The sequence below is a fragment of the Sphingobium chungbukense genome (assembly GCF_001005725.1).
Classification (GTDB): domain Bacteria; phylum Pseudomonadota; class Alphaproteobacteria; order Sphingomonadales; family Sphingomonadaceae; genus Sphingobium; species Sphingobium chungbukense.
The window spans coordinates 170857-218303 of sequence record NZ_LBIC01000003.1 but is presented as its reverse complement, the minus strand read 5'-3'; the positions used below and the strand labels follow the sequence as shown (position 1 = coordinate 218303).

83 protein-coding genes (2 of these 83 only partly in view) are annotated in these 47447 nt (G+C 60.0%); 40 read left to right on the top strand and 43 right to left on the bottom strand.

All coding sequences use genetic code 11. The features are described 5' to 3' along the window. The 3 genes in view from YP76_RS07110 to YP76_RS07105 are tightly spaced (at most 42 nt apart) and all read left to right on the top strand, a layout consistent with a single transcriptional unit that may run on beyond the window. A protein-coding gene (locus tag YP76_RS07110) for a hypothetical protein (RefSeq protein ID WP_046762908.1) crosses the window boundary here: on the top strand, positions 1–126 show its 3' portion. It extends 90 nt beyond the left edge of the window; only the last 126 of its 216 coding nucleotides appear in the window; the start codon falls outside the window, past its left edge; its stop codon occupies positions 124–126. Between the two features lie 2 nt (positions 127–128). Beyond that, complete coding sequence (locus YP76_RS29040; protein WP_269748624.1) at positions 129–257, top strand: hypothetical protein; 129 nt, start codon at positions 129–131, stop codon at positions 255–257. Between the two features lie 42 nt (positions 258–299). Continuing rightward, positions 300–722 carry a hypothetical protein gene (locus YP76_RS07105; protein WP_046762907.1) on the top strand — a complete coding sequence of 141 codons (423 nt, stop codon included), beginning with the start codon at positions 300–302 and terminating at the stop codon, positions 720–722. 590 nt (positions 723–1312) lie between these two features. Here the strand turns inward: YP76_RS07105 and YP76_RS07100 are convergent. From YP76_RS07100 to YP76_RS28160, 40 genes are all read right to left on the bottom strand, one after another. Next, on the bottom strand, positions 1313–3691 hold the full coding sequence (locus YP76_RS07100; protein ID WP_046762906.1) for a hypothetical protein: 2379 nt from the start codon (positions 3689–3691) through the stop codon (positions 1313–1315). Further along, positions 3691–4707 carry a hypothetical protein gene (locus tag YP76_RS07095; protein WP_046762905.1) on the bottom strand — a complete coding sequence of 339 codons (1017 nt, stop codon included), beginning with the start codon at positions 4705–4707 and terminating at the stop codon, positions 3691–3693. Before YP76_RS07095 ends, YP76_RS07100 begins: the two co-directional genes overlap by 1 nt. Further along, positions 4707–5420, bottom strand: coding sequence for a hypothetical protein (locus YP76_RS07090; RefSeq protein WP_046762904.1), 714 nt, complete (start codon positions 5418–5420; stop codon positions 4707–4709). Before YP76_RS07090 ends, YP76_RS07095 begins: the two co-directional genes overlap by 1 nt. Beyond that, the gene (locus YP76_RS29240) at positions 5420–5845 is read right to left on the bottom strand and encodes an AP2 domain-containing protein (protein WP_408640432.1); all 426 of its coding nucleotides are present in this window, start codon (positions 5843–5845) and stop codon (positions 5420–5422) included. The genes YP76_RS07090 and YP76_RS29240 overlap by 1 nt, the downstream gene beginning before the upstream one ends. A 598-nt stretch (positions 5846–6443) precedes the next feature. Continuing rightward, entirely contained in the window at positions 6444–6785 is a 342-nt protein-coding gene (locus tag YP76_RS07075) for a hypothetical protein (protein WP_052757337.1), read from the bottom strand. A gap of 10 nt (positions 6786–6795) precedes the next feature. Next, positions 6796–8025 carry a hypothetical protein gene (locus YP76_RS07070; RefSeq protein WP_046762902.1) on the bottom strand — a complete coding sequence of 410 codons (1230 nt, stop codon included), beginning with the start codon at positions 8023–8025 and terminating at the stop codon, positions 6796–6798. Next, complete coding sequence (locus YP76_RS07065; RefSeq protein WP_232307474.1) at positions 8015–9247, bottom strand: packaged DNA stabilization protein; 1233 nt, start codon at positions 9245–9247, stop codon at positions 8015–8017. The genes YP76_RS07070 and YP76_RS07065 overlap by 11 nt, the downstream gene beginning before the upstream one ends. A 119-nt stretch (positions 9248–9366) precedes the next feature. Next, complete coding sequence (locus YP76_RS07060) at positions 9367–10083, bottom strand: hypothetical protein (RefSeq protein ID WP_046762900.1); 717 nt, start codon at positions 10081–10083, stop codon at positions 9367–9369. Continuing rightward, complete coding sequence (locus YP76_RS07055) at positions 10080–10277, bottom strand: hypothetical protein (protein WP_046762899.1); 198 nt, start codon at positions 10275–10277, stop codon at positions 10080–10082. Before YP76_RS07055 ends, YP76_RS07060 begins: the two co-directional genes overlap by 4 nt. A 238-nt stretch (positions 10278–10515) precedes the next feature. Then, the gene (locus YP76_RS07045) at positions 10516–10758 is read right to left on the bottom strand and encodes a spike base protein, RCAP_Rcc01079 family (protein ID WP_046762897.1); all 243 of its coding nucleotides are present in this window, start codon (positions 10756–10758) and stop codon (positions 10516–10518) included. A 3-nt stretch (positions 10759–10761) separates the two neighbouring features. After that, the gene (locus YP76_RS27665; protein WP_157035701.1) at positions 10762–10932 is read right to left on the bottom strand and encodes a hypothetical protein; all 171 of its coding nucleotides are present in this window, start codon (positions 10930–10932) and stop codon (positions 10762–10764) included. Between the two features lie 32 nt (positions 10933–10964). Further along, positions 10965–11654, bottom strand: coding sequence for a hypothetical protein (locus YP76_RS07040; RefSeq protein ID WP_046762896.1), 690 nt, complete (start codon positions 11652–11654; stop codon positions 10965–10967). 83 nt (positions 11655–11737) lie between these two features. Then, positions 11738–12640, bottom strand: coding sequence for a Mu-like prophage major head subunit gpT family protein (locus YP76_RS07035; protein ID WP_198147441.1), 903 nt, complete (start codon positions 12638–12640; stop codon positions 11738–11740). A gap of 9 nt (positions 12641–12649) precedes the next feature. Further along, on the bottom strand, positions 12650–13174 hold the full coding sequence (locus YP76_RS07030) for a hypothetical protein (protein WP_232307473.1): 525 nt from the start codon (positions 13172–13174) through the stop codon (positions 12650–12652). A gap of 128 nt (positions 13175–13302) precedes the next feature. Further along, positions 13303–13839, bottom strand: coding sequence for a hypothetical protein (locus tag YP76_RS27660; protein WP_157035700.1), 537 nt, complete (start codon positions 13837–13839; stop codon positions 13303–13305). After that, positions 13836–14381 (bottom strand): HNH endonuclease, encoded by a 546-nt coding sequence (locus YP76_RS26945; RefSeq protein ID WP_046762892.1) that lies wholly within the window; start codon positions 14379–14381, stop codon positions 13836–13838. Before YP76_RS26945 ends, YP76_RS27660 begins: the two co-directional genes overlap by 4 nt. Positions 14382–14478: 97 nt before the next feature. Next, positions 14479–15297: a hypothetical protein gene (locus YP76_RS07015; RefSeq protein WP_046762891.1), complete on the bottom strand. Its 819-nt coding sequence runs from the start codon at positions 15295–15297 to the stop codon at positions 14479–14481. After that, the gene (locus YP76_RS07010; protein WP_046762890.1) at positions 15297–15590 is read right to left on the bottom strand and encodes a helix-turn-helix domain-containing protein; all 294 of its coding nucleotides are present in this window, start codon (positions 15588–15590) and stop codon (positions 15297–15299) included. Before YP76_RS07010 ends, YP76_RS07015 begins: the two co-directional genes overlap by 1 nt. Next, positions 15580–15753, bottom strand: a complete 174-nt coding sequence (locus tag YP76_RS26530) for a helix-turn-helix domain-containing protein (RefSeq protein ID WP_232307472.1) — start codon at positions 15751–15753, stop codon at positions 15580–15582. The genes YP76_RS07010 and YP76_RS26530 overlap by 11 nt, the downstream gene beginning before the upstream one ends. Continuing rightward, a complete protein-coding gene (locus tag YP76_RS07005) occupies positions 15753–16094 on the bottom strand; it encodes a GroES family chaperonin (RefSeq protein ID WP_046762889.1) in 342 nt (113 codons plus the stop codon). The genes YP76_RS26530 and YP76_RS07005 overlap by 1 nt, the downstream gene beginning before the upstream one ends. Before the next feature lie 35 nt (positions 16095–16129). Further along, positions 16130–18208, bottom strand: a complete 2079-nt coding sequence (locus YP76_RS07000) for a portal protein (protein WP_052757335.1) — start codon at positions 18206–18208, stop codon at positions 16130–16132. Beyond that, the gene (locus tag YP76_RS06995) at positions 18208–19533 is read right to left on the bottom strand and encodes a PBSX family phage terminase large subunit (protein ID WP_084733064.1); all 1326 of its coding nucleotides are present in this window, start codon (positions 19531–19533) and stop codon (positions 18208–18210) included. The genes YP76_RS07000 and YP76_RS06995 overlap by 1 nt, the downstream gene beginning before the upstream one ends. After that, positions 19530–19898, bottom strand: a complete 369-nt coding sequence (locus tag YP76_RS06990) for a terminase small subunit-like protein (RefSeq protein ID WP_157035699.1) — start codon at positions 19896–19898, stop codon at positions 19530–19532. The genes YP76_RS06995 and YP76_RS06990 overlap by 4 nt, the downstream gene beginning before the upstream one ends. Positions 19899–20214: 316 nt before the next feature. Beyond that, positions 20215–20445, bottom strand: a complete 231-nt coding sequence (locus tag YP76_RS06985) for a hypothetical protein (RefSeq protein ID WP_046762887.1) — start codon at positions 20443–20445, stop codon at positions 20215–20217. Beyond that, positions 20442–20657, bottom strand: a complete 216-nt coding sequence (locus YP76_RS06980; RefSeq protein ID WP_046762886.1) for a hypothetical protein — start codon at positions 20655–20657, stop codon at positions 20442–20444. Before YP76_RS06980 ends, YP76_RS06985 begins: the two co-directional genes overlap by 4 nt. Positions 20658–20659: 2 nt before the next feature. Beyond that, on the bottom strand, positions 20660–21100 hold the full coding sequence (locus YP76_RS06975) for a hypothetical protein (RefSeq protein WP_046762885.1): 441 nt from the start codon (positions 21098–21100) through the stop codon (positions 20660–20662). A 39-nt stretch (positions 21101–21139) separates the two neighbouring features. Next, the gene (locus YP76_RS06970) at positions 21140–21346 is read right to left on the bottom strand and encodes a hypothetical protein (protein ID WP_046762884.1); all 207 of its coding nucleotides are present in this window, start codon (positions 21344–21346) and stop codon (positions 21140–21142) included. Position 21347: 1 nt separating this feature from the next. Then, the gene (locus YP76_RS06965) at positions 21348–21563 is read right to left on the bottom strand and encodes a hypothetical protein (RefSeq protein ID WP_046762883.1); all 216 of its coding nucleotides are present in this window, start codon (positions 21561–21563) and stop codon (positions 21348–21350) included. Then, positions 21560–22480 (bottom strand): DUF1376 domain-containing protein, encoded by a 921-nt coding sequence (locus tag YP76_RS26940; RefSeq protein WP_198147440.1) that lies wholly within the window; start codon positions 22478–22480, stop codon positions 21560–21562. The genes YP76_RS06965 and YP76_RS26940 overlap by 4 nt, the downstream gene beginning before the upstream one ends. Then, positions 22477–22734, bottom strand: a complete 258-nt coding sequence (locus YP76_RS06950; protein WP_046762880.1) for a helix-turn-helix domain-containing protein — start codon at positions 22732–22734, stop codon at positions 22477–22479. The genes YP76_RS26940 and YP76_RS06950 overlap by 4 nt, the downstream gene beginning before the upstream one ends. After that, positions 22731–23087 (bottom strand): DUF1064 domain-containing protein, encoded by a 357-nt coding sequence (locus YP76_RS06945; protein ID WP_046762879.1) that lies wholly within the window; start codon positions 23085–23087, stop codon positions 22731–22733. The genes YP76_RS06950 and YP76_RS06945 overlap by 4 nt, the downstream gene beginning before the upstream one ends. After that, entirely contained in the window at positions 23087–23341 is a 255-nt protein-coding gene (locus YP76_RS06940) for a DUF2312 domain-containing protein (RefSeq protein ID WP_046762878.1), read from the bottom strand. Before YP76_RS06940 ends, YP76_RS06945 begins: the two co-directional genes overlap by 1 nt. Continuing rightward, positions 23338–23466 carry a hypothetical protein gene (locus YP76_RS29035; protein ID WP_269748623.1) on the bottom strand — a complete coding sequence of 43 codons (129 nt, stop codon included), beginning with the start codon at positions 23464–23466 and terminating at the stop codon, positions 23338–23340. Before YP76_RS29035 ends, YP76_RS06940 begins: the two co-directional genes overlap by 4 nt. Beyond that, positions 23463–23630: a hypothetical protein gene (locus tag YP76_RS27655; RefSeq protein WP_157035698.1), complete on the bottom strand. Its 168-nt coding sequence runs from the start codon at positions 23628–23630 to the stop codon at positions 23463–23465. The genes YP76_RS29035 and YP76_RS27655 overlap by 4 nt, the downstream gene beginning before the upstream one ends. After that, positions 23627–23782, bottom strand: a complete 156-nt coding sequence (locus tag YP76_RS27650) for a hypothetical protein (protein WP_157035697.1) — start codon at positions 23780–23782, stop codon at positions 23627–23629. Before YP76_RS27650 ends, YP76_RS27655 begins: the two co-directional genes overlap by 4 nt. After that, positions 23779–24111, bottom strand: a complete 333-nt coding sequence (locus tag YP76_RS06935) for a hypothetical protein (protein WP_157035696.1) — start codon at positions 24109–24111, stop codon at positions 23779–23781. The genes YP76_RS27650 and YP76_RS06935 overlap by 4 nt, the downstream gene beginning before the upstream one ends. Before the next feature lie 149 nt (positions 24112–24260). After that, complete coding sequence (locus YP76_RS29235) at positions 24261–24494, bottom strand: hypothetical protein (RefSeq protein WP_125445778.1); 234 nt, start codon at positions 24492–24494, stop codon at positions 24261–24263. Between the two features lie 51 nt (positions 24495–24545). Next, positions 24546–25307, bottom strand: a complete 762-nt coding sequence (locus YP76_RS29230; RefSeq protein WP_046762875.1) for a DNA cytosine methyltransferase — start codon at positions 25305–25307, stop codon at positions 24546–24548. Between the two features lie 244 nt (positions 25308–25551). After that, positions 25552–25971 carry an HNH endonuclease signature motif containing protein gene (locus YP76_RS29225; protein WP_157035724.1) on the bottom strand — a complete coding sequence of 140 codons (420 nt, stop codon included), beginning with the start codon at positions 25969–25971 and terminating at the stop codon, positions 25552–25554. A 35-nt stretch (positions 25972–26006) separates the two neighbouring features. After that, a complete protein-coding gene (locus YP76_RS28160; protein WP_046762873.1) occupies positions 26007–26204 on the bottom strand; it encodes a helix-turn-helix domain-containing protein in 198 nt (65 codons plus the stop codon). On the opposite strand from YP76_RS28160, the gene YP76_RS06910 reads away from it, so the two are divergent. The 21 genes from YP76_RS06910 (at position 26196) to YP76_RS06825 (ending at position 34244) form a co-directional block, all read left to right on the top strand. After that, on the top strand, positions 26196–26948 hold the full coding sequence (locus YP76_RS06910) for a LexA family protein (protein WP_198147439.1): 753 nt from the start codon (positions 26196–26198) through the stop codon (positions 26946–26948). The genes YP76_RS28160 and YP76_RS06910 overlap by 9 nt on opposite strands. 108 nt (positions 26949–27056) lie before the next feature. After that, the gene (locus YP76_RS06905; RefSeq protein WP_052757332.1) at positions 27057–27290 is read left to right on the top strand and encodes a hypothetical protein; all 234 of its coding nucleotides are present in this window, start codon (positions 27057–27059) and stop codon (positions 27288–27290) included. Continuing rightward, positions 27284–27451, top strand: a complete 168-nt coding sequence (locus YP76_RS27645) for a hypothetical protein (RefSeq protein WP_157035694.1) — start codon at positions 27284–27286, stop codon at positions 27449–27451. Before YP76_RS06905 ends, YP76_RS27645 begins: the two co-directional genes overlap by 7 nt. Further along, positions 27448–27690: a hypothetical protein gene (locus YP76_RS06900; protein ID WP_046762872.1), complete on the top strand. Its 243-nt coding sequence runs from the start codon at positions 27448–27450 to the stop codon at positions 27688–27690. The genes YP76_RS27645 and YP76_RS06900 overlap by 4 nt, the downstream gene beginning before the upstream one ends. A 63-nt stretch (positions 27691–27753) precedes the next feature. After that, entirely contained in the window at positions 27754–28014 is a 261-nt protein-coding gene (locus YP76_RS06895; protein ID WP_157035693.1) for a hypothetical protein, read from the top strand. A gap of 64 nt (positions 28015–28078) precedes the next feature. Then, entirely contained in the window at positions 28079–28258 is a 180-nt protein-coding gene (locus tag YP76_RS06890) for a hypothetical protein (RefSeq protein WP_157035692.1), read from the top strand. Between the two features lie 2 nt (positions 28259–28260). Beyond that, positions 28261–28386: a hypothetical protein gene (locus YP76_RS29030; RefSeq protein ID WP_020820839.1), complete on the top strand. Its 126-nt coding sequence runs from the start codon at positions 28261–28263 to the stop codon at positions 28384–28386. Further along, a complete protein-coding gene (locus tag YP76_RS06885; RefSeq protein ID WP_046762869.1) occupies positions 28386–28568 on the top strand; it encodes a hypothetical protein in 183 nt (60 codons plus the stop codon). The genes YP76_RS29030 and YP76_RS06885 overlap by 1 nt, the downstream gene beginning before the upstream one ends. A 70-nt stretch (positions 28569–28638) precedes the next feature. Then, entirely contained in the window at positions 28639–28878 is a 240-nt protein-coding gene (locus tag YP76_RS27640; protein ID WP_157035691.1) for a hypothetical protein, read from the top strand. Further along, positions 28875–29087 carry a hypothetical protein gene (locus YP76_RS06880; RefSeq protein WP_046762868.1) on the top strand — a complete coding sequence of 71 codons (213 nt, stop codon included), beginning with the start codon at positions 28875–28877 and terminating at the stop codon, positions 29085–29087. Before YP76_RS27640 ends, YP76_RS06880 begins: the two co-directional genes overlap by 4 nt. Beyond that, positions 29084–29284, top strand: coding sequence for a hypothetical protein (locus YP76_RS06875; RefSeq protein ID WP_046762867.1), 201 nt, complete (start codon positions 29084–29086; stop codon positions 29282–29284). Before YP76_RS06880 ends, YP76_RS06875 begins: the two co-directional genes overlap by 4 nt. Beyond that, entirely contained in the window at positions 29281–29541 is a 261-nt protein-coding gene (locus YP76_RS28155) for a hypothetical protein (protein ID WP_046762866.1), read from the top strand. Before YP76_RS06875 ends, YP76_RS28155 begins: the two co-directional genes overlap by 4 nt. Next, on the top strand, positions 29531–30025 hold the full coding sequence (locus YP76_RS06865; protein WP_046762865.1) for a siphovirus Gp157 family protein: 495 nt from the start codon (positions 29531–29533) through the stop codon (positions 30023–30025). Before YP76_RS28155 ends, YP76_RS06865 begins: the two co-directional genes overlap by 11 nt. A 2-nt stretch (positions 30026–30027) precedes the next feature. After that, positions 30028–30678: a Rad52/Rad22 family DNA repair protein gene (locus YP76_RS26520; protein ID WP_052757331.1), complete on the top strand. Its 651-nt coding sequence runs from the start codon at positions 30028–30030 to the stop codon at positions 30676–30678. Continuing rightward, a complete protein-coding gene (gene ssb / locus YP76_RS06855) occupies positions 30678–31115 on the top strand; it encodes a single-stranded DNA-binding protein (RefSeq protein WP_046762864.1) in 438 nt (145 codons plus the stop codon). Before YP76_RS26520 ends, ssb begins: the two co-directional genes overlap by 1 nt. Positions 31116–31123: 8 nt before the next feature. Then, positions 31124–31480, top strand: a complete 357-nt coding sequence (locus YP76_RS06850) for a DUF968 domain-containing protein (protein ID WP_046762863.1) — start codon at positions 31124–31126, stop codon at positions 31478–31480. After that, on the top strand, positions 31473–31910 hold the full coding sequence (locus YP76_RS06845) for a hypothetical protein (RefSeq protein ID WP_046762862.1): 438 nt from the start codon (positions 31473–31475) through the stop codon (positions 31908–31910). The genes YP76_RS06850 and YP76_RS06845 overlap by 8 nt, the downstream gene beginning before the upstream one ends. A 12-nt stretch (positions 31911–31922) precedes the next feature. Further along, the gene (locus YP76_RS06840) at positions 31923–32141 is read left to right on the top strand and encodes a hypothetical protein (RefSeq protein ID WP_046762861.1); all 219 of its coding nucleotides are present in this window, start codon (positions 31923–31925) and stop codon (positions 32139–32141) included. A gap of 59 nt (positions 32142–32200) precedes the next feature. Next, a complete protein-coding gene (locus YP76_RS06835; RefSeq protein WP_157035690.1) occupies positions 32201–32410 on the top strand; it encodes a hypothetical protein in 210 nt (69 codons plus the stop codon). Further along, on the top strand, positions 32407–32622 hold the full coding sequence (locus tag YP76_RS06830) for a hypothetical protein (RefSeq protein WP_046762859.1): 216 nt from the start codon (positions 32407–32409) through the stop codon (positions 32620–32622). Before YP76_RS06835 ends, YP76_RS06830 begins: the two co-directional genes overlap by 4 nt. After that, positions 32619–34244, top strand: a complete 1626-nt coding sequence (locus YP76_RS06825; protein WP_046762858.1) for a hypothetical protein — start codon at positions 32619–32621, stop codon at positions 34242–34244. Before YP76_RS06830 ends, YP76_RS06825 begins: the two co-directional genes overlap by 4 nt. A gap of 4 nt (positions 34245–34248) precedes the next feature. Here YP76_RS06825 and YP76_RS27635 read toward each other — a convergent pair whose 3' ends face one another. Next, positions 34249–34404 (bottom strand): YlcI/YnfO family protein, encoded by a 156-nt coding sequence (locus tag YP76_RS27635; protein WP_157035689.1) that lies wholly within the window; start codon positions 34402–34404, stop codon positions 34249–34251. 162 nt (positions 34405–34566) lie between these two features. On the opposite strand from YP76_RS27635, the gene YP76_RS06820 reads away from it, so the two are divergent. The 13 genes from YP76_RS06820 to YP76_RS06760 all read left to right on the top strand — a co-directional run bounded on the left by YP76_RS06820 (position 34567) and on the right by YP76_RS06760 (position 43495). Further along, positions 34567–34770: a hypothetical protein gene (locus YP76_RS06820; RefSeq protein ID WP_046762857.1), complete on the top strand. Its 204-nt coding sequence runs from the start codon at positions 34567–34569 to the stop codon at positions 34768–34770. Positions 34771–34859: 89 nt separating this feature from the next. After that, positions 34860–35036 (top strand): hypothetical protein, encoded by a 177-nt coding sequence (locus tag YP76_RS06815; RefSeq protein ID WP_157035688.1) that lies wholly within the window; start codon positions 34860–34862, stop codon positions 35034–35036. After that, positions 35033–35230, top strand: coding sequence for a hypothetical protein (locus tag YP76_RS06810; protein ID WP_046762855.1), 198 nt, complete (start codon positions 35033–35035; stop codon positions 35228–35230). Before YP76_RS06815 ends, YP76_RS06810 begins: the two co-directional genes overlap by 4 nt. A 92-nt stretch (positions 35231–35322) precedes the next feature. After that, on the top strand, positions 35323–35538 hold the full coding sequence (locus tag YP76_RS06805) for a hypothetical protein (RefSeq protein WP_046762854.1): 216 nt from the start codon (positions 35323–35325) through the stop codon (positions 35536–35538). Next, positions 35535–36077: a hypothetical protein gene (locus YP76_RS06800; protein WP_046762853.1), complete on the top strand. Its 543-nt coding sequence runs from the start codon at positions 35535–35537 to the stop codon at positions 36075–36077. Before YP76_RS06805 ends, YP76_RS06800 begins: the two co-directional genes overlap by 4 nt. Further along, on the top strand, positions 36074–36277 hold the full coding sequence (locus tag YP76_RS06795; RefSeq protein ID WP_046762852.1) for a hypothetical protein: 204 nt from the start codon (positions 36074–36076) through the stop codon (positions 36275–36277). Before YP76_RS06800 ends, YP76_RS06795 begins: the two co-directional genes overlap by 4 nt. Next, a complete protein-coding gene (locus YP76_RS06790; protein WP_046762851.1) occupies positions 36274–36744 on the top strand; it encodes a hypothetical protein in 471 nt (156 codons plus the stop codon). The genes YP76_RS06795 and YP76_RS06790 overlap by 4 nt, the downstream gene beginning before the upstream one ends. Beyond that, complete coding sequence (locus YP76_RS06785) at positions 36741–36983, top strand: hypothetical protein (RefSeq protein ID WP_157035687.1); 243 nt, start codon at positions 36741–36743, stop codon at positions 36981–36983. The genes YP76_RS06790 and YP76_RS06785 overlap by 4 nt, the downstream gene beginning before the upstream one ends. Before the next feature lie 59 nt (positions 36984–37042). Further along, positions 37043–38317, top strand: coding sequence for a site-specific integrase (locus YP76_RS06780; protein WP_232307471.1), 1275 nt, complete (start codon positions 37043–37045; stop codon positions 38315–38317). A gap of 213 nt (positions 38318–38530) precedes the next feature. Then, entirely contained in the window at positions 38531–40753 is a 2223-nt protein-coding gene (locus tag YP76_RS06775) for a S9 family peptidase (RefSeq protein WP_046762848.1), read from the top strand. Positions 40754–40906: 153 nt separating this feature from the next. Further along, the gene (locus YP76_RS06770; RefSeq protein WP_046762847.1) at positions 40907–41932 is read left to right on the top strand and encodes an aspartate-semialdehyde dehydrogenase; all 1026 of its coding nucleotides are present in this window, start codon (positions 40907–40909) and stop codon (positions 41930–41932) included. 10 nt (positions 41933–41942) lie between these two features. Further along, on the top strand, positions 41943–42614 hold the full coding sequence (locus YP76_RS06765) for a DUF2238 domain-containing protein (protein ID WP_046762846.1): 672 nt from the start codon (positions 41943–41945) through the stop codon (positions 42612–42614). A gap of 119 nt (positions 42615–42733) precedes the next feature. Next, positions 42734–43495 (top strand): alpha/beta fold hydrolase, encoded by a 762-nt coding sequence (locus tag YP76_RS06760; RefSeq protein ID WP_046762845.1) that lies wholly within the window; start codon positions 42734–42736, stop codon positions 43493–43495. Between the two features lie 39 nt (positions 43496–43534). Here YP76_RS06760 and YP76_RS06755 read toward each other — a convergent pair whose 3' ends face one another. Then, positions 43535–44989 carry an AMP nucleosidase gene (locus tag YP76_RS06755; RefSeq protein ID WP_046763256.1) on the bottom strand — a complete coding sequence of 485 codons (1455 nt, stop codon included), beginning with the start codon at positions 44987–44989 and terminating at the stop codon, positions 43535–43537. Positions 44990–45061: 72 nt separating this feature from the next. Beyond that, positions 45062–45544: a peroxiredoxin gene (locus YP76_RS06750; RefSeq protein WP_046762844.1), complete on the bottom strand. Its 483-nt coding sequence runs from the start codon at positions 45542–45544 to the stop codon at positions 45062–45064. Positions 45545–45690: 146 nt separating this feature from the next. Here YP76_RS06750 and YP76_RS06745 point away from each other — a divergent pair, with 146 nt between their 5' ends. From YP76_RS06745 to ahcY, 3 genes are all read left to right on the top strand, one after another. Then, entirely contained in the window at positions 45691–46251 is a 561-nt protein-coding gene (locus YP76_RS06745; protein WP_046762843.1) for a YqgE/AlgH family protein, read from the top strand. Positions 46252–46415: 164 nt separating this feature from the next. Then, positions 46416–46967, top strand: a complete 552-nt coding sequence (locus tag YP76_RS06740; RefSeq protein WP_046762842.1) for a hypothetical protein — start codon at positions 46416–46418, stop codon at positions 46965–46967. Between the two features lie 143 nt (positions 46968–47110). Further along, on the top strand, positions 47111–47447 hold the 5' end (the start) of the coding sequence (ahcY, locus tag YP76_RS06735; protein WP_046762841.1) for an adenosylhomocysteinase. It continues 1073 nt past the right edge of the window; 337 of the gene's 1410 nt are visible here — the first part of the coding sequence; it begins with the start codon at positions 47111–47113; its stop codon lies off the right edge, out of view.

Sequence of the window (47447 nt, the reverse complement as noted above, 5' to 3'; positions counted from 1 at the left end):
GCTATCGGCCTATGGTATGGTGATCCAACAGCGACTTCCTACGTTATATTAGGAGGTATGCTGGCAGGCTTGGCGTTGCTGGGCATGTCGATTGCGGGGCCGTTCTACATGCGGCCGGAGGAATAGAGATGGCGGACTGGTTTCAGATTGCATTCCCCCTGGTAGGCTTCGGCCTTGCTGGCGGCGCATGGCTGACGATGCATCTGCTGCGCCGGAGCTATGATTCGCGCCACAAGAGCGTTCATCCCGCCGAATAGGGCTGTCTTGTCCCTTATCTCTCAATGAGGTAGGGGAGGGGGATGAGGGGAATCATTCTTGCGGCATTGCTGCTATCCATGCCGAGCGCTGCTTTCGCTGGCGCTAAAATCCAGTTTTCTGCCTACGAAGGGCCTGAGAGGGTTCAGAATGGCGATGGCGGCACAAAACTCCGGAAAAACGATATCGACTGGTGGACGACGGGGACACCGCCACGCAAATATCAGGTGATCGGCTTTATCAGCGATAAACGCGATGAGAACTGGGACGGAGGACATGCTATCGGAAGTCCAGCGGTAGCAAAGCAAGTGCTGGCTGCGGGTGGTGATGCTGTGATTGTGTTGGCCCAAGACGAAGCAGGAGCTACTGGCGGAGCCGGAAGCGGGGCGATCTTAGGGGGGTTCTTCGCTATGGGTGGCAGTAAAACACAGACTAAGATGCTGGTCGTGAAATATATTGCTCAATGAAGCATCAGCATTTATCAAATGCCGTGCTTTTCCCTATATTTATTGGCGCGGCGATTGGTTTATTTTTTGCGTGGCCAGAAAAATTGGAGTGGAAGGGATGGGCCTATCCAGACCAAAACAGCTTAGCCGCAGACATTCCGCTTGGGTCGTTTGAAAGCTTAGAGAAATGCCAAGAGGCGGCTAGAATGGTGCTACGATACACGAACGAAATACGTCAGCTTGATGGAGATCATTTAGTGGGCGATGATGAGTGCGGGTATCGATGCAAGCCGAACTCTAGTATGGGTGGCATAAACGTCTGCAAGACGACTGCCCGATAATGGATGACTGGTATATCAAGAAAGCCGTTCTGACGGCCTTCTGTTCAACCATCATCTATTTTCTAATAGGGCGGTACGAAAAATGGAAGGAACGTCGAGCGCTCCTTCCGGCTCATGTGCGTAATGCGGGATACTGGAATGACCGCCGCGTCGATCTGATCGGCATTTGGTCGCTACGGCTTATGTGGAGCGCGCTGATTTTTGGAATCGGCGGTGGACTTTTTGTTGCGATAGATACTGGGTTGAAACACCCAGCCCAGCAACCTCCCTCTATTGTGATCCCTTCAGAAACAGTTGCGCCGCCGTCTGTCCCGTCTCGGCCTGACGACCGCCGATAAGATCGCCCAATTTCACGAAGGACTGGGGGCGCTCGGTCATCATTGATTGCACCACCTTACGACCCGGACGGCTGTAGATCGCGGACAAGGCGCCTGCGCCGCCTGCCAACGTCGCCAGCGTAGGGCTGTCGGTATAGTCAGCGCCTGCGCCCAATCCTACGGCCGCGCCGGGGAGAAATAGCTGCCCCAACTGGAGGCGTCCGGCCGTTCCAGAGTCGGGAACACTCGATGGAAGGACTTCGCTTGCGGCGTCGGAAAACTCTTGCATGCGCGCACCCCCAGCAGCGGTAGCACGCTTGCGGGCGCTTCGGTCAGACTGCCGGACAGCCGTGCGCAATTGCTCTGGGGAATAGACGCCACCTTTCCCCTTGGCCGCCGCCCGCTCTATGGCAACGAAATTCGCATATGCATCATCCGCAGCCTTGTAGGCGGAAAGATTGGCGGGATCGGCGCGACCAGCAAAATCAAAGAATGCGGCCCGCATTTCTTCGAGCCTATCTGCCAACAAGTCATCCGCAGGGGCCGAACTGCTACGAGCCTTGGAAATCCTGGAATCCAGTCCACGCTTAATGGATTGAAGGTCGCGCCCCGCCAATGCGCCGTTGCCGTTCTGGAGAAAGGGCAGTACGTCACCCATGGCAATCGCATCGAACGTCTCTCGCTGCGCTTTGGGAAGGGTGCGGGACTGCTGGTATAGCGACGACACGTCTTGTGTGAGTTGGTTATCGGGGAGCGCGTTGATGGCCCCAAGCGCATTGTCATAGGCATCGCTCAGAGCGCGCTGCCCCCAAGCCACAGCATCATGGCCCGTTGCCACGTCCTTCGGCAGCTTCGCCCCGATTGGAGCAAGTGCCTCGTCTATGGCCACCCGGTTCATGTCCTCGATAGCAGCCCGGCGTCCGGTATTTACCGACTCGCCCGCCAGCGGAATGCCAGAAAGGCGGTCTTCAACGCCCTTGGCGACACGGCCTAGCCAGCCCCCCTGCCCAGCGATCTGGCCGGGAGTGAGGTTAACCCCCTTGTCGGTAAGCGTCTTCACCACACCAGCGACCGCAGGGGAGAGGGTGCGCGATACAACCCGGTTGACCGCCTGACCGCCAAGATTACCTAACGCCCCAAGTGTTCCGCCAAGGGCTGCGCCGGTCAGGCGGTCGTCGTTGTTCTCCAGCGCACCGGATGCAGCGCCATAGGCTGCGTCGGCAGCAAGGGCGCTTTTAGCTATCGACAAGCCTGTGGCGGCGCGCAAGCCACGCGCAGCCGGGACCGTCGCCGCGAGGCCACCAGCCGTGCCTCCGATGATGGAAGCAATGGGGTGGGCTTCGCGCATGGCCTCTTTGGCATCTTGCGCCCTTTTCGCCGCACCTTCACCGCCTATTAAACCGGCGACTTCATCGACCGGCACGATACTGTTAAGAAACTCAGCCGTCGCAGTGCCATATGGCGTAGCGCCGAGCGCACCGATCCACGAACTATCCTTCCGCCCAGAAGTAGGGACGGTGAACCTCACGCCCTTGCCGCCGCCATCACGGTAACGGATCGCGCCCTCAAGTTCTGGACCGAAGGGACGAGTTCCATATTTCTCGGCTATAGCATCCAATTGCTCGCGGTTAGCGCCAGCATTGAACGCCGCCTGCGCTTCAGCCGCGAAGGCCTTGTCTGCGTCGGTTGACCATTCGCTGGAACCATCAGGGGAGATTGTAGGCGCGCTGGGGCCAGCGGGACCAGGGCCGGTGGCACCATCTCTGCCTGCCTCGCCGGCAGCCTTGGGGATGATGATCGGTGGAGAATCATCCTCGCGCTTGTCCTGGGGCGCTTTTTCTGCACTGTCCGCAGCGCCTTTCCACGACCAAGGCGTCATGCCCAGAGCATTGCGCTGCGCATCGACGCGACGGCGAATGTTGCTCAGCTTTTCCTCGATTGCCAAATCGCTATCGGTCGGAAGGGGCTGATTGGCGGCAATAAATGACTCTAGTTCGCGATCCGACTGCGCGCCAACACCAGGCACGCGAAATGCTGCGAGTGCTTGGTCTGAAAGGCCTGCTCCCGCGCTCTCAAACTGACTATTTTCCGGACGCAAAGTGGATGGGACGCGCCCAGAAATAGAATTGGGCCAGCCGCCGCGAACGTTCTGCTGATAAAGGTCATAAACCCGATCAACCTGTGAGGCGAGGGCGTCCAATCCGTTTGCCCGGAGGGCGGTTTTGTCGTCACCCTTGCCGCCACCGCCCAGCATAGATTGCGCGGCCTTTAAGCCGAGAACCTTCTTGATCTCAGCGGGGTCGGTCACGTCCTCCCAACCGTCATCGGCCATTATTTCTTCCTTCGCTGGAGTTTGCCATCCGGGCCAATGCGATACTCATACTGCGGAGCCGAACTTTTTGCGCCTGCGGATGCGGCTAGCCGTGCTTCACGGCGTTCGGAAAGGCTAAGATTCGCATCAGCGCGCGCATCTGCGCGATCAGCCCGCGCATTATCGGCGTTCTGGTTCTCGACGCGCAGACGGTAATCCCGGTCATCCTCAGCGCTCGCAATCAGCTTTTCCAGCGCACGACCCTGCCGGTAATAGGTCTCCAACCCTTGATCAGACAGGTCTGCGTGCTGAAGCTGGTCTGCTGGAAAGCCCCGGTCAGCGAGGTAATTCCCCCACTTGCTTTGCAACTCTGCCATACGCAATTCTTTCGGGATGCCGCGCAGGGCCGACGCCGCGACAGCCATCGCCTCGCCGCGACGGGTCATCATGTCCAGTTGATGCTTGTCGGCGTCGTAGATAGCGCGTTGAATCTGCGAACCCCTTTGGGGATCATGCAAAATCATCTGGGACAGAACGTCCATATTGATCTTCGCGCCATCGGTCCGGGGTGGCAATGGTTGATCGAGAGGATGATTGTCGAGTGGGTGCGGCTCTACCGCAGCCGGCTCCGGCGCAGGAGAAGCACCATTTCGCGCCTTCCATGCCTGATAGCGCTCCTCGCCCAATCCTTGGCGGATAGCTGCGTCCTGATCGGGTGTTAGACTGTCGGCAATGCTCTGGGTGCCGGGCGGCGCGACGGGTGGAGATGCAACCGGAGCAGCAGAGGCAGGGGGTTGCGTGATCGCTCCGGTTCCACCAGACGCCTGATCACCTCCTTTCGGGTAAAGTTGGGCCACAAGGGAATTCCACTCGGACTCTTTCTTGTCGGCGCGATCTTGTTCGCGGATTTTTAGCTCCAATGTCTTAGCTGCCATCAGATCGCTCATCCGCTGCCGCTTCAACTGCATGTACAGTTGGGGCAGGCTGTTCGTCTCATCACGGGCGCGGGCAAGGATTTCCCAAGGATTGGAGGCCATCAGATATTCCCCCCAGCCGTGCCGGTTGGCCGATTAAACCACCCGCCGTTATTCATCAGGTAGAGGGACGCGAGGTTATTGGTCGCCCCTGAGATCGACGCCCCTATATTAGCATAGCTCGACGCGCGCGCATTGCCCGCCGCCATCGCGGCGTTGGCCTGGTTCTGCCCATTTACTCCATAAGCCGAAGTAATCGCGTTGGATGCGGCCTGTCCCGCCGCCGCTGTCTGGCCGGTCGCTGACTGGCCTACACCCGCAAGAGCGGCAATCCGGTTGGCGAAGGCGTCATAGTTCGACGCCGCCAGCCCCGAAGCATACCGCATGCGGGCCTTGTCCGCGCCGCCGCTGTTGAGGATGCCGCGAGCCGCGTTGCTGCGGTTGATAGCCTTCAACCCCTCATCCAACTGGAACTTGTAGCCCGGCGTGGCCTCCAGCGCCGCCGTAGGATCTATTTTCGTGCCGCCAACGCCATAGAGGCCAGCCAGCGTATCCAGTGCCTTGTAGCCCGTCTCGCGGTATGGTTCATAGTCGGAGCGGGTCAGGTCATATTGACGCTTAGCCTCGTCGACCTGAAGCTGCGTGGCGCGCTCCGAAGCGTCAGCCGCCGCCTTCGCACCCTGCTTTTGCGCCTTGGCGGCTTTGGACCCTGCGACAGCAGTGGAAATGCCGCCAGCGACCGCCGCGCCCGCAATTGCTACTGCCGGGGGGCACATTATGAAGTTTCCTTGAAGTTGAGAAAGGCGAATTCACCGAACAGTCTTCGCGCAGCAGTATCATATGCTCTTGCCGCCAATTCATCCGTAGGGAAGGCTCCCAAAAAGTGTCGCTTCCGGTCACGAGTTATTCTCGCAACCCATCCTTGTTCGGGATACCAGGTGACACCTTTGTACCTAGATCGCCCCCCCTGCGGCTTCTTGTTGAATTGATTGGCCTGCTGCGTGGATGGGCGCAGATTCTGCCTCCGATTGTCAAGGCGGTCGTGATTGACATGATCTATCGCCTCGCAATCTCCGCCAATGATGGCACGGTGAAGCTTGCCCCTGATCTTATGTTGAGCATATCCCTCGTTGACACTCCACCCGCCTGAAGCGAGCAAGCTAGAATCTGCGACGTCTATCAAGGCGACCCCACGTTTCATCCGCAAGAACGCATGTCCCCCGCAAGCACATCTGACAACTGTCTGGGCACTCACCTTGGGCATTCATCGCTCCTCATTTCGAACCATTCAACAAGAGGGCCTCCTGGCTCCCGTGCGCGGACACCATCAGACCGAAACCCAATGATGCGGGTGAACAGTCTTGCGGCGCGGTCTTCGATAGGGATGCGCCCGAAAACTACGGAAGCGTGCAGCACATCAAAGGCATATCGCAGTCCAGCGCGCGCTCCATCCAAGGCTTCCTTTCCGCGTCCCTCAGGGCGAAAGAACATGTGAGCCTCCAGAACGGAGCTTGTGATAGGCTCCAGAAAGAAGCCCCCATGTGGCGTCAGGATCGTCGTAACGCGTTGCATAAGATCGGAGGCATCGTGCCCGATGATCGCGCTTACGAACCCAGCATCGGCGGGAGTGCCAATCCTGATTCCGTTCATGGGATTATGGAAATGCGATCCGCGCATGAAACCTCAGACACATCGAACATCGATGACCGTTGTCTAAGGTGGACGATGGCCCGGATCATGCCATCAACGCGACTGCGCTCCAATTGCCGATATAGCAGGGATAGAGTGGCAGGGGAAGCCTAGATGGCTGTCTGCTCGATCCCGGATGCAAGGACAGTGATAGACCCTGTTGCGGATGCGCTCATCTGGATCGTGCCGCCACCGCCAAGCCATTGCCCGACGGCTTCAAGGATGCGACCTGATGCGCCGGCTGCGACCGACCTGTCCTTTACCAACAGGTTCGTGTTGTCAGCCGTGCCTCCGGTCGGAACCAGCCAGATCGAGAATGTCGCCGCTACGCCGCTGTAGTTGACCACCGAAAAGGCATCGATACGCGCCTTCGCCGCCGCTGGCGTGGTGTAATAGGTCGCCACCGCATTTGTCAGGGTTCCGGCTGCGAGTTGCTTGGGAGTGAGCGCCATTTATCTGCTCCTAAATCACTTCATACTGGAAGATGAAACACATTGAGCGGTTTGCTGTGTCTGTGGTGTTCCAGATCATCCGTGCGCGGTCGTTGGTTATGTCTGAATAGAAGGCCGCACTCTGGCCCGGAACTTGATCGTTCGCCGCTGTCCCGCTGCATTGCTGAACCGTTGTGAAATTAGATGCGACGGGCAGGCTGATTCCAAGCTCAACCAACCCTCCAGCAGTCGGGTCAACGTCCGCACGCCCTGAAACCGTCACGACATTGCCGACGCGCATATAGCGGCACTGATAAGCTGTGGATGCGGACACATTGGTTACGTTGGTCAATGTTGGTGTGTATGTGCCGCTTGCCAGAGTTTGCGCGGCGTCGAGCGTCCCACCTGAAAAGGAAAGGTTCGCCCCGATAGTCACCGCCGTCCATGTGTTGGCGCCAGAACGGTAATAGATCGTGTTCGTGCCTGACAGAGCCTCAAGCGCCGCCAAATCGTCCGCTAGGGCAAGGGTGGGATTGCCCGAAACTCCATTCCCATTTGAAACTGTTATCCCTGCTGCTGGAGCCGTGAGGGTACGGAACGCGTAACTTCCCGCTCCGGTTCTCACCAGTTGCCCGGTCGAGGAAAACCCGCTGATGTTGTCGAGCAGCGTCCCGGATGCGGAACCGCCGCCCGTGCCCCCACGAGCCACGGCAAGCGTTCCAGACCAGCCTAGCGTAAGGGATGTTGCAGCGACCAACGCGGTTGATGGCGATCCGCCTAGAGTGAGGGTAACATTTGTGTCGTCCGTTTTTGTCAGCGCCACGCCGGAAACGGCGGAGGCAGGGATGGCGATGGATACATTTGCCGCAGCGGTCAGCCGCCCTTGTGGATCAACGCTGAACGTTGCGACCTGAGACGCTGAGCCATAATTCCCAGGCGTGACAGTCGTATTGGCCAAGTCCAGCTTGCCATTGCGCTCGACCATGCCAAGGCCCGCTTCCAAAACGGGGGAGGTGGCATCCAAGCGATCCGGAACCTCTTGCTCGACCAGCGGCATGCTGGGAAAATCCCATGCATCACTTGTATGGCCCGCGATTGCACCGTCGCCACCACCCGCCAGCAAGCGAATCTCTTCGTCAGCCGCCGACAAATCATCATCCGCCCTGACCAGCGACAGGAGAAACCGATACCATTCCGGCTTGATAAACCCCCTGTCATCAATAAGCGGCGCATTAGGTGGGTTGATGAGGCTAGCGAACATCGGCGTAATAGCCCATCACAAGCCGGCGAACTGGATCACTGATTGTTAGTTGAATATTGCGCTGCCTGAATTGGCCAAGATTGCGCCAGATCGCCCGCGTCCGATACTCACCAATCTGTCCGAGCGAACGCCACAGTTCGCTCGAATAGGTGCGGCCGCCATTGTCGCTATATTTGAGCATGATCTGGGGATCGGAGCCTTGCCCGGTCGAAAGCCCAACGCCCGTTTCGCAATAGACTTCGAAGGCATACATGGTGACGCGCTCGCGGGAAGCCTCCAGGGTTGGCAGGCCGATTTCCACGACGATCGGATCACCATTCTCATCGCAGACATCCAGATCAGGGCGATAGATGCGTCCGGTGTAGGCGTCGGAGAGCAGCGCCTGCCCCCATGCCGACACAGCCCCGCCGATCCGATAGTTGGCCAGTTGCCAGGACTTTCGTTCTGCCCATGTCCCAGTGGCCAGATCATAAGCGAATGTGCCCTGGTCGGTGTTAAGGACATAGAATTTATGCCCTTCCTGCGTGTAGGTGAAGGCGCGTGCCCACGTGGCATTACGCAACCGATATTCGATCGCATGAGTGGAGATGCGGAGAGGGTTGTATCCCTCAAGACGATAAACAACCCGGTCGTCCCCAAGGAACTGTACGCTATTGTCGATCTTGACGATGCTGTCACGATCGAAGCAACCGCGCTCGATGAAAGCATTGCCCTGGCGCTCAAACACATTATCCGCGCCGCCCGAATTGTAGAATATTTCGACGGTCTTTTCGCCGTAGAGATGCAGTTCGCGATGGTCAGCTATTATCCCGACGATCCCATCCGGTGAGCCTTCAGCCGTGAATACATCGAGGGCATCATAGGATACGCCATCCGCAATGCCCGAATAGATGCACTGGTCAGAATTATATATCGACCAGACGAAATAACTGTCGATATATTCAACGTCAGAAACCAAAGGCAGGCCGTCAGGTTCAACAATAACATCGCCAGCCAGCACATATCCATATGGCGCGGCACAAATGGCAAGTTGAAAACCGTTATCAGCCATCGTGACGGTGTTTGAGCCAAGAATCTCGCCCACATCGGTTGCAAAGCCGTTCTGGTCCACGCCATAAAGACGCGTTCCGATGACGACATAGAGCAGGTCGCCCATGACATGCTGTCCACGCACTGGCTTGTTAGCGATGTCAGCAAATAGTGTCAGGCCGGGTATGGCCATGATTGCAAAGTCAGTAGTCTTGTCTCCGTCCGCCTTCTCCGCAAACGCGTTGATGAGACTTGCGCCCGACCATGGCTTGCTGCGCCCATCGCTATATTGCAGCGCGGGCTTTATGGACCTTAGCACCATCGGCTGTCGCCCCATCGGTCGTCAGGCTGTAGATAGATCGATACCGGCTCGTTATCGAATGCCTTGAGCTTGCCGAACAGTATCTGAGCGCGCGCCGTGATCTTGCCGGCAACGTTAGGATCGTTGACCGGGTATTTGTCCATGAGGACATCAGCTAGGTTGTAAACGACCGTCTGCTGCCACTCCTGCGGGAAGTCGAGCGTGTCGTTTGCCGCATTCATCAGGAACATGGGACGCAGTGTATCAATGATAACGCTGATCGTTGGCGCAACAGCCGATGATGGGGTGGGCCAGAGATAGAGCGTGCCATCATCCCGTTGCGGATCATAGTAGAAGTTGACCGGCGTAGACGGGCTGGTCGTCTTGCTCGGCATGTCGAGATATTCCTGCCTCGACCATGGTGTCATCGGAGTTTCATAGCCGCCCACAAGCTGCTTGCGACGTGCCGAAGTGACCCGCATCGGCTTCGGATCATTCAAGATGTAAGCCGCCGTGTCGGCTATCGGGGTAATCGTGACCTGTTCCTTGCGCCACAGATTTTCGTCCGCGTTCCATGATAGGATCATGAGGTTCAGACTATTCTTCGCGCGCCTGAACATGTCGGCGGAGATTGTCTCACCTTCCGATCCGACGCCGATCACATCGAACGCCTCCTGAATGATCTCAAGCAGGCTGAGAGGCAGGGTGTTTATGGTGGAGACGGTCATATCGATTCCCAGCCATTCTGCTTGATCGTGCGCGCCAGCTTCACGTCTGCCATGGCCTCATGCAGCGGGATCGAGCGAAGCAGCTTGCCGCCTGGAACAGGCTCTCCAGTACGGCGGTCAATGTCCACCGACCGGATTTCATACGCCAGCCCGTCCACCGATTTTCTGCCCTCCACACGACCCGGCAGAGCCATTACAGATCCTCCGGCCGGATTATTCCTCCGATGAATTGATCAGGCGCTTCAGGCCGCGCATATGGCAGGTCTTGCCTGTCAGGAACGCCGCGAACGAAGTCCTGCGGGTTGCGACGATCCACGAACCGCCTATCGACCATCGCGCCGTCCCATTGGCGAACGAGCGCGGACAGCTTCACTTTGAAGCCACTCGCATCGCATATCGCGTTCGGGCCGCGTGTGGTCAGGCTCCGCTTCATCAGTATAGCGCCAGAATGTTAGTGGCGGTGGTCCCGGTGGACAGAACCTTATCAACCTGCACAGGCAGAACCCCGACAGGCGCGGCCTTGAAGGTGACGGTCTGCCCTTGGGCGAGGCGGGCCGTTACATCGCCAGTGACGCCAACATACAGCGCACGCGAAGTGGGAATCACCGTACTGTCATTGGCGGTGACAGCCGATGCCCCGAAATACGGGGCAAAATCAGATGAACGGCCCGCCATGTCTTATTCCTCGTCTTCGATTTCGGCAGGCAACGTCCAGCCATTGGCCTTGGCCGCCGCGACAAGGGCCTTCAGCTTCTGGCTGTCGGTCATCGTCTTCTTCGCCGCCTTGGCTTCCTGCGCATCCGACGCGGGAACGTCCTTGGTCGCTTCCGGCTTTTTGGCATTCGTCATCTCAGTTCTCCTCAAGCCCCCGGCTCACAGGGTCAGCGCCGCGATTTGGACGCGAAGATATAATCGACCGATGCCGTCTTCGCGGCAGCGGTGGTGGTGCGGACAGAGAAAGACGGGGTGGTCGTGGTGTCGGGCAGATAACTCGCCGCAACGCCGGTCACGGAAGCCTTGGCAACACCATCCTGATAGAAGGTCACCGTGTCCTTGCCGTCCCAATACCAGCCAAGTTCGGTATAGGTGTCGGCTACAATGGTCCCGACAGCCGCCGATGTGCTGCCCGTGGTGGCGTTCTTGCGGACATAGCCGGTGATCGCGCCGGTTGCGGTCGTGGTCTGGAAGAAAATGCCGTCCGTGGCATCTTCCGGGGTCGTGTCGGTGACCTGAAGGCCCACGGTCACAACGGTGGTCAGCGCCGAAACCTTGAAGCGAACCTTGAACCATGCTGGCTTGCCGGTCTCGAAGGAAAAGCCCTCGGTGGTCTTCTGCGTCGAAACAGCATCGCCACTTGCGCCCGTGGTGGTGAACAGCAGAATGCCGCCGTCACCAGCGGTCAGAGCGACCGTGCCGGTGCCAATCAGCGTTGTCGTCCAGTTGGTGGCGCCAAAGAAATCGAAATCATCCATGAACTGATGGGCGTCAGTCGGATCGGGGCGGAAATACTGACCCAAGGGATCAGTGGTCTTGCGGGTCGAAAGCCCGGTGGAGAGGCGGGTGACTGCCATTTTTCACTCCTGACGTTCAATGCGAACGCTGTTTCCAGCGTCAGGAAAATGGGGCGGCCTACTTCCCGACCGCCCCAAGTCGTTCAGGCGCCGGGGGTGCCGTAGGCGCCACGCCAATCCGTCCAGCCTGTGGAGTACCGTTCGTAGAACTTGTACTTCAGGTTGTCGGTGTCGAAGTCGCCGTCCTGCGCGAACCAGATGTCCTCGCGCTGGAAGAGCTTCACGCCCTCCGGCGCATCGGTGCGGATGAAGAACGCATCCGGGTCCGTGAGGTAGTGGTTCACGGCCGTGCCATCCGGGAAGGCGTTGAGGGCTTTCAGGGCGTTCAGCGCGTTGTTCGCGGTGTCGCTCTGGCCCGAAGACTTCAGGATGCGGGTGGCTTCGAACTGAAGATCCACAGGGATGATCAGCTTGCGCGGCGTGATGGAGATTTTCATGCCCTTGGCGTTGGTCGCCTTGCCGATCTGGATAATCAGATCCTCAAGACTCGCTTCGGACAGGTCCGCGTCCACCGCCAGCCGGTTGGACTGGTTGCCGGCCATGGTCGGGTGCGCCGTCGAGAAGAGCGGCTGACCGTCGCCACCGGTATAGGCGGAGTTGAATCCCCGGTTGTAGATGTTCGCGACCACGTTTTCCTTGGTCTGGCGCGCAGAGAAGGCCAGCGATCCAGTGCGCTGCATGCCGATCTTCTCGTACAGATTGTCCTTGAGCGCCTCATGCGTGATGATGAAGCCCAAGGAGTAGGCCAGATGGGTGTAACGGGTCGTGATGCCCTGTCCCGCACTGTCGTAGCGGGTGGATTCGCCCTGAGGCTTCACCGGAGCCAGGCCGAAGCCGGTCATCTCCTGATCTTCCTCGTAGGCCATCGAAGAGCTTTCGATGGAGACGAGTTCCTTCCACTCGGCGGGATGCTCGTTGTAAGCGGTGCCCCAGCGAGCGTTGAGGCCGGGCCAGAGCAGCTTGGCGATATTGCCGGTTGAAATCACAGTCATGGCTCAGACCCCCGCGACCTGGTTGGAGAAGAGATGGCGGTTGATCCGCACAAAGAAGGTGGAACTGTCCGAGCCGGAGCTTACGGACGTGCCAACCTCGTTGTCGGGCCGCGACGACATGCCGGTGATCTTGAGATCGAGCGTGTTCGTGGTGGCTTCGGTCGTGTTGTCGAGCGCCATGCCCGACCAGCCGTAGGAGGTGTTGACGCTGCCCACGACCACGTTGGCATTGAGGCCAACATCGTTCGCGTTGAGCGGCGTACCGCCCGCGACCTGACGGATTTCATATTCCGCCTGCGGATCGACATTCACCAGTGCGAGGCGCACCGTCGAAGCCGCACGATAGGGCAGGCTGTCCCGCGTATCCGGCAGGAAGCCAACGACCACGCCCGCAAAGACGTTGCCGGTCGCACCCTGCACGACATCGTTATAGACGACGCCGTTGATGATCTGGGAAGTGCCCGCCAGCGTGACGAGATCGCCAACGCCAATCGCAGTGGCATTGCCGGACGGGGTTGCGAAAACCATGATGCCCGCGTTGTAAACGCCGCTATCGAGCTTCTTACGCGGGATAAGCCCGAAGGGAGTGGTAGGATTTGCCATTGTCGGCACCTTCACGCTCTAGCGCGTAGCTGGTGCCGACAGGCGGGCCAGGACTAATCGCGCTGGATAGACCCTTGGCCGTATGTATCGTGGGATGACATCTGGCCGGTGGAGTCACGACCGGCTGCGATTGAATCGTCTACTAGCCGGTTGCGCGCTTCCTTCTCGGCCAACCCCTCGGCATAAAGCTCATCAGGGGTTTCCATGAGGTAAGCTCGAAGGGGTTCTCCGTTCGCCTTGGTTCCTACTAGGCGGGAGACACCGCTGCCAACATCGGATGACTGAACGTTGGTATCGTGGACCGGATCATAGCCGAGTTCATGAGCGTCCGCAAGACGGTTGCCGTCATCGTTGAACCAGCGCCGTTTGAATCCAGGGCGTTGCGGCGCGTCCAGCTTGAGAGCATGGCCACCGACAGATGCGCGGCGGCGGCGCTTGATCGGGCCATCGGGGGTTTCGATCGTGACTTCGGCCTGCTGGCGCACCTCACGGGGCGGAGGCGGAGGGTTGTGATCCACGCCGGTCTGGCGGAGCGGTACGGCCTGTTTGCGCTCGCGCTGCGGACCGGGAGAGGTGTGTTCGTCGCTCATGTTCGAATCCTTCCATGATTAGGGTGAAATCCATAGGTGATCTCGGCCACCTTGCGCGCGCTCCGAGCATCTTCGATATTCTTGAAGCGACCTAAGTAGATATTGCGCTCACCATCCCAGATGGTGGCCACCCATCTATTCCGGTAGAATGAAACACCGGTCACCCCAGAGATGTTATCATTATGCCGTGAACTGTTGCGGCAATTTTCGCGCTGACTAACACACCGCAAATTGGACAATCGGTTGTCAGTACGGTCGCCATTGATGTGGTCTATAGTTTCTGCATCAACACCATGGACCATTTTCCATATAACCCGGTGAGCGTAGCATGTCCGGCCGTCTATAGAACCGGACAAATAGCCCGTTGCATGAAGCGTATATAGGGCCGGGGCATTGGCGAACATTGTGTTCCACCGCTTCCAGCGGCGCACATTGGGGAAGCGGTCAGAGGCTCTGGCCTTCCAAAGCAGCTTTCCTGTTTCAGGGTCATAACGAAGCAAGTTGCGCAGATAATCTGCGGGCGGTAGATGGCTCTTAGCCATTGCGCGGTCCTTTCGCGTGGTGGTCAGGGCCGGGCACTGTTGACGCAGTGTTTCCGGCCCGTTGTATATAGCAAATTCCGTCCGCAAAGTCACGGCGTTACGTCCACTGATACGCCTTCACATAGTCCTCACGGGACTTGATGAGGCCTTGCCTCACCCATTTGTCGCACGCTGCCTTCGCTTCGGGCGGAAGATCGTTGTAAGTCTTGCCGCCAGTGGCGCCGCGACGAGTGCCGCCGCCATCGACTGCGGGGCGCTTCTGCCGCTGCGCCGGTTCGGTCGCAAAGGCATCGGGGAATGCTTCGGCAAATTCCTCGCGAACCTTCTCGGCAACCGCGTCCAGATCGGCGCGATCAAGGAAGCCGCCCTTCGACTTGGCGAGGATGGCCGCCTGACTGTCCGCATAGTTCTGCATGACAGGGTTGGTGGCGTACCATTTATTGGCCTTGCCCCAATCCGCGAAGTCCTTGGCACGCTGTTCGCTGTCTTCGGCCTGCGGTGTCGGCGTTCCCGGCTTCTCCAGCTTGTCCAGCTTCTCAGAAGCCTTGCGATGGGCTTCCACGTCACCAGCCTCAACAGCGGCTTCCTGTTCGGCCCTGATGTCCGCCAATGCCCGCTGGTAGGCGCGCTGTTCGGCCTGGCTGAAGAACTCAGCGGCCTGTTTCGCGGCCTTCTCCGCAGCGTCCAGACGGCGCAGGAGCGTCTTGTTCTGCGCTTTCAGGATGGGCATCATCTCCTGACCGCGCTTGTAGAACGTCTCCGCGTCTACATGACGCGACGGGTCGCCCTTGAACTGGTCAAGCGGCGTCCAGCCCATCTTGGAGGCTTCAGCCTCGAAGTCGATTGCATCGTCATTGCCGGACAATTCTTCGCCGGGGATCGGCGTTCCGGCTTCTGCGGGTGCTGCGCTTGCCATTATTTCGGCTCCCCCTGATTGTTTTGGTCAATCGCGGCCTTAAGCCTGTGAACATCAGAGAAGTTCATGTAGAGAGGCGCAACGCTCGGCATCCTCTCTTTCTTTTTCTTTCCTCGGTTCAGCAGGGCGTGGATCGAGTGCGCGGTTATCACCGAACGTCCACCGATCTTAATCAACTCCAGATCTCCGCGCTTTACCGCATTGTAAATAGACGCTCGACATAAGCCGCCAAGAAGCTGGCCCGTTTCCTTCAGGCTGTAACAAAAGGGAGGAAGCTTGCTATCACTTAGCATCGGATATCTCCAAAAGTCGGTAGATACTTTTTACCTTTACTAAGGTTCGTTTCCCCACCTTAACGGTATCAAGCTTGCCTTCATTGATGAGCTCGTAAATCTTTGTGATTCCGAGTCCCGTAGCCTTCTTAACACCATCAATGCTTGTCGTGAGTTGTTCCATCACTCCGCCTCCTCAAGCCTGCCGATCACGTCTTCATCATTGAGCAGCCGGTATTTCTCACCGTCCGCTCCCTCGATCTCGACGCCGCCATATTTCGCAATCATCACGCGCGATCCGGTGGCCGGCGCTTCAAAAGCCACGCCGAAATTGCGCGCATCGTGGATGGCTTCGGACCATGCCGTCTCACCCACAGCCACGATGGTGGCCTTGGTCATGGCCATGTCCTTGCGCTCGGCATTGGCCTCCGGGATGATGATCCCGCCCGCCGTCTTGCGCTCGGCGCTGTCAGGCTTGACCAGCACCCGCTTGTCCATCGGGACGACCCCGCTCTTATTTTCCATCTTTCACCTCGACTTCATAAAACCGCGCCAAATCTTCACAGGACAGGTGCAGGATTTCCCCCAGGAACACCGCTTCCGGCTGGCTCGCCGCCACTCCCCGCGACCATGCCTCCATCAGCACCGACTGCCGGTCCCTCAGATATTGGAGGAAGTCCCGCGTCAGGTTGTGGTTCTTCCACGCCTCCAGCGCTTCCGGGTTGAGCAATTGGTTCACCATTGTCCTCCATGTCTGCGGCGTCCGTGGCGAGGCGCACGGCGGCACCCACGAGCGTTGCCGTGTCGTCCAGCAGGTTCATGCGCTGGGCGGTCTCGGCTGCGTTCAGGATGTCATTTGCCGCCGTGGCGTTGTTCTTGCGGATCTCGCTCTTGGTCTTGTCGCGGGTGTTTTCCATCTCCGCTGCCTTGGCGATGATCTCCGGGTTCGGCGGCGGGGCCGGGACCGTCATCAGCGCGTCAACATTCGGCTGGCCGGTGCCCTCAAAGTAGCGACGGCGGATTTCCTCCTGATTGACCAGAGGATCGCCGTTGAACGCTAACAACGACTGCGCTTTGAGCGCCCTCTGCGCGTCATTGACCATGGTGGGGTCGGACACCGGGATTACATCGATGTCCTTGTCCTGATAGTCGGCGCGGCCGATCTGGCCCGGTTGGTCGGTCAGGGCGTAATAGGCATTCTCGTCAAGGAAATCGCGGTTCAGGCCAAACAGGATGCGCAATTCCTGCCCGAACGAGCGATGGATGCGCTTGAAGATCGCTGTCATGACCTTGGTCGCCTGCTCGATCTGGGCAAGAACCGTGGTCGCGGGAGTGGTCGCGCCTTGCGATGCCCCGGTCAGGATGTCCTGAACGGAGGTGATCTCCTTCGCTGCCCCGATCAACATCTCAAGCAGGTTGAACAGCACAGCAGAGGGGCCGGGGAGATTGAGCGGAACGATGTTTTCCCGCAGCGTTCCTCCCGTCACATCGAGGCGCTTCCACTCGCCCAGCTTGAACTTGAGTTCGCCCGACCGAATGTTGACGCCGGCACCGATGAAGCCGCCCTGCGCGTTCTGGAGCGCGCCAGCATCAAGCAGATGGTTCAAGGACTTATCGATCGCCGCCGTGATGTCATCCAACAGCGCGCCGAATCCGATATGATAGAACGACCCATCGGGGGCTGGGAAGAAGCCATATTGGGTGAAATACTGCTTGGCTTCGACCCGCACGACTTCGCCAGTCGCCATGTTGAGCGTTACCGTATCCTCGTCATAGGCTGGCTCGATGCGGACCACCGCGCCGCTGTCGCGCACCAGCGTGACGATGTAGGGCTCTGGATAGTCGTCCTCGTCCAAATCTATGAGGCAGAACTGCTCCAGGAACTCGACAGGGGCCGTTTCGCTGTCGTCCTGCGCATCATTCGACACAGGGACGGGAACACGCCGCCAGATGCCGGAACGGAACCGCTCTTCGATCTCGTGCGGGTAGAAACGCATGATCTCCGAGTAGCGCGGGGCCGCTTCGATCGATTCCGCCCAATAGTTGATGACGAAATCCAGCGCCGTGACGGTCTTGCTGACATTCCGCTTCTGCACCACGTCATAGTAGGTCTTGCGGAACACGCTGCCGACGATGGGCAGTTGCAGCAGCAGACGGTCGGTCGCCTCTTCCCAGCCCGGCATGTCATAGAGCAACTGCCAGGTCATGTGATCGCCAATGCGATCGGCGCGCGCGCGCTTCTGGCCGTCCGGGTCTTGGCCCAGCACGCGGCCCTTCACCAGATTGGAGCCGTCCACGATAGCGGGATATGCGCGGGCCTGGAATTGCACGGCGGCAGTGGTCAGCAGCGGGAACTTGATATTGCTGGCGTTGGGCCATGGCATGGTGCGCGGCTCACGAACCTGCATCGCAATGTCCAGATAGCGCTTGTAGCGGTCCTCCCAACAGTCACCCTCATCGCCCTGGCTGCGGCTCTGTAGGTCGGCGCGGAAGCCGTCGAGACAGCGCGAGCCGATGCGGTTCAACTGATCATCAGGCAGCGCTTCGATCAGTCGCTCAGTCTGGAGAATGACCGGGATCGTCAGGGTGACGGGGGCGTCGTCCTCAACCTCTTCCACGATGTCAGGTGCCGTTGCCATTAGAGTCCGAACCTCCCGATATTCTGAGTTTGGCGGAGGCTCTCTTCCTCCCATTCGTCATCGTCATTGAAAGCGGGGTTGATCAGTGGGCGCGCCACCGCAATCAGGCCGAAAGCGTCGGCGCCATGGCTGGACCAGTCATGGTTTGGACCAAGGCCGATCGTGCGCTTTTCATCACGCTTTTCGTGATACCAGCCGATAGCCTCGATGCCCCCGGCGCACTTCTCGCTGTCGAACCACATCTGCGGGAACAGGCGGCGCGCGGCTTCCACACGGGCCATCGCCGCGCCCGCGCCCTGGTTCGGGATCACGCGGACGTTGAACCCGGCCTGCCTTAGCGCGCCTTCATAGGTGGCGTCGTAAACGCGGTCATGCGCCGCGCCATCATGCGGAAGGATGCAGTAGGCCTTATCGTAGCCCTTCTCACGCAGCCAATTGATGTGCGAGGCGAGTGGTTGTCCTACAGCCTCGTAATAGTCCAGCAGCCACACTTCCTTGCCGACGAACTGGACAATCCAGATTGCGGTGGCGTCCGCCTTCGCGCCAGTACCGCCAATGTCCCAGATTGCCCACAATGCCATGAGCGGGTCTGGATTCACGCGGCAAACGCGCCCATCAAGGCGGGCCAGAGCAAGCTGACGGGCATAATAGGCGCCCTCATGCTGCTGCACGAAATCGCCTTCCCAAATGTGCCGATAGCTGTCTGGCCGCTTTTCCAGATCGTCCAGGCGCTTGCGATCAAGGATGGCGGGAAACCAGGGATTATCGCGCCAATTCAGTTCAATGATCTTGTCACGCGGACCAGCCTGCTCCCGGAACCGTTTGTGCGTGGCGGATCGCTTGCTCTCCGGGTTCCACGTAACCCAAAGCTCGCTTTCCTCATCGCGCAGCGTCGGGATCAGTTTGACCCACGCCTCTTCCGTTACCGGCTCGGCTTCATCGATCCAGCTAAGCAAAATGCGGGCCTTCGACTTGATGCTGTCGATGTTCCGGTCCAAGCCGGTGAAGGCGTATGAGATGCTACCGCAAGCCGTGCGGATATACTTCTCACCAAACTCGAAATGAGGACGCAGCCACGCTTCTTCGCTGATCGCTGCCTTGATCTCCTCCATCGAGGAATCGGCCAGGCTGTTCATGAACTGGCGCCCGCAATGGATGATGCCTTCACGGCCTGCGCTCGCCCACATATGAGCGCGGACGGCGGTCATCTTGGCGAAGGTGCGGGTCTTTCCGCTGCCACGCCCCCCATAAGCCCCGCGTGTGTCAGCCGTGCCTGAAAAGACCGGCACCAGCTTGGCCGGCATCTGGATTTGCGCGGTGGTCATTCCGGCTTGACCCCGACCAGTTCAATCTTGGTGATTTTCTGGTTGATCTCGCCGCTATGCTCGGTCTCGACCTTATCGCGCCAATCGCCTTGCCCCGCATTCTTCAGCGCGAAGATGGTCGATGTAACCACCGGACCTTCACTGGCCCGGAGCAACCGCCGCTCAAGAAACGCCTGACGCTTTGACCGTGCCAGCTTTACAGTGTCCGCAAATTCGGGATGTCGATCTTCCCACTCATAGACGCGCTGGCGATGGATGTTGAGTTCTGCCGCTGCCGCTGCGAGGGAAAGGCCCTCTGCCATGAGCGCAAGGATCTGCTCTCCTAGCTCCGGCGTGAAATCTGTGGGGCGGCCCGCGTTCGTCATGGCGGGCACCCATTTACAGCATGGGAATCACCCTGCACATGCGGCAAAAATCAGTGGGCGCAGTTTAACACTCTGCAATTTAACCGCTACACTTCGCGCTTCGCCATCAGGCCCGGTCTAGCTACGCGACCCACTTCATCATAAAGCCATAGCAGCTTTCTCTGCCGCACGCATCATCCGCTGCACATGCCTGCGGTCAGCCCCAGTTGCACGCACAATCTGCATGATGGAACATGGCCCGTGCTTCTCGACATAGCCCATGACCCGCGCCCGAGTAGCTGGTGGTCGGCCGCGACCCTTTGCAGCGTCCATCCCCCTACCTCCCCTCTGTGGATGGGCTGACAAACCGGCGCGCGCGAAAGATGATCACGCCATGCTCACCTTCGCCCGGATTGAGTTGCGCCGGATCGTTTGGCTCCGCGATCTCGAACTGCATCTCATGGATCAGCCCGCAATCGCAGCACTGCATGAGGTACCCGGGGAGCGGGTGTATCCATTCGGACCAACCTTCCTCGTCTGGGTGCATGGGTTCGCATTGGATGGTCATGGGCGTGTCTCCAATCGCCCGCCATTGATGGCGATCTCATTTTCACATTCAGGGCAGACGAGCGCGGCAATGAACGGTCCAGCAGCATCGTGGATCACAGCGGGAATGAAGCCCGCTGGCGTTTCCTGATCCTGCTGGCATGGGCACAGCATCCAGTTCTGCTCGCCGTAGCTGGTGAGCTTCTTCTGGCGGTGCACGTTCAGATCGGTCACACTCACTCCCCCGCCTCCTTGTGCTTGCGGTCGAACTGCGGGCGTTTGTGATAATCCTGGCGACTGATCAGGAGGCAAAACCCGAAGGGCAGGCGCACATAGTCATGCCACTGGCTGACGCGTCTCGTATCTGGCTGGTAGAACCGATGAAACCAACGCGGGCGACCCACATACTGGTTGCCCGCAGCGTGAAGCTCGGCACGGCGCCGAAGTTCGGCGTGGCTGAAAATCTTGTGATAGCCCCGCGTCCGGTTAGTGATGCAGACCGACCAATGCCAGTATAGCGAACTCCGGGGATGATAGCTTGCCAGAATGAGATCGCCCGAATTGGACCGCGACCACATAGCCAGTCCGCCGACCCGCAAGCGCTCAAATCCCCACTTCGCCAGATTACGCGATCCATAGCGAATGGCTACGGGGCCGATGTGTAGATAATTCCCCATCACTCATCTCCTTCAGCGGCGTCGTACATTGCGGGGGCGTCAGGCAGGCCAGACAAGCTCGTAATCCTTGCCGACAGCGGGTTGCCACGAAACGATGTCCCATTCATGCGGGCCTGTGGGCCATTGCTTCCAGCGGCGCTGTTCTGGACGCACGCAGCGGGCGACAACACCACAGCGATAGCGCACATCAACGAGCGGCGGGTTCTCGTTGCCCTCGAACGGATTGCGGCCGGGGTTGGCGGGCACATCAGCGCCCCCCCCGCATGGCGCGATATTCGGACAGCGGAACCAGTTTCAGGCTGTCGGCCTTCGCGTCGTAAATCCAGCGGATGCCCTTATCGACAGGCTCCATGGAAAGGCGGGCGTTGTAGTTTGCTGCCACCCGCTGGCCGATGCTCACCCGATCTTCATCGGAGGCGGAAGGCGCGGAATAGCTCTGCCGTTTCAGCGGGTTCGCGCTCATGAGTTGTAGTTCCCTTCAAGAATTTTCTGGAAGTTTCCTTTGCCCAGCACCCAATCGAAGGTTGCGCCGGGCCAGTTGCGTTCGCCGCGAAGGAACGGGGATTTCTCAATGCTACCAAGAACTTGCTGGAAATCCTCGATGGTGTGCCCGTTGATCCGGGCTTTCAGTTTCTGGCGGCGTTCAGGGGTGAGATCGCGAACCTGTGGGCGGCCAAGCCTTGCAGCAAGCTCGTTCCACGCCTCCATGAAATGCTCCGGCTTGAGGTTCTCGCCATCAGCCTCCTCGATTTCGGAAGCGCTGCCCCCAGATGCGTAAGCATCTATAATTATATCTCCCTGTCTCTGTCCCTCTCCCTGTCTCTTGGATGTGTTTTCCTGAGGGACATCTTCTCCGTGTCCCTGGGGACAATCTTGGGACACGGATTGGGGACATTCTGAGGGCTTGGATGGGATTGTAAGCGGGACAGGGTGGCAACCGGAATCAATGAATTCGTCCAGAGAGGGGAATTCAAAGTCTGTTCCATGGCGCTGGTTGTGCTTCTTGATGCGGGCGCATTCCGTCCGCCAGCGCTGTTCCTGCTTGGCTTTCCAGGCCGCATTGGCTTGTTCAGCGACAACAGGATGATACCAGCGCCCATCCCTACACAGGATGAAACCGTGCATTGCGCCCGCTCGACACTTCCGGAACGTCTTTACGTCCCGACCAAGGCCGCATAGGCGTGTCAGTACCATTTCGTCATCGGGCAGACTGGCAGCGGGGATTTGATGCCAAGACGCGGCCCATAACATGACGGCGTACCATGCAGCCTCCGGATCTACTGTCGCGGCAAGATCACTGTCGCGCAGACGTGAAACATGCAGCGGCATGAATGGAAAATCCTGCAAATCGCAGTCCGGCTGTGTCAGGGGGGAAGTCACCCTATAGCGCTCCTGATATTCTCGAATGCTGGATTACCGCGCAGCTTTTCAGCCTGGCGCAGCCCTGAAACGATGGTGGTATGATCGCGGTGGAACAGGCGACCGATGGCGGGCGTCGACATGCCGCGAGCGCGCATGGCCTCCATAATCGCAAAGCGCGTCCAGCAGACATGCCGGGTGCGTGATGGGCCGCGAAGATCGGCAATGGGGATGCCGGTGGCCTGTGCCGCGCGGTCGAGAGTGAATATGGTCATGTCGCCACCTTCTTCGCCTTACGCCGCTTCCGGCGCACAGGCGGATAGATCGTGACGACCACGCCGGGGTGGGTTGCCTCGACCAGTTTGCGCTTAAGCTGAAAAACGGCGGTACGGACGCCCTTCACATCCTCGACTATGCGGCAGTCCTGCACACGATATTCGAAGTCCGCGACATAGGTGCAGATGTAGCTGTCACCGATGTTGACGGCGAAGGACGGCTGCTGGCGTAGATCGGTGATCGCGCCGTCGATCTCCATGTCATGAAGCTGGTTGCAGCGTGCAGCCTCTTTGCGGCTATCATGGGTGTGCCCATGGTCGCAGTCAGTCTTGATGGCGCGATACTTCGTCATCAGATGTCGAAGCCCAACTGCATGCCCAAGGCAGCGGCATAGGTGGCCAGCAGGGCCTCAGCTTCCTGACGGGTGTTGGCGTCCAGCTTGCGCAGGGCGATGATCTTACGGATCGTCTTGACGCAAAAACCGTTGGCCTTCGCCTCCAGCAGCACATCCTTTTTATCGTCGGCCAGCCCCTTGGCTTCCTCGTCCAGCCTCTCATAGCGCTCCACGAAAAGCCTTAGCTGTTCGGCGGCAACATTGACGGTCATGCGGTTTTCCTTGTGAAGCGGCCGAAGCGATCGCGCGCCGGGCCTGAGTGAAGGCGCGCCATGTTCTGGCGGCACATGCGGGCGAGGGCGCGCTTTGCAGTCCAGCGGCGGATGGCGCGGATCATGCCGCCGCTCCCCACACAGCCATGCGATCGATGGCGCTCTCCAGCAGGCGGCTTTCCTGCTCTGTGAGGGCGCGTTGGCGAGACAGGGCGTCCAGCCGTTCGAAGTCGGCCTTGGCGCGATAATAGGTCGCCGCTGCACGGGTTTGGGCGTCCTGGAAGTTCATGCCACGCTCCTTTCCATGGCGCCGGAGATCGCCGCCGCAACGATGGTGATCAGGAGGGCCAGACCGATGCTTTCCTTCGCAACGACAGTGGCCGTGCTGATCCAGAAGAGATCGAACCAGTTGAAGCGCGGGGTGAAGATGAGCGCTTTCATGCCACCTTCCTCCCCATAGCGACGAGGACTTGGCCGCGTTCGATCTGGCGGCGACCGACAGCGGCAAGGTGCTTGCGATCATCGGCACAGAACATGCCATCTGCGGCGCGGCGCACAATTTCGGTGGTGTCCTCTGACGCATCCGCAGCAAATTGACCCGGAGGCGGCTCACTTTCATCGGGAACCCAGAACACGCCCTGGCCGATCAGTTCGGGCAGGATTTCGTTGAGAAAATCAGGGCCGATGAAGCCCGCTACACTCAGGATTTCCTCGATTTTCGGTTCGCGCCATTCATGGTGTTCAGGCTCATGGCGATAGGCTTCGATCATGCGCGCCGAAACGCCCGCACCGCGCTCGATTTCCTTGTAGCGGTGCCGCTTGCCGACCCCGACATAGAGGCGCAGCGCAGCGCCGAACGCCCGATATATTGCAGTGCGGGAAACATTCGGGGAAATCCCCGCTGAATTGCTTGTGCCAGTCATGCAGAAGCGCCCTCATGAGATACGGATTCGAAACAAACGGCGCGGACAGAACCGGAAGGGGGATCAGCCCTGTCCGCGCTTCCTTCGACGACCCGAAGGAATTGAAGCGGTTCAACCGTGAGCATCAGGCCGTCGCCATCGACGTCACGAATGATGGCTGGGGCGCCCAGGACAGCGGCGATAGCGCGCATCTGGAACAGCGCCTTTGCGCGCGCGAGATCGGCCAGCATGTCCGCCGTGCTGGTCTCGTTGCTATTGGGGAGGTTGTGAGACATCTGCTGCTACGCCTCCATGCTTTGGAGGATCGCCCGCCCGATCAACTCGGGGATTTGCGGGACTACGGCGTTTCCGCAGGCTCCAACTCGGTCCATCCGATCGGGAACCCCATCAGCCACTCTTGCAGGCATGGGTTCGTCCGAGAAGGAATATACGTCCCCCGCCGGAGCGCGGCTTTGCGTGAATTGCTCCCGCCAGCATTGGATATGCCGCTCTTGCGCGGCGTCGGGAACATAAGCCGTGATCCAAACTCGATCTCGGATATGGGCGGCGCCAAGGTCGCCAGCTTGAACGCAGTCCCAGCACGCATCATACCCGAGCGCGGCCAAGTCACCGAGAACGCGGGCGAACCACTCTCCACCGGCTCCAGAAAGGAGTTCTGGCACGTTTTCCACGATCGCAAATGCGGGTCGAATTTCGCCAATAAGACGGGCGAACTCGCGCCAAAGGCCGGAGCGCTCGCCATCAATTCCCGCTCTTTGTCCAGCTTCAGACAGGTCCTGGCAGGGGAAGCCTCCGCAGATGACATCGACGGCAATTCCGTCTCGGGCCAGAGCGTCGGCTGTGAGTTCTCGAACGTCATGATAGCAAGGCACCTCAGGCCAGTGTTTCGCCAGCACGCGGCGGGGAAATTCTTCGATCTCGCAAAAGGCGACCGTCTCGAAACCGCCAGTGCGCTCAAGGCCAAGGCTGAAACCGCCGATGCCGCTGAACAGGTCGAGGACGCGCAGCTTCTCGCCCCTCCCAATCTGATGTGTGGGGGTCATGCTGCGGCCTTTCGTGCTTCCACGAGCGCGGTCATCTCGCGCATCCGCTTGCCCATGGCCGCCAGAGGAATCGCCTGATGCTCGCCGCACCAGTGCCCAGCCATCATTGGCGGAAAAACGGACCATCCGGAGCCGGCAGGTATGGCAGGGCCTCGCGGAGCATGCCGACGACAAACGCCATCCGTATCCGGGAACGCCTTGCTATCCTGAACAAAGAAATAGCGGCACGTAGCGCAAACGCCCCTCATGCTGCCCGTTCCGCCTGTGGCTGCTTGGTGGGGCGGTAGTGGCGGCGGCTAGCTTCACGTATGCGGCAGCATGCCCGGCAATATCGCTTACCTCCACGGCCTACAAAAAGGTTATCACCTGCAAATTCATGACCTCTCAGGCAGTGCGTTCGAGGCCTGCTGCCAGGATGAAACGGTGCAGCCCTTTTGCAATTCTCAGAAGCGGTCACTGCTTCAAGATGGTCAGGATTGATGCAAGCCCTGTTGCGACACAGGTGATCGATTTGAAGGCCGTCACCGATTGGGCCGCAAAATGCCTCGTAAGACAGCCTGTGCGCCAGGTTGCACCGACCCCGAACCGAGAGCGAGCCGTACCCCTTCGGGTTTATCGTTCCGGTCCAGAACCAGCATTCACCCTCGACAGAGATACGCTCCATGAGGCGAACCTTGATCGGCCTAACGTCAAGCTTCCTCATGCTGCCCGTCCTTGTTCTGCCGACATGATAATCGGCTCAAGGGCAGCCAACGTGGACGCGGATGGGTTCCAGTCCTCCGCATCTGCTTCGCGCAAGGTGTTGCGGTGCAATCCAGCCATCAATGCCAGCTTATGCTTGGACATCCCCGGCTGTTTCAGGGTCTCGCGGACCCGGTTGATGATGTCGTGAACCATGCCCTGCTAGAAAGCACATATGGATGTGCTTTTCAAGACGAAAAACACATCAGCATGGGCTTACGCTCTGATATTCGCGGCGGCATGACACCCGACCAGAAGCGCGACCTTCTCCGCAAGGCGATCAAGGATTTCGGCACCAACGTCCAGCAGTGGGCGAAGGCGGCGGGCGTGTCCAAGAATGCGCTGTACAATTTCCTGAACGGTCACAGCGACGGGCTGGATCATATGACCTATGCGAAGCTGGCTAGGGTCTATAATGTGCCCTCTTGGAAAATAAGTGGAGAGGCCCCGGAACCGGCGACACCCGCGCCGATCTGGGTGATGGGACACGTGCAGGCAGGCTATTTCAGGGAAGCGGTCGAATGGGAACGCAGCGACTGGTACGATGTTGATGTGCCAGTGCCGCCCCGCTTTAAGAATAGGGCCAGAGCGCTGGAAGTGCGCGGAACCTCAATGAATCGCGAATATAAAGAGGGCGCAGTGGTTATCTGGGTGCCCATGCTCGATGCCCGGCCACCGCGTGATGGCGATCATGTCATTGTTTACAGCTATTCCGCCCACGGGCTGGTCGAGGCGACGGTAAAGCTTTTCCAGGAACGGAACGGCAAACGCTGGCTTTGGCCGCAATCGGACGATCCCGAATTTCAAACGCCAGTTGATGTCGATCATCCGGGCGGTGACGTTGAGCGCATCGAGATCATTGGTCTCGTCATAGGGGACTATCGCCCAAGAATCGTGTGATTCTCGCGCCCCTTTAAAAATAGCACATGCACATGTGCTTTTTCTCTTGCGAAGCACACATGGATGTGCTTTAACCCCTCCTACCGGCCAAGCTGAAGGAGGAAGAGAATGGCATACGGAACAGCATACCGGCCCAAGGCGAAGCAAAGCTGGGAAATCGGCGATCATGTGTCCGTTGGCTTTGTCAAAGGACTTGAGGTTGTCGCCAAGGTTGCAACGCCCGGCGATCACCGTCCTGACCTGTATGCCCTTTGGCAGCCTGCAACGGGCCGCTTCTACTCCTTTGTTCCGCACAACGGCCTTGTCCGCTGCGAAACGCTTGAGGAGGCGATGTCATGGTGATCGCCGCGCAAGAATGGAAAGATCAACGTCTTGCCCAGGCTTATGGCCTGATCTGGCAAGTCGCTGATGAGTATAGCAGCGAAGGCGACATTTACCACGCGGTCAAGGCTGCTCTGGATGCCGTCGAGGATGCGGACTGCAAACTGGAGAGCGGCGAGTGAGCATCACGCTTCAGCAGTTCGAAAAGATCGACGGCCTTTATGCCTCGATCCTGCGCATGGGCAACTTCGAAACCTGCGCTGATCCGCGCGGCTACATCCAGGCCAGCAATCGCCTGCTGGATGCCTGCATTGATGCGGTCGGGTATGACGCTGCCTGCGAGTTCCCCAGCGCCGAAGAGTGTGCGGCGGCGATCGTCACTCGCTGCCTTTCGTCCGCCACACTGGTCATGGCCGCCTGAATCTCCCCCTGTCCTGCCTCTTATCGGGGGCAGGGCGCGGATGAGATTTACGACAGGAGGAGAATGAACATGTTTGTGACCCACGTATCAATCAACCGTGAAGGCTACTTTGGCGCTGGATATGGCAAGCCCGACGCATCGAAGCCCTTCCGCTGCACGATGGAACTGCACGGCCAGCACGGCAAGGTCGAACTGAACCTGTCGCCGGAAATGAGCGAGCGCATCGTGTCGCTGGTTGCTGAGGAAGTTGCCGCCGCTGGTCGCGCAACGGCTGACGCCCTGACCGCTAGCATCATCGACCACACCCCTCAGATCGCCGCCTGACATCTATTCCATCCCGGTTTCGCGCCGGGCTGGCCATGATTTCAGCATCACAGGAGCAGGTATGATGGCTTCTAACAGGCACTACTGTTTCAACTGCGGCGCAGACATCGGTCCCAAGGATCGCTTTTCCGAACCGCTTGACGACTGCGGCGCGCTCGAATGTGTCCGCGAGGCTCGCAATGCCTACCAGCAGGAACGCGACGAAGCGCACGAGCAGCTTGATCGTGACATGGGGTGGTACTGACCATGACCCGCTTCACCAACGCCCTTCGCAATGGCCGCGACAGCATAACGCTGACCCGCCTGGAAGCGGTGACGATTGCTCTCGTTCTGGTGGCTCTGCCGCTTTGGATTGTGGCGGGAGGGTTGTGATGGGCGACCGTATCCCAGAACGCGCCGCTTACGAAGGCGCTGGGGGATGGAAGGATGGCCGCTTTGGCCAAGCCTACGACCTGATCGCAGAGGCGATGAAAGAGCGCCACGGCATCGTGAATTATCGGTGCGCGCTACTGACCGCCATCGAGGACGAGGACCAGAATTATGACCCGGAGTAACTGGCAGGCGGATTGCCCTAGATGTGTCGGCAGTAAGTTTACGTGCGACGAGCATTATCAGGCTGGAAGGGTGACAGTTTTTGACACCCCAGAAATCGAATGCCCGAAGTGCGACAATCTGGGCTTCATGTGGCCGTTTGGCCCGATTTGCTCGGAATGTGACGGCAAAGGCTGGCGCCCGATGAGCGATGACGAACTGGCTGATGCCGCTGAGCGTCAGGAGCATGACCGCATCCACGGCGAGCCGCCCGTGTCTGTGCAGGAGCAATACCAGCGCGCCACCCTCGCCAAGCTGGAGGCAGGGCAATGACCCATCAGCCCCGCTCTCTCATCAGCGATGCAGCCACCAAGGCATGGGAAGAGGTCTACGCCTACAAGGCTGAGATTGAGCGCGCCGAGCAAGAGCGCATCGCGTTCCGGACCTATCCGGGCGGCTCGTTCGGACCCCGCATCAGGTCGCAGATGGCTGAGAGCATCGACGCATTCATGGCGCTTGGGCGCCGGGAGGGACGGCCATGATAGGAACCGATCTAACGCGCTACTGTGCCTTGAAGGCGGCAGAACGCCAGTTCGACATTGAGCGCCGAGGCGATGATGCGCAGCAGTGCGCGAACGACGCCCACGCTCTGGCCTGCAAATTGCGGGCAGACGTGAATGCCATCCTTGCCCCGCATGGGGTGACGCTGGCGCAATTGGAGCGGGCGGAACTGGCATGAAACATGTTCACGACTTCGCCGCTCCTAACTGGCGCGACCAGCCCGTCATCACTGACGAGCGCTTGTATCAGATTGAGCGGCGCGCCTGTGCTGCCGAATGGCTGGCTCGCAAAGGTGGCTATCCCTCTTTTGCGGCGTGGCATGTCCACGCCTGCCAGGCCCTCGAAGATATCGACCTCCGCTACGAGGAAGGCCAGCGCCGTGCGCGCAATGCCTTCTGGGCGGCATATGACCGGAGCAAACGCAATGGGCTATAATTTCACCGTCCAGCAGATCGCCGCAGTCAAGGCCATGCTGCCTGATGACGAGGATGACGAACGGCTGCTGCATGATAGCCTGGAAGGGCTTACCGATCTTCATGAGTATGTCGGCAAGCTCCTGTCTTGGAACGAAGACGACGAGGGTGTTGTAAACGCGCTCGCCGAGCAGATTGATGACCGCAAGGCTCGGCAGGATCGGGCCAAGAACCGCATTGCCACGCGCCGGGACATGATCAAGGCGCTGATGGAGATTGCTGGGATCGACAAGCTCACGCTGCCGGAGGCGACGATCAGCCATCGCGTGGTCGCCCCCAAGGTTATCTTCCCAAACATCGATCTGGTGCCGGATGCTTATTGCAAGTTCGACCGGAAACTGGACCGCGAAAAGCTAAAGGCGATTGATCCTAACAGCCCCGACGGCCTGCCCTCATGGGCGACCATGGATAACGGCGGCACCAGCATCACCGTGAGGCGGAAATGAGCATGTTCGATGCACTCTCACGTCCGTTCCCCGGTGATGCTGTCCACTGGCGGGCGCAAACCCTTAAGGGCGATGGCACCGCCGCCATGGCGCTCGCCTATATCGACGCTCGCGATGTGATGCGCCGTCTGGATGAAGTCTGCGGCCCAGAAGGTTGGTCGGACAGTTATACCGAGACTGGCAAGGGCCGGCTGATCTGCACCATCTCGATCAAGTGCGGTGATGACTGGATTAGCAAGAGCGATGGCGCTGGCGACACCGATGTTGAGGGCGAGAAGGGGGCCATTTCGGACGCCTTCAAACGCGCCGCCGTGAAATGGGGCGTTGGGCGCTATCTCTATGACATGGATGCCATCTGGGCAGAATGCGAAAGCGCTGACCGGAACGGCAAGAAATACTGGAAGAAGTGGACGCCGCGAGGTCTGGCGCAGTTGCGGAGCGCCGCTGGCGGCGCTGTAGCGCCAGTTCAGCCCCGGCAGGACCAGCTTGTCACCGAGGAGCAGTTAACACGCCTCCAGAACGCCGCCGATGACGTGCAGGCAGACCTTCAAGCCTTCTGCAAATTCATGGGCGTCACAAGCCTCAAAACTATCCCGCAATCACGCTTTGATGAAGCGATGAGCGCACTCCACCGCAAAAAGAAAGCTGCATAATGGCCGGATCAGTCTGCAAAGTGATAATTGTTGGCAACCTTGGTGCCGACCCGGAAATCCGGAGTTTCCAGAACGGGGGGCGGGTCGCCAACCTTCGCATCGCGACATCTGAAAACTGGAAGGATCGCGCCAGCGGAGAGCGGAAAGAGCGTACCGAGTGGCATAGCGTGGTTATTACCGGCGATGGGCTTGTTGGCGTTGCTGAGCGGTATCTGCGCAAGGGTTCGAAAGTTTATGTCGAAGGCACCCTCCGCACCCGCAAGTGGCAAGATCAATCTGGTAACGATCGATACACGACCGAAGTATCGCTGAGCGGTCCGGGCGCAGTTCTGACCATGCTCGACGGCGCTCCACAGGGAGGCGGTCGCTCCGACAGTGGCAATCAATCTGATGAATCGTCGTTCCACTACGGCGATCAGGACCACGTCCCCTTCTGAGGCTCGCTATGCTGACCGCATCCGCATTTCGCCCGCGCAAGAAAAACAGCCACAAAGCTGATTTCCAACTGCGCGCTCCCAGCTTCCTGCAATGGCTCCGTGGCCGCAACTGCATGTTGTCGGACAAGGGTGGATGCGACGGGCGCATTGAAGCCGCGCATGTCGATTATGCCGGGGGCAAGGGGATGGCTCTCAAGGTCGCGGACAGGTTCTGCGTGCCTATGTGTTCGGCCCATCATGCCGCGCAGCATTCCTGGGGCTGGCAGACCTTCGAAGCCAATTTCAAGATCAACGCGCTGGAGGCGTCCAAAGCCTATTGGCAGGCATGGCCCGGCCGTCGCGCATGGGAGTCATTCCATGGCTGATCAGGCCCCGCTCATCTTCACCCCGCGCCTTGGCGGCCTGTTCCCGGCGTCCCCGGCGGCAGAAAAAGCCATGGCGGAAGTGAAGGGGAATGTCCGCGTTAAGATCACGCGGATGCAGGGAAATCATCGCCGGATCGCACTCTACTGGATCGTGCTGGGCATATGCGCGCCCATGCTGTCCGAACTGTGTGAGGGCGATGCAATAGACGACACGATGCTGCATCGCATCCTTAAGGACCGGCGCGGTCTATACGGCCAGACCGTCCTGCCAAGCGGCGAAATCGTCAAGAATTACGACAGCATCAGCTTCGCCAAAATGAGCGAGCCTGAGCGCAATGACTTTATCCAGTGGGCTTTCGAGACGCTGAGCAAATGGCTTGGCGTTGAGGTGACGGCCCTGACTTCCGAAGCACAAGCACACGCAGCCTGAGGGGAGAAACCCATGTTCATCACGAGACGCAAGCACGAAGCCGCCCTGGCCCTGATGGCTAAGGCGAATGTGGATTTGGAGCAGGACGTTCGGGCGCTCGATACGCTGGCCGCCAAGTACAAGCGCGAGCGTGACGCAGCGCGGATCGAAGCCGCCGCCAACGCTGACGACGCCGCGAAGTATCGGCGGTCGCGGGCCAACCTCAAGCAGTTCAAGGCGAAGGTCGCCTAACCACTTTCAACAGGGAGTGGCCGGCACCTAACAAGACCGGCCACAGAATTTCAGTGAGCATGAACCCCGACAGCCTCACCGCAGCGATTGCGGAAGCGGAACGCTTCATCGAACGCGCATCGGCGGCGAGGGATGCCTTCGAGTGGCGCAAGTTCAACAACATCACTGGTGGGTATTGGAACAATACCAACACTGTCCTGTCTGCTGCTGCGCGACGTGCCAGCATGGATCTGACCCGCGCCTTGGCTGACGTTCGGAGGCCTGCATGACCCCGCGCCATCATCCCCGCAAGCGCGTCTTTCCGGTCCGCTCCACCCGCACGGTCAAGCAGCCGGATCATTGGGTGCAGACAGCGAGCGGCTTTGTGCGCGCCCGCGATAGCGATGCCAGCTTTGCCCAAGACCCGAAGGGGCTTGGCGGCGTAGCCGTGGCAGTGCGGGCCGGAGGCATCGCCATGAATTCAAAGGACATTTCCGCATGACCACCGACATAATAGCTGCGCTGGAGGACCTGACGCGTCCCATCGTCGGCATAGAGAACCGCACGGCTCAGGAAGCCTTTGACATTATGGCTGATCGCGTCCGGAGCAAGTTCGCAGCCCTCTCAACTTCGCCCGCAGGTCAGGATGGCGTGGCTAGGGGTGAGGATCACGGTTGGGTTATGTACGGCCCAGATGGAAACTGGCACTGGGCAAATACTAAAGATTTACATGAATGCATAGATGACCAGCGACCAGCCAGTTTACTTGAGAAGTTGCTATTCAATTCCATTGGTAATCGCTGGCCCGAGTTGTCCGCCGCGCCCGCAGGTCAGGAGGCGGAGACGCTGGCGCAGAAGCAAGCGCGAGAAGTGATGAACCCCGGCTTTGGGTCGGCAATGGCTGCCTCAGGAGGCCAGTCCTACAATGTCCTTTCATCGGTAGAGCCTGCGGGCAATGGGCGGGAGGTGCTGCCGGATTGTATCACGAACGGCGACGTTGAGGCGTGGATATTCTCGCATCAGGACAAGGATGCGGACATGGAAGCGGCCCGCATGGCGCTTTTTCGCTTTCGGTCATCGCTTTCATCAGCACAGCCTGCGGTGACGGAGGAAAATGGCGGACATTGCTATTGCTGGTGTCACCCAAATGCCGGGACGATTGGATGCTCCCCTTGCTGTGACGCCGAAGACAACTACCTACCGCCGTCGAAGCGTGACCCGGCCCTTTCATCGGTAGAGCCTGCGGGCAATGGGCGGGAGGCGGTCGAAAATGCCTTCATCGCTGGGTGGGAGGCACAAAAGGCCGGTCGCAGTTTTGCCGCCGCCATGAATGACCACATACCAGCCCTTTCATCACCCCCTGCGGCCGATCAGGAGGCGGTGAAGTGCAAATGGTGCAACGATACCGGGTGGACAATCGGCAACGGGACTGTCCGCGAAGGATGCCTTAGCTGCGATGCGCAGATCAACATGGTCCGCGCCACCCATCCCGCGCCTGCTTTGGATGGGGTGAGAGCCGCTGACATAGAGCGCATCATCAAGGAGCAGATGCGCGAATGGTGGGACGAGATATGCGCCGATACAGGTTGCCATCCACTCGATTTCGAACGGCGCGGCAAGGCACTTTGGTATGACGAGCGACACTGGACGCAGGCTGTAGCCAAGTATGCGGCCCAGAAGATCGCCGCCCTTTCCTCCCCATCGGAGGGGAGGTTGAGAGAGGCTGCATCTATCATAGAGCAGTTCGTCAAATATCTCGGAGACGATCCTTGGCACATGGTTGGAAAGGCTCGCGACTTTCTTGCGGGTATCTCCACCCCTCTATCGCATGATGCGGAGGGGTTGAGAGGCTGGCAGCCAATCGAGACAGCCCCTGTTGATGGCACGGAAATCATGCTTGCCATCCCTAAGATCACGAGCGGATATTTCGTGCATATCGGCTGGTACAGCAAGAACGATGCATTCCCTTGGCGCTTCATCGACACGTTTTCTACCGAGCCGCACGGATGCTGCGACGATGAGGATGAAGATCGGACGCCAGTGAACGGCGCTCGATACGATGCAAGGATGCTCTGGCAACCGCTCCCCGCCACCCCTGCAACCTCAACCGAGCGGGGGCGGTGATGGGCTACTTGCCTTCCCGCCTTGCCAGCTCGCGCTCGACGGCCTCGCGGATGAAGTCCGACCGCTTCTCCTTGTCGGTCAGTACCGCATCGATGCGCGCAAGGGTTCCGTCCGCGAATCGCGCTGGCGTCTGCTCTCCGTTGATCCTCGGCCTGCCCACAGGGGAGCGGGTATCGGATATCACTAATTCTGTCGAGCCTGTCATTTTGTTGATATCACCTATTGACGATGTAAATGATATCATCTATGTAGGTGATATCAGGAACGAAGGCAATCGTAATCGCGCAGCGGGCAATTCCGCCCATACCGAAAGGAGGCTGCCATGATCGTTAAATTCTCTACGCTCGCTGGCGGCGTCTTCATCGAGGACACTGGCGCTAACGAACGCCGACCCTCGGATCGTTGCTTCCGCTTCGACCATAGCGGTAACGCCGAGTACGCGCTTTTTGCCGATCTGGTCGGCAGCAATCCCGCGCCGCGCTGGTTCGGGCATGTCTTCAAGGAAAAGGATTTTCTGTTCGCATGAGCGACGAGCCACTTCCGCCCGCATGTGCGCCTTGCAGATGGGGCAAGGGCACCTGCTTCCCCGGGCCATGCCTAATCTACCGTGCCACCTTGTCCGAACGATACGCAAAGGCGCTGCAAAACATCGCTACCGAAGCATCGGATGGGCTGCCGGAATACACGCCTCAGGCGATGGTCAGCATCGCCAAACAAGCGCTCAAAGGCCAGCAGGCAGAGATCTTCGATCTGCGCCAGTCGCCACAATATCACCCAGGAGACTTGGCTTGATTATCCAAGTTGAATGCCCGGCCTGCAACGGCCACGGCGAGGTTTGCGGCGTCAATCCGAACCGCCGTTCGCGCTTTGTCGGTCATGACGATCTTTCGCCCGACGATCACACAGTTGAATGTGTTGAGTGTGGCGGGTCTGGGGTCGTCGATCACAATGCTGCCGATGAAATCGAAGATTGGATGGAGGATTGAATGCCTGACCTAAAAGGTCTGATCACCGCGCTGCTTTTTGTGGGATTTGCTGCTGGGGCGATCGTCGTAGGGCTGATTGCGATAGTCGCAGCATGACCCACCCCACCGATACCGCGAAGAGCGAGGAACTGACCCAATCCGCAGCCCCGCCAGACCCGGTTTTCACAAGCAAAGCCGACCTAATGCGCTGGGTCATGGAAGGGGCGACGATGGCCGCGAACGATAAGGCTGTTCAACTGCTCGCCCTGGAGCGGATCAAGCGCGTCACGATGGCGCATTCTCATCTATTCGGGGAGACCGGCGCATGAGCGGCGAGGAACTGAAACGGTGCCCGATGTGCAACGGCGAAATGATGCTGCGCCATGCCTTGTGGCCGAGTGATGGCGACACTGACGCGATCATCCACCGCGAGCCAACGACATGCGGCCTGAAATTCTTTTCGATCGATACGGCGGACAATGGTGTATCAGTTGCAGCCGCCTGGAACCGCCGTTCCTCCCCTCCCCAGAATGACGCGGGCGTGGTATACGCCAAAGACCGGGACAAGATAGCGGCGCTGATTGACCCAGGAATTTTCAAGCGCGAACTCCCAAAGCGGCATGATGATGCCCGCCGGGCACAGGCCTACCGCAAGGCTGATGAGATTATCGCTGCCCTCCGCGCCCCCGAACTACAGGCGTGGGGTCAGGAGTTTGAGGCGGGGGAGAGCCGTCAGGGAATGAGCGCCTGCAACAAGTGCGGCAAGCAGTATCCATCGGCCCCGCTTGGCTATCATCATAAGTGCGGCTTGTGTTCGGGTATCTGCCATCCGCTCCCCTCTGCTCCCTCCGGGGAGATAGAGAAGTGAGCGAGAAACTCAGCGAATGGATCGACGTTGGCCTGCCAACCTACGGCTCTGGCCTGCTGGGGGCTTGCGGCCGAACGCCTGCCGAAGCCGAAGGAATGCGCCTAATCACCATAGAGCGCCGCATTATCCGCATCGAAATGGCTCTGCGCCGAGCCGGTATTGAGGTCGAATCAATCCCATTCCCCGGAGATCACCCATGACCGATAAAGCACCCGTGACGGTTGAGCAGGGGGACGAAACGCTGGAGCAATATGCAGACCGGATCGTATCCGCCACCCGCAAGAAGTTTCTCGAAAGGTTGGACGATGATGTGATCGGCTGCCTTGGTGACAGCCATCTGATCTTTGGAAAGGCTTGCGCCATGGAAGCCGTGACAACTGCCATGCACGAAATGAGCGATAAGATCGCGGAAGAGAAGGCGGCCAGGGGCCTCCAGTCCGTCGCCGCGCTGGAAGAGGAGATAAAGCGGCTGAGGGAGGCGCTGGAGCCATTCGCTCGCGCTGCTGAGATTGTGGATCGGTATGACGCAGACTTCCCAGATGACGGGGCCTGCCTACGCACATCGTTTGCCTATTGGTCGCGCGCCACTGGGGATGATGTGGTCGACACACCACGGATGCGCGATCTTCGCCGCGCCCGCACCGCACTTGAAGGAGGCGGATCATGAGCATGGTGGAGGCGATGGCACGGAAACTTGCGATCCATGCATGCGGAGGCCGGGACGATTGGAATAAGTGGGCTGAGTTCGACCGCCAGCCTTATCGGGATCAGGCCATCGCCGCCCTGAAAGCCCTGCGCGATCCGACGCCTGAGATGGTGGAGGCTGGGCAAGCTGTAGACTGCACGATCACCGCTGAACCTGTCTGGCAAGCAATGATAGACGCAGCACTGGATGGGGAGGGGTAGGTGACAGAGACGGACAAGACCGGCTCAACAATCATCGATCGTGGCCGCCCGCCCTCAGAATGGGTGATGATCCTGGCGCAGCGAGGGCTGGACATCTCGGAGCGCACCCTGCGCGAGAAGGCCCACAAGCTGGACGCATATCACAAGCTGGGGCGGGCGATGTTGATCACCCCGGCGCAGATGGACGTAATTCTCGGAGACAAACGATGCCGCTCGAACCCTATAAGAGAGGGTCGCTCTGGTGGGCAAAGGGGCGTGTCGAATATCTCGGCAAGCCGATCACAGAATACTACCGATGCAGCACTGGCGCATCTGAGGCAGCGGGCGCATGGGCGTGGTGCCGCGACGAAGAAGAGCGCCGCATAAATGAGCATCTGCTTGGCGCGAACCGCACGCTGACATTCGCGGAGGCCGTCATGCTCTATCCAGCGAACCCCAAGACGGCCACCTATCTCATTCCCATCGTGGAAGAGTGGGGCAAGAAGCTGCTGTCATCCATCGCCCCGAAAGACGTGCGGGCATTGGCGCAGAAGATCTATCCCGATGCGTCGACCGACACATGGACGCGTCAGGTCATCACCCCTGTGCGCGCCGTTATCAACACCTTCCGCGATGGCGACAAGGGCGAGGCGTTCAGGGTCAAGGGTTTCTCGAAACAGGACCGGATTAAGCAGGATAAGCGGCGCGGGAAACGCAGCCGGGTCAAGCGCGAGCCGGGCAGTTGGGAGTGGCTACTCCGGTTCCGCCAGCACGCCCCGCAGCGCCACGCGGCCTTGGCGCTGACCATGTTCGTAACCGGCGCCCGCATCAGTCAGGCCGTAGCCATGGACCCGGAGAAGCACTTCAAGCCGGATGAAGGCTTGCTATGTGTCCCCGGCGCTAAGGGGCATGACGACCGCTGGCTGGAAATCCCTGCTGAACTGGTCGAGGAGTTGAAGGCCCTCACCCAATTCTACCCTCGCGGCGCAGCGCGCACGGATGAGAATCGCCGCCTATTTGGCTTCGCTGATCGCTCCAGCCCGCGCAAGGGATGGGCCAAGGCGTGCAAGGAAGCCGATATTCCCTTCATTCCGTTCCATGCAGCCGGTCGCCACGGCTTTGGACAGGAGATGAATGTCCGCCAATCGATCGATGAGAAAGCGGCGGGGGAGTTCGGCGGATGGGCAGACACCGCCCTCATGAAGCGCACCTACACCCATGCCGAAGAGGTCGCCGGAAAGGTCCACGAAGCCTTCTATCGTGGTCTGAGAGAGGCCGAAAAACTCACCAAGATTTCACTTTCCGCTGGCGCTATTCCGTACAAATCGCGTACAAAGCCGAAGAAGAAGGGATGAATATGTCTTTCTATTCAACGCGGTATCTGAACCGGATTTCTCCCTTCACACGGGTGGGGTCACAGGTTCAATCCCTGTCGCGCCCACCATGATCCGGGCGATCATGGCGGAGAAATATTATTTCCCAACATTGATCTTTTCATCTGCGTCGCGCTAATTCCGGGCGCATGTGACGCGGCGTTTCCATGCGCCGCGAGCCAGCAAGGGAAGATCATGTCGCCATATCTGAAATGCGGTGCCGCGGTGGGCGCGCTGCTTTTGAGCCTTTCCGCTCAGGCACAGGAAAAGCTTACATTGGAACGGGTTTTTGCCAGCCCGGACCTGTCGGGGCCGCAACCGCGCGCGTTGAAGCTTTCGCCCGACGGCAGGCTGGTGACCTTGCTCAAGCCCCGCAAGGACGAGAAGGAGAGGCTGGACCTCTGGGCGGTCGACACCTCGACCGGCGCGGAACGGATGCTGGTCGATTCGAAGAAGACCGGCAGCGGCGCGGAACTCTCCGAAGCGGAGAAGATGCAGCGGGAGCGGGATCGATCGGTTGCGGGCAGCACCGGCATCGTCAGCTATGACTGGGCGCCGGACGGCAAGTCCATTCTCGTACCCGTCGATGGCGATCTCTACCTGGCCGGGCTGGACGGCAAGGTCTCGCGGCTCACCGATACGCCCGACGGCGAACTGAACGGCGTGGTCAGTCCCAAGGGCGGCTATGTGTCCTTCGTGCGTGGCGGCAATTTCTTCGTGCAGTCAATGGGCGGGACGGAAAAGCAACTGACGCAGGGCGCCAGCGATACGGTGAGCTGGGGCGTTGCGGAGTTCGTCGCGCAGGAGGAAATGGACCGGCGAACAGGCTATTGGTGGTCGCCCGACGACAAGCTGATCGCGGTCGCCCGCGTCGATGAAAGCCCGGTGGGTATCGTTACCCGTACGGCGATCGGCGGGGAGGGCACCAAGGTCTATGAGCAGCGCTATCCGGCCGCCGGTACGCCCAATGCGCTGGTCGACCTTTATGTCATGAAGCCGGAGGGCGGGGCGCAGGTGAAGGTCGACCTGGGCACGGACGGGGATGTCTATCTCGCCCGCGTCGACTGGTCGAAGGACGGCAGGACGCTCTATGTCCAGCGGGAAAGCCGGGACCAGAAGAGGCTGGACCTGCTGGCCGTCGATCCGGCGACCGGCGTGAGCAAGGTGATCCTGACCGAAAAGGCGAAGAGCTGGATCAACCTCAGCAACAATTTCCATGCCTTGAAGGACGGCAGCTTCCTCTGGTGGTCGGAAAGGACCGGCCATGGCCACCTCTATCATGTGCGGGGCGGCAAATGGACGGCGCTTACCGGCGGCGACTGGGAAGTGCGCGACGTGGTGGGCGTGGATGAGGGGAAGGGCCTTGTCTATTTCACCGGCAACAGGGAAACGCCGCTGGAGCAGCAGCTTTATGTGACATCGCTCGCCAAGGCCGGGCCGCTCCGGCAGTTGACCTCGACCGGCTGGTGGAATGACGCGGTGATGGACAGCGCCGCGAGCCGCATCGTCGTCGCGCGCAGCAATACGGATCAGCCCAAACAGGTCTATCTGGCCGACAGCGCGGGCAAGCAAGTGCAATGGCTGTCGGAGAATGCGATGGTGGGCGACCATCCTTACGCGCCCTATCTCGCCAGCCATGCGAAGACCAAGTTCGGCACCATCAAGGCGGCGGACGGATCGACGCTCTATACCCGCATCATGACGCCCCAACTGGAGGCCGGAAAGCGCTATCCCGTCTTCATGCTGCATTATGGCGGGCCGGGCACGGGGCGGCAGGTCACCAACTCATGGGGATCGCCCATCTACCAATATCTGGTGGACAGGGGATGGATCGTCTTCGTCGTCGACAATCGGGGTACGCCCGATCGCGGCAAGGCGTTTGAGGACCAGATCTACCATGCCATGGGCACAGTCGAGGTGGAGGACCAGTTGGCGGGCGTCAACTGGCTCAAGGCCCAGCCCTATGTCGATCCCAGGCGGATCGCGACCTATGGCTGGTCCTATGGCGGCTATATGTCGCTGAAGCTTTTGGAGAAGGCGCCGGGTGTGTTCTCGGCGGCGGTGGCAGGCGCGCCGGTGACGAAATGGGAACTGTACGACACCCATTATACCGAGCGTTATCTGGGCCGGCCGCAGGAAAAGCCGAGCGCCTATCCCGGCTCCGGCGCGGTGGATGAGGCGGTGAAGATCAAGGACCCGCTGCTGCTGATCCACGGCATGTCCGACGACAATGTGGTGTTCGACAATTCGACGGCGCTGATGGCGAAGATGCAGGGCGCCGCCGTGCCGTTCGAGATGATGGTCTATCCGGGCCAGACCCATCGCGTGGGCGGGCCGGGTATCAGCGTGCATCTGTGGCACACGATCGAGGATTTCCTGGCCCGGCATGGCACCGCGCCGGAAACGCCCGCCCAATAGCGCGCAGGCAGGTTGCCGCGGATTGACGTTCGCGGCAATGCCGGGCGCGGAAAGCTGCGCTTTCGCGCAATAAATGGCTTGGCGCTGGACAAACCGCGCAATGCCGCTATGGCGCCCACTTCCGCATTTGTGCATGGAGTGGAGTGTTAAGTCATGGGCTATAAGGTCGTCGTCGTTGGTGCCACCGGTAATGTGGGCCGCGAGATGCTGACCATTCTCGCCGAACGCGAATTCCCTATTGACGAGATCGCGGCGGTTGCCTCGCCCCGGTCGCAGGGCACCGAAATCGATTTCGGTGACACTGGCAAGACGCTCAAATGCAAGAATATCGAGCATTTCGACTTCACCGGCTGGGACATCGCCCTGTTCGCCGCCGGCTCCGGCCCGACGGCCGAATATGCGCCCAAGGCGGCGGCGGCCGGCTGCGTGGTGATCGACAATTCGTCGCTCTACCGCATGGACCCGGACGTGCCGCTGATCGTGCCCGAAGTGAACCCGGACGCCATCGACGGGTACAAGAAGAAGAACATCATCGCTAACCCGAACTGCTCGACCGCGCAGATGGTCGTGGCGCTCAAGCCCTTGCACGACGCCGCGACGATCAAGCGCGTCGTCGTCGCCACTTACCAGTCGGTTTCCGGCGCGGGCAAGGAAGGCATGGACGAGTTGTTCGAACAGTCGCGCAACATCTTCGTCGGCGATCCGGCGGAGCCCAAGAAGTTCACCAAGCAGATCGCCTTCAACGTGATCCCGCACATCGACGTCTTCCTGGACGATGGTTCGACCAAGGAAGAGTGGAAGATGGTCGCGGAGACCAAGAAGATCCTCGATCCGAAGGTGAAGGTCACGGCGACCTGCGTGCGGGTGCCGGTGTTCGTGGGTCATTCCGAGGCACTGAACATCGAGTTCGAGAAGGAAATCTCGGCCAAGGAAGCGCAGGACATCCTGCGTGAAGCGCCGGGCGTGATGCTCGTCGACAAGCGCGAGGATGGCGGTTACGTCACCCCCGTCGAATGCGTGGGCGACTATGCCACCTTCGTCAGCCGCGTGCGCGAGGATTCGACCATCGACAATGGCCTGAACCTCTGGTGCGTCAGCGACAATCTGCGCAAGGGTGCGGCGCTCAACGCCGTGCAGATCGCGGAACTGCTGGGCCGCCGTCATCTGAAGAAGGGCTGAGGCCTTTTAAATGATCTCCGGCGCTGCGTCCGTCTGGAAAGCGGTTCCAGTCGCGCAGCGCCGGATGATCCTTCTTCTGATCGCGGCCATCGCCGCCGCCAACATCGATCAGCCCTATCCCGAACTTGCGCCGCTCCAGCATGGGCCGACCGTCCTGCTGGCCTTGGCCGCGCCATGGCTGCTGCGCCGTTGGCCCCTGTCCAACGGCGTTGTCGGGTGCATCCTCCTTTTCCTGCTGCTGCACACTTTGGGCGGACGCTACATCTATTCCTATGTGCCCTATGACAGCTGGGCGCGGGCCGTGAGCGGGCACGATATTTCCGGCATGTTCGGCTTTGCGCGCAACGGTTACGACCGGTTGGTGCACTTCGCCTTCGGCGCCCTGCTGACCGCGCCTTTCGCGGAAGCGGCGCGGCGTTACGGCGCCATGCGGATGGGCTGGAGCCTGGCCTTTGCCTTTGCGGCGGTCGGTTTCGTGGGCGCGCTTTACGAGATTTTCGAATGGCTGTTGAGCGTGGTCGCGGCTGGGCAGACGGCGGACTGGTATAACGGCCAGCAGGGCGACATGTGGGACCCGCAGAAGGACATGGCGGCGGCGCAAGTCGGCAGCGCGCTGGCGTTGATGTGGCTTGCTGCCACTCGACAAGGGCGGGTGGAAGCCATATCGGCGGAGGCTGATTAGAGTGATTTCAAGTGAGATGGAACATCTCACGGCTCGGAAATCATGGCAAACAAAGAAGATGAGAGCATGTTCCGATTCAATCTAATCGGAACATGCTCTAGCCCCAAGGAGTATCGCCCGTGTCCGACCTGCCGCTGGAAAAACTGGAGATCAAGGGGCTGGGTGGGCTACCGATCGCGGTGCATGTGGCGGGAGAAGGGCGTGATCTGGTGCTGATCCACGGCTATTTCTCCAACGCCTGGACCAACTGGATACGCTACGGCCATGCCGCGAAGTTGGTCGAGGCGGGTTTCCGACTGATCCTGCCGGACCTGCGCGGGCATGGCGAAAGCGGCAAGCCCCATGACGCAGCCGCCTATCCGCCCGACGCGCTGACCGAGGATGGGTTGGCGCTGGTCGAACAGCTTGGCCTGACCGATTACGACCTCGGCGGCTATTCGCTGGGAGCGCGGACGACGGTACGGATGCTGGCGCGGGGCGCTGCGCCGCGAAAGGTGATCCTGGCGGGCATGGGCTTGCGTGGGCTGGTTCAGACGCTCGACAATGGCGGCTATTATCGCAATGTCCTGACCAACCTCGGCACCTTCGAACGCGGTACGTCCGAATGGATGACGGAGGCCTTTCTCAAGACCACCAAGGGCGATCCGGTGGCCATGCTGCATATCCTCAATACCTTCGTCGATACGCCGAAAGAGGTCATTGCCGGATTCCAGCAGCCGGTCGACGTGATTTGTGGCGCGGACGATCGCGATAATGGGGTTGCGCAGGAACTGGCCGATGTGCTGCCTCATGGCCGCTATGTCGAGGTTCCCGGCAATCACATGAATGCGGTGACCCGCAAGGAGCTGGGGCAGGCGATGGTGGATTTCCTGACGGCTTGAACCACCATTCGCTCCTGCCTTTGCAGGAGCATATAGCGCTTACCGGAACGGGGGTTCGTTGAAGGCACGCAGCTTGCGGCTGTGCAATTTGGGTCCTTCCTGGCGCAGCAGTTCGCAGGTCGTGAGACCGACGCGAAGATGTCCCGCAATCGCTTCCTCATAGAAGCGGTTCGCCTGGCCCGGCAGCTTGAGTTCGCCATGGATCGGCTTGTCCGACACGCAGAGCAGCGTGCCATAGGGCACGCGGAAGCGGTAGCCCTGTGCGGCGATGGTGGCCGACTCCATGTCGATGCCGACCGCGCGCGACAGGCTGAAGCGCAGGGCCGAGCTGGAATAGCGTAGTTCCCAGTTCCGATCGTCGGTCGTGACGACCGTGCCGGTGCGCAGGCGCCTCTTGAAATCCTCCCGGTCGCTGCCTCCAAGAACGGCTTCCGCCGCTTTGGCGAGGGCGACCTGAACCTCCGCAATGGCGGGGACCGGAATTTCCGGCGGCAGCATCTCGTCCAGCACATGATCGTCGCGCAGATAGGCGTGGGCCAGCACATAGTCGCCGATCCGCTGGCTGGGGCGCAGGCCGCCGCAATGGCCGATCATCAGCCACGCCTCCGGCCGCACCACCGCCAGATGATCGCAGATCGTCTTCGCATTGGACGGGCCGACACCGATATTGACGAGGGTGATGCCGCTGCGATCCGGCGCGATCAGGTGATAGGCGGGCATCTGATGCTTCCGCCAGGCGCTGTCCGCGATCATCTGCGCAGGGTCGGCGGTTTCGGGGGTCACATAGACCCCACCCGCACCGGAAAGCGCGGTATAGCGGCTGTCCGGCCGTTGCAGTTCGGCGCAGGCCCAGGAGACGAACTCGTCCACATAGCGGTGATAGTTGGTGAACAGGATATAGCGCTGCACATGATCGGCAGGGGTGCCGGTATAATGTTTCAGCCGGGCGAGCGAAAAATCCGTGCGCAGGCCGTCGAACAGGGCGAGCGGGCGTTCGCCCTCCGCATCCGGCGCGAACAGGCCGTCAGCGATTTCGTCCCCGATCTCGGCCAGTTCGGTGGCGGGGAAGTGGCGTGCCAGTTCGGTCGGGGGCGTGCCGTCCAGCGCGCTGATGTCCAGCCCGTCCAGCACATAGGGAAAGGGGATCTGCTGATCGCTGATCGCGGTTTCGACTTCCACGCCATAGTCACGGACCAGCAGGTCGATCTGCTCGGCCAGATATTCCGCGAACATGGCGGGCCGCGTCACCGTGGTGACATATTGGCCGGGTTTCGACAGGCGTGCGAAGGATCGTCCGGGCGGAGGCGCGTCGGTTTCCGCATGATGGGTGATCCGCAATTCGGGATAGCAGAAACGCCTGTCGCGCGCAGCCTCGGGCGGCGGGACGCTGCCGTCGCGGGCATAGGCGCGCATGGCCTCGCGCAGGTTTTCGATGGATTTCCGATAGATGTCGTCGAGTTCGGCGACGATGGCACTGCCGATGCTTCTTGTCATCGACATGTGGTAACGCTTTTATATGACGGAAGAAAGATGCGCGCCCCAACAGCGGACGCGCATCCCCCAAAATCAGATCTGTTCCAGCAGATAGTCGGCCGACGAAACCTTGAAATCGCCCGGTGCCTCGACATTGAGTTCGGATACCACGCCGTCCTTGACGATCATCGAGAAACGTTGCCCGCGCGTGCCCATGCCAAAGCCGCTGCCGTCCATGGTGAGGCCCACGGCCTTGGCGAAATCGCCGTTGCCGTCCGCCAGCATCGTGACCTTGCCATCGGCATTGGCGGATTTGCCCCAGGCGCCCATCACGAAGGCATCATTGACGGCGGTGCAGGCGATTTCGTCCACGCCCTTGCCCTTGATATCCGCCGCCTTGTCGACGAAGCCCGGCAGATGGCGCGCCGAGCAGGTCGGCGTGAAAGCGCCCGGCACTGAGAAGAGCGCAATTGTGCGGCCCGCGAAATACTCGTCCGACGCGACCTTTTCAGGGCCGTTCTCGGTCATCTTGACGAAAGTGGTGCTGGGGATGCGATCACCCTTCGAAATGGTCATTTCCTGTCTCCTGGCCTTTTTGGACGCCGCGCAAGTTGGCGCGGGGCGCCTTCCTGTCAAGGGGGCGGTCATGGAATATGGCACACCGCCTTGCCAAAGCGACAGGCCGCCATTGGCAAAGACGCCAGGGGGCGTATAGTCGCGCCATGACCACTGCGCGCTCTTACGCCGGCCAGTTCCTGCTCGCCCTGCCGGGCATGGAGGACATGCGTTTCGATCATTCCGTCATCGCCATGTGCGTGCATGATGAAAACGGCGCGCTGGGCATCGCCGTCAGCGACGAGATTGACGGCGTCAGCCTGCACGAACTGCTGGAGAGCTTCGATATCGAGCCGGGCGACGTTCCGGACCTGCCGGTGTTGCGCGGCGGACCGGTCGAACCGCGGCGCGGCTTCGTACTGCATTCGCTCGACTGGACCGGCCATGACATGGTCGAGGTGGGCGAAGGGTGGGGCCTGTCCGGCTCGCTCGAAATCCTGAAGGCCATTGCGGAGGGCAGGGGACCGAGTCGCTATCTGGTCGCCCTGGGCTATGCCGGGTGGGGAGCGGGCCAGCTCGACGAGGAGATGAGCGGAGAAAGCTGGTTTCCAACGGCCTGCACCGCCGAACTGCTGTTCGATGTGCCCGCGACACGGAAATGGTCGGCGGCTTATGCCGCCGCCGGAGTCGATGCCTCTCACCTGGTCAGCGGCGCCGGGTCGGCTTGACCCGCCCTCTTTCGTGCTGTGATGGGACATGGCCGTTGAGGCGGCTTGTTTCCCTTACGTAACTGAACCGTTTACGGTAAAATTCGGCTAACCTTTGCCGTTGAGATTCCGGCAATCGGGCGAGCGCACCCTCATCCTTGGGCAATTGGACGGGGGTTCAAACCATGAGGAAACTGATCGCAGCGGCGCTCGCCGCCACGATGCCGCTTGCGCCGGCGACAGCCGCCACCTGCTGGAAGCAAACGGCAGTGGAAGCGGCGCAAATCCGGGATTTCGAAATGATGCTGATGGTGTCGGCGCTACGATGCCGGGCCACGGGGAACGATTTCCTGGCCGGCTACAATCGTTTCATTCGGGAAAAGCGCGATACGCTGACGCAGGTGAATGACGAACTGCGCGACCATTTCCGTTCCGCGGTGGGGCCGGTGGGAGCGCTGGGCGCCTATGACAATTATGTCACCGGGCTGGCCAATGTCTATGGCGCGGGGGCGGAGGGCCTTGCCTGCCGCGATCTCCAGTCGATCACCGATGCGGCCAATGCCCTGCCGCCGACGCGATCGGCGTTGCTGGAACTGGCCGACGCGGCGGGGATCAGCCCGCATCTGTCCGGCGCACGCTGCGATGTGGTGATGGCGGTCGCAGGAAACGTAAGCAATTCAGGCAGAATAGTCGATAATGAGCCGGTGAAGGTCGCAGCGCGGGGGCCCGCCGATTAGCATATCGGGTCCTCTCCGATTGGGACATAAAGAAAACTTTATATTGAGTTGCCTTGTTCGGCGGCGATTGGTAAAGCCCAGCCCATCGCCGCCGTTCGCCTGTGCGAGCGGTCGCCTCATCTAGAACCAATGGAGACACGCTCGTGGCCACCGCATCCGCCACCCAGGCGCAGGATTATGTGATCCGCGACATCGGCCTTGCCGCTTTCGGCCGCAAGGAAATCGAGATCGCCGAAACCGAAATGCCCGGCCTGATGGCCCTGCGCGCCGAATTCGGTGCGTCGAAGCCGCTGAAGGGCGCGCGCATCACCGGATCGCTGCACATGACGATCCAGACCGCCGTGCTGATCGAGACGCTGGCGGAACTGGGCGCCGAGATACGCTGGGCCTCGTGCAACATCTTCTCGACCCAGGACCACGCCGCCGCCGCCATCGCCGCGAGCGGCATCCCCGTCTTCGCCGTCAAGGGCGAGACGCTGG

Excerpts from the sequence above, each read along its gene's own strand:
- YP76_RS26530 (WP_232307472.1), bottom strand. The coding sequence starts at position 15,753 with ATGGAACAACTCACGACAAGCATTGATGGTGTTAAGAAGGCTACGGGA.
- YP76_RS06755 (WP_046763256.1), bottom strand. The coding sequence starts at position 44,989 with ATGACAAGAAGCATCGGCAGTGCCATCGTCGCCGAACTCGACGACATC.
- YP76_RS07105 (WP_046762907.1), top strand. The coding sequence starts at position 300 with ATGAGGGGAATCATTCTTGCGGCATTGCTGCTATCCATGCCGAGCGCT.
- YP76_RS07090 (WP_046762904.1), bottom strand. The coding sequence starts at position 5,420 with ATGTGCCCCCCGGCAGTAGCAATTGCGGGCGCGGCGGTCGCTGGCGGC.
- YP76_RS07010 (WP_046762890.1), bottom strand. The coding sequence starts at position 15,590 with ATGCTAAGTGATAGCAAGCTTCCTCCCTTTTGTTACAGCCTGAAGGAA.
- YP76_RS06875 (WP_046762867.1), top strand. The coding sequence starts at position 29,084 with ATGATAGGAACCGATCTAACGCGCTACTGTGCCTTGAAGGCGGCAGAA.
- YP76_RS06935 (WP_157035696.1), bottom strand. The coding sequence starts at position 24,111 with ATGATCGAAGCCTATCGCCATGAGCCTGAACACCATGAATGGCGCGAA.
- YP76_RS06785 (WP_157035687.1), top strand. The coding sequence starts at position 36,741 with ATGAGCATGGTGGAGGCGATGGCACGGAAACTTGCGATCCATGCATGC.
- YP76_RS29240 (WP_408640432.1), bottom strand. The coding sequence starts at position 5,845 with ATGAAACGTGGGGTCGCCTTGATAGACGTCGCAGATTCTAGCTTGCTC.
- YP76_RS06840 (WP_046762861.1), top strand. The coding sequence starts at position 31,923 with ATGTTCATCACGAGACGCAAGCACGAAGCCGCCCTGGCCCTGATGGCT.
- YP76_RS26945 (WP_046762892.1), bottom strand. The coding sequence starts at position 14,381 with ATGGCTAAGAGCCATCTACCGCCCGCAGATTATCTGCGCAACTTGCTT.
- YP76_RS29225 (WP_157035724.1), bottom strand. The coding sequence starts at position 25,971 with ATGGAGCGTATCTCTGTCGAGGGTGAATGCTGGTTCTGGACCGGAACG.
- YP76_RS29035 (WP_269748623.1), bottom strand. The coding sequence starts at position 23,466 with ATGATCCGCGCCATCCGCCGCTGGACTGCAAAGCGCGCCCTCGCCCGC.
- YP76_RS07055 (WP_046762899.1), bottom strand. The coding sequence starts at position 10,277 with ATGGCTCTGCCGGGTCGTGTGGAGGGCAGAAAATCGGTGGACGGGCTG.
- YP76_RS27655 (WP_157035698.1), bottom strand. The coding sequence starts at position 23,630 with ATGAACTTCCAGGACGCCCAAACCCGTGCAGCGGCGACCTATTATCGC.
- YP76_RS06990 (WP_157035699.1), bottom strand. The coding sequence starts at position 19,898 with ATGACGAACGCGGGCCGCCCCACAGATTTCACGCCGGAGCTAGGAGAG.
- YP76_RS06825 (WP_046762858.1), top strand. The coding sequence starts at position 32,619 with ATGACCACCGACATAATAGCTGCGCTGGAGGACCTGACGCGTCCCATC.
- YP76_RS07045 (WP_046762897.1), bottom strand. The coding sequence starts at position 10,758 with ATGGCGGGCCGTTCATCTGATTTTGCCCCGTATTTCGGGGCATCGGCT.
- YP76_RS07060 (WP_046762900.1), bottom strand. The coding sequence starts at position 10,083 with ATGACCGTCTCCACCATAAACACCCTGCCTCTCAGCCTGCTTGAGATC.
- YP76_RS06865 (WP_046762865.1), top strand. The coding sequence starts at position 29,531 with ATGGGCTATAATTTCACCGTCCAGCAGATCGCCGCAGTCAAGGCCATG.
- YP76_RS29030 (WP_020820839.1), top strand. The coding sequence starts at position 28,261 with ATGACCCGCTTCACCAACGCCCTTCGCAATGGCCGCGACAGCATAACG.
- YP76_RS07100 (WP_046762906.1), bottom strand. The coding sequence starts at position 3,691 with ATGGCCGATGACGGTTGGGAGGACGTGACCGACCCCGCTGAGATCAAG.
- YP76_RS06845 (WP_046762862.1), top strand. The coding sequence starts at position 31,473 with ATGGCTGATCAGGCCCCGCTCATCTTCACCCCGCGCCTTGGCGGCCTG.
- YP76_RS27660 (WP_157035700.1), bottom strand. The coding sequence starts at position 13,839 with ATGAGCGACGAACACACCTCTCCCGGTCCGCAGCGCGAGCGCAAACAG.
- YP76_RS06745 (WP_046762843.1), top strand. The coding sequence starts at position 45,691 with ATGACCACTGCGCGCTCTTACGCCGGCCAGTTCCTGCTCGCCCTGCCG.
- YP76_RS07065 (WP_232307474.1), bottom strand. The coding sequence starts at position 9,247 with ATGGCCATACCCGGCCTGACACTATTTGCTGACATCGCTAACAAGCCA.
- YP76_RS07015 (WP_046762891.1), bottom strand. The coding sequence starts at position 15,297 with ATGGCAAGCGCAGCACCCGCAGAAGCCGGAACGCCGATCCCCGGCGAA.
- YP76_RS27645 (WP_157035694.1), top strand. The coding sequence starts at position 27,284 with ATGGTGATCGCCGCGCAAGAATGGAAAGATCAACGTCTTGCCCAGGCT.
- YP76_RS06765 (WP_046762846.1), top strand. The coding sequence starts at position 41,943 with ATGATCTCCGGCGCTGCGTCCGTCTGGAAAGCGGTTCCAGTCGCGCAG.
- YP76_RS06750 (WP_046762844.1), bottom strand. The coding sequence starts at position 45,544 with ATGACCATTTCGAAGGGTGATCGCATCCCCAGCACCACTTTCGTCAAG.
- YP76_RS06945 (WP_046762879.1), bottom strand. The coding sequence starts at position 23,087 with ATGACGAAGTATCGCGCCATCAAGACTGACTGCGACCATGGGCACACC.
- YP76_RS06850 (WP_046762863.1), top strand. The coding sequence starts at position 31,124 with ATGCTGACCGCATCCGCATTTCGCCCGCGCAAGAAAAACAGCCACAAA.
- YP76_RS06790 (WP_046762851.1), top strand. The coding sequence starts at position 36,274 with ATGACCGATAAAGCACCCGTGACGGTTGAGCAGGGGGACGAAACGCTG.
- YP76_RS07000 (WP_052757335.1), bottom strand. The coding sequence starts at position 18,208 with ATGGCAACGGCACCTGACATCGTGGAAGAGGTTGAGGACGACGCCCCC.
- YP76_RS06895 (WP_157035693.1), top strand. The coding sequence starts at position 27,754 with ATGAACATGTTTGTGACCCACGTATCAATCAACCGTGAAGGCTACTTT.
- YP76_RS07070 (WP_046762902.1), bottom strand. The coding sequence starts at position 8,025 with ATGTTCGCTAGCCTCATCAACCCACCTAATGCGCCGCTTATTGATGAC.
- YP76_RS06950 (WP_046762880.1), bottom strand. The coding sequence starts at position 22,734 with ATGACCATATTCACTCTCGACCGCGCGGCACAGGCCACCGGCATCCCC.
- YP76_RS29230 (WP_046762875.1), bottom strand. The coding sequence starts at position 25,307 with ATGACCCCCACACATCAGATTGGGAGGGGCGAGAAGCTGCGCGTCCTC.
- YP76_RS06775 (WP_046762848.1), top strand. The coding sequence starts at position 38,531 with ATGTCGCCATATCTGAAATGCGGTGCCGCGGTGGGCGCGCTGCTTTTG.
- YP76_RS27665 (WP_157035701.1), bottom strand. The coding sequence starts at position 10,932 with ATGACGAATGCCAAAAAGCCGGAAGCGACCAAGGACGTTCCCGCGTCG.
- YP76_RS29235 (WP_125445778.1), bottom strand. The coding sequence starts at position 24,494 with ATGCTGGCCGATCTCGCGCGCGCAAAGGCGCTGTTCCAGATGCGCGCT.
- YP76_RS06905 (WP_052757332.1), top strand. The coding sequence starts at position 27,057 with ATGGCATACGGAACAGCATACCGGCCCAAGGCGAAGCAAAGCTGGGAA.
- YP76_RS06780 (WP_232307471.1), top strand. The coding sequence starts at position 37,043 with ATGGGTGATGATCCTGGCGCAGCGAGGGCTGGACATCTCGGAGCGCAC.
- YP76_RS06740 (WP_046762842.1), top strand. The coding sequence starts at position 46,416 with ATGAGGAAACTGATCGCAGCGGCGCTCGCCGCCACGATGCCGCTTGCG.
- YP76_RS07075 (WP_052757337.1), bottom strand. The coding sequence starts at position 6,785 with ATGGCGCTCACTCCCAAGCAACTCGCAGCCGGAACCCTGACAAATGCG.
- YP76_RS29040 (WP_269748624.1), top strand. The coding sequence starts at position 129 with ATGGCGGACTGGTTTCAGATTGCATTCCCCCTGGTAGGCTTCGGCCTT.
- YP76_RS06770 (WP_046762847.1), top strand. The coding sequence starts at position 40,907 with ATGGGCTATAAGGTCGTCGTCGTTGGTGCCACCGGTAATGTGGGCCGC.
- YP76_RS07030 (WP_232307473.1), bottom strand. The coding sequence starts at position 13,174 with ATGGTTTTCGCAACCCCGTCCGGCAATGCCACTGCGATTGGCGTTGGC.
- YP76_RS26520 (WP_052757331.1), top strand. The coding sequence starts at position 30,028 with ATGTTCGATGCACTCTCACGTCCGTTCCCCGGTGATGCTGTCCACTGG.
- YP76_RS06985 (WP_046762887.1), bottom strand. The coding sequence starts at position 20,445 with ATGACCATCCAATGCGAACCCATGCACCCAGACGAGGAAGGTTGGTCC.
- YP76_RS06975 (WP_046762885.1), bottom strand. The coding sequence starts at position 21,100 with ATGGGGAATTATCTACACATCGGCCCCGTAGCCATTCGCTATGGATCG.
- YP76_RS07005 (WP_046762889.1), bottom strand. The coding sequence starts at position 16,094 with ATGGAAAATAAGAGCGGGGTCGTCCCGATGGACAAGCGGGTGCTGGTC.
- YP76_RS06880 (WP_046762868.1), top strand. The coding sequence starts at position 28,875 with ATGACCCATCAGCCCCGCTCTCTCATCAGCGATGCAGCCACCAAGGCA.
- ssb (WP_046762864.1), top strand. The coding sequence starts at position 30,678 with ATGGCCGGATCAGTCTGCAAAGTGATAATTGTTGGCAACCTTGGTGCC.
- YP76_RS07040 (WP_046762896.1), bottom strand. The coding sequence starts at position 11,654 with ATGGCAGTCACCCGCCTCTCCACCGGGCTTTCGACCCGCAAGACCACT.
- YP76_RS06885 (WP_046762869.1), top strand. The coding sequence starts at position 28,386 with ATGGGCGACCGTATCCCAGAACGCGCCGCTTACGAAGGCGCTGGGGGA.
- YP76_RS28160 (WP_046762873.1), bottom strand. The coding sequence starts at position 26,204 with ATGGTTCACGACATCATCAACCGGGTCCGCGAGACCCTGAAACAGCCG.
- YP76_RS06800 (WP_046762853.1), top strand. The coding sequence starts at position 35,535 with ATGAGCGGCGAGGAACTGAAACGGTGCCCGATGTGCAACGGCGAAATG.
- YP76_RS07095 (WP_046762905.1), bottom strand. The coding sequence starts at position 4,707 with ATGGCCTCCAATCCTTGGGAAATCCTTGCCCGCGCCCGTGATGAGACG.
- YP76_RS06890 (WP_157035692.1), top strand. The coding sequence starts at position 28,079 with ATGGCTTCTAACAGGCACTACTGTTTCAACTGCGGCGCAGACATCGGT.
- YP76_RS28155 (WP_046762866.1), top strand. The coding sequence starts at position 29,281 with ATGAAACATGTTCACGACTTCGCCGCTCCTAACTGGCGCGACCAGCCC.
- YP76_RS06940 (WP_046762878.1), bottom strand. The coding sequence starts at position 23,341 with ATGACCGTCAATGTTGCCGCCGAACAGCTAAGGCTTTTCGTGGAGCGC.
- YP76_RS06965 (WP_046762883.1), bottom strand. The coding sequence starts at position 21,563 with ATGAGCGCGAACCCGCTGAAACGGCAGAGCTATTCCGCGCCTTCCGCC.
- YP76_RS06830 (WP_046762859.1), top strand. The coding sequence starts at position 32,407 with ATGACCCCGCGCCATCATCCCCGCAAGCGCGTCTTTCCGGTCCGCTCC.
- YP76_RS06805 (WP_046762854.1), top strand. The coding sequence starts at position 35,323 with ATGACCCACCCCACCGATACCGCGAAGAGCGAGGAACTGACCCAATCC.
- YP76_RS27650 (WP_157035697.1), bottom strand. The coding sequence starts at position 23,782 with ATGAAAGCGCTCATCTTCACCCCGCGCTTCAACTGGTTCGATCTCTTC.
- YP76_RS06835 (WP_157035690.1), top strand. The coding sequence starts at position 32,201 with ATGAACCCCGACAGCCTCACCGCAGCGATTGCGGAAGCGGAACGCTTC.
- YP76_RS06820 (WP_046762857.1), top strand. The coding sequence starts at position 34,567 with ATGATCGTTAAATTCTCTACGCTCGCTGGCGGCGTCTTCATCGAGGAC.
- YP76_RS06995 (WP_084733064.1), bottom strand. The coding sequence starts at position 19,533 with ATGACCACCGCGCAAATCCAGATGCCGGCCAAGCTGGTGCCGGTCTTT.